At 65.2% G+C, this 55,903-nt stretch carries 51 protein-coding genes and 2 tRNA genes (1 of these 53 cut by a window edge); 31 read left to right on the forward strand and 22 right to left on the reverse strand.

Annotation, left to right across the window (positions count from 1 at the left end):
• Both A3840_RS11515 and A3840_RS11520 read right to left on the reverse strand, forming a co-directional pair.
• The coding region (locus A3840_RS11515; protein ID WP_067456596.1) for an inositol monophosphatase family protein at nt 1–765 on the reverse strand (765 nt) is incomplete at its 3' end.
• 323 nt (nt 766–1,088) lie between these two features.
• The gene (locus A3840_RS11520; protein ID WP_245676603.1) at nt 1,089–1,985 is read right to left on the reverse strand and encodes an N-formylglutamate amidohydrolase; all 897 of its coding nucleotides are present in this window, start codon (nt 1,983–1,985) and stop codon (nt 1,089–1,091) included.
• A 209-nt stretch (nt 1,986–2,194) separates the two neighbouring features.
• Here A3840_RS11520 and cpdR point away from each other — a divergent pair, with 209 nt between their 5' ends.
• From cpdR to A3840_RS11545, 5 genes are all read left to right on the forward strand, one after another.
• Nucleotides 2,195–2,554, forward strand: a complete 360-nt coding sequence (cpdR, locus tag A3840_RS11525; RefSeq protein ID WP_035086991.1) for a cell cycle two-component system response regulator CpdR — start codon at nt 2,195–2,197, stop codon at nt 2,552–2,554.
• Between the two features lie 146 nt (nt 2,555–2,700).
• Nucleotides 2,701–2,775, forward strand: a tRNA-Val gene (locus tag A3840_RS11530).
• Between the two features lie 25 nt (nt 2,776–2,800).
• A tRNA-Val gene (locus A3840_RS11535) sits at nt 2,801–2,875 on the forward strand.
• A gap of 272 nt (nt 2,876–3,147) precedes the next feature.
• Nucleotides 3,148–3,363: a cold-shock protein gene (locus A3840_RS11540; protein WP_067456599.1), complete on the forward strand. Its 216-nt coding sequence runs from the start codon at nt 3,148–3,150 to the stop codon at nt 3,361–3,363.
• 96 nt (nt 3,364–3,459) lie between these two features.
• A complete protein-coding gene (locus tag A3840_RS11545; RefSeq protein ID WP_067456601.1) occupies nt 3,460–3,645 on the forward strand; it encodes a hypothetical protein in 186 nt (61 codons plus the stop codon).
• 4 nt (nt 3,646–3,649) lie between these two features.
• On the opposite strand, the gene A3840_RS11550 is transcribed toward A3840_RS11545, so the two are convergent.
• Nucleotides 3,650–4,264, reverse strand: a complete 615-nt coding sequence (locus A3840_RS11550; protein WP_067456604.1) for a pyridoxamine 5'-phosphate oxidase family protein — start codon at nt 4,262–4,264, stop codon at nt 3,650–3,652.
• Nucleotides 4,265–4,411: 147 nt separating this feature from the next.
• Between A3840_RS11550 and msrB the strand changes: the two genes are divergently transcribed.
• Nucleotides 4,412–4,816 carry a peptide-methionine (R)-S-oxide reductase MsrB gene (gene msrB / locus A3840_RS11555; RefSeq protein ID WP_067456607.1) on the forward strand — a complete coding sequence of 135 codons (405 nt, stop codon included), beginning with the start codon at nt 4,412–4,414 and terminating at the stop codon, nt 4,814–4,816.
• Between the two features lie 174 nt (nt 4,817–4,990).
• Here the strand turns inward: msrB and hrpB are convergent, their stop codons facing one another.
• Nucleotides 4,991–7,435, reverse strand: a complete 2,445-nt coding sequence (hrpB, locus tag A3840_RS11560) for an ATP-dependent helicase HrpB (protein ID WP_067456724.1) — start codon at nt 7,433–7,435, stop codon at nt 4,991–4,993.
• 95 nt (nt 7,436–7,530) lie between these two features.
• Here hrpB and A3840_RS11565 point away from each other — a divergent pair, with 95 nt between their 5' ends.
• Both A3840_RS11565 and A3840_RS11570 read left to right on the forward strand, forming a co-directional pair.
• Nucleotides 7,531–8,418 carry a DUF72 domain-containing protein gene (locus tag A3840_RS11565; protein ID WP_067456610.1) on the forward strand — a complete coding sequence of 296 codons (888 nt, stop codon included), beginning with the start codon at nt 7,531–7,533 and terminating at the stop codon, nt 8,416–8,418.
• 90 nt (nt 8,419–8,508) lie between these two features.
• Nucleotides 8,509–9,375, forward strand: coding sequence for an aldose 1-epimerase family protein (locus A3840_RS11570; RefSeq protein WP_067456613.1), 867 nt, complete (start codon nt 8,509–8,511; stop codon nt 9,373–9,375).
• A gap of 3 nt (nt 9,376–9,378) precedes the next feature.
• Here A3840_RS11570 and A3840_RS11575 read toward each other — a convergent pair whose 3' ends face one another.
• Nucleotides 9,379–10,902, reverse strand: a complete 1,524-nt coding sequence (locus A3840_RS11575; protein WP_067456616.1) for an AAA family ATPase — start codon at nt 10,900–10,902, stop codon at nt 9,379–9,381.
• A 129-nt stretch (nt 10,903–11,031) separates the two neighbouring features.
• The gene (locus A3840_RS11580) at nt 11,032–11,655 is read right to left on the reverse strand and encodes a class I SAM-dependent methyltransferase (protein WP_067456619.1); all 624 of its coding nucleotides are present in this window, start codon (nt 11,653–11,655) and stop codon (nt 11,032–11,034) included.
• A 96-nt stretch (nt 11,656–11,751) separates the two neighbouring features.
• Here A3840_RS11580 and A3840_RS11585 point away from each other — a divergent pair, with 96 nt between their 5' ends.
• Nucleotides 11,752–12,648 carry a LysR family transcriptional regulator gene (locus A3840_RS11585; RefSeq protein WP_067456621.1) on the forward strand — a complete coding sequence of 299 codons (897 nt, stop codon included), beginning with the start codon at nt 11,752–11,754 and terminating at the stop codon, nt 12,646–12,648.
• 140 nt (nt 12,649–12,788) lie between these two features.
• Here A3840_RS11585 and A3840_RS11590 read toward each other — a convergent pair whose 3' ends face one another.
• Both A3840_RS11590 and A3840_RS11595 read right to left on the reverse strand, forming a co-directional pair.
• Nucleotides 12,789–15,335 carry an ABC transporter permease gene (locus tag A3840_RS11590; RefSeq protein WP_067456624.1) on the reverse strand — a complete coding sequence of 849 codons (2,547 nt, stop codon included), beginning with the start codon at nt 15,333–15,335 and terminating at the stop codon, nt 12,789–12,791.
• Nucleotides 15,335–16,036 carry an ABC transporter ATP-binding protein gene (locus A3840_RS11595; protein WP_067456628.1) on the reverse strand — a complete coding sequence of 234 codons (702 nt, stop codon included), beginning with the start codon at nt 16,034–16,036 and terminating at the stop codon, nt 15,335–15,337. The genes A3840_RS11590 and A3840_RS11595 overlap by 1 nt, the downstream gene beginning before the upstream one ends.
• 268 nt (nt 16,037–16,304) lie before the next feature.
• Between A3840_RS11595 and A3840_RS11600 the strand changes: the two genes are divergently transcribed.
• On the forward strand, nt 16,305–16,820 hold the full coding sequence (locus A3840_RS11600; protein WP_067456630.1) for a hypothetical protein: 516 nt from the start codon (nt 16,305–16,307) through the stop codon (nt 16,818–16,820).
• A gap of 8 nt (nt 16,821–16,828) precedes the next feature.
• Entirely contained in the window at nt 16,829–17,224 is a 396-nt protein-coding gene (locus tag A3840_RS11605) for a GFA family protein (protein WP_067456633.1), read from the forward strand.
• A 173-nt stretch (nt 17,225–17,397) separates the two neighbouring features.
• Here the strand turns inward: A3840_RS11605 and A3840_RS11610 are convergent, their stop codons facing one another.
• Complete coding sequence (locus A3840_RS11610) at nt 17,398–18,678, reverse strand: Gfo/Idh/MocA family protein (RefSeq protein ID WP_067456636.1); 1,281 nt, start codon at nt 18,676–18,678, stop codon at nt 17,398–17,400.
• A gap of 218 nt (nt 18,679–18,896) precedes the next feature.
• Here A3840_RS11610 and A3840_RS11615 point away from each other — a divergent pair, with 218 nt between their 5' ends.
• Complete coding sequence (locus A3840_RS11615) at nt 18,897–19,574, forward strand: GntR family transcriptional regulator (protein ID WP_067456639.1); 678 nt, start codon at nt 18,897–18,899, stop codon at nt 19,572–19,574.
• An 88-nt stretch (nt 19,575–19,662) separates the two neighbouring features.
• Nucleotides 19,663–20,637 (forward strand): aldo/keto reductase, encoded by a 975-nt coding sequence (locus A3840_RS11620; RefSeq protein WP_067456641.1) that lies wholly within the window; start codon nt 19,663–19,665, stop codon nt 20,635–20,637.
• 9 nt (nt 20,638–20,646) lie between these two features.
• Here A3840_RS11620 and A3840_RS11625 read toward each other — a convergent pair whose 3' ends face one another.
• Nucleotides 20,647–20,970 (reverse strand): BrnA antitoxin family protein, encoded by a 324-nt coding sequence (locus A3840_RS11625; RefSeq protein ID WP_205633374.1) that lies wholly within the window; start codon nt 20,968–20,970, stop codon nt 20,647–20,649.
• Nucleotides 20,906–21,208, reverse strand: a complete 303-nt coding sequence (locus A3840_RS11630; RefSeq protein WP_067456647.1) for a BrnT family toxin — start codon at nt 21,206–21,208, stop codon at nt 20,906–20,908. Before A3840_RS11630 ends, A3840_RS11625 begins: the two co-directional genes overlap by 65 nt.
• A 217-nt stretch (nt 21,209–21,425) precedes the next feature.
• Between A3840_RS11630 and A3840_RS11635 the strand changes: the two genes are divergently transcribed.
• Both A3840_RS11635 and A3840_RS11640 read left to right on the forward strand, forming a co-directional pair.
• The gene (locus A3840_RS11635; protein ID WP_067456650.1) at nt 21,426–24,332 is read left to right on the forward strand and encodes an insulinase family protein; all 2,907 of its coding nucleotides are present in this window, start codon (nt 21,426–21,428) and stop codon (nt 24,330–24,332) included.
• 154 nt (nt 24,333–24,486) lie between these two features.
• Entirely contained in the window at nt 24,487–25,089 is a 603-nt protein-coding gene (locus A3840_RS11640; protein ID WP_067456653.1) for an exopolysaccharide biosynthesis protein, read from the forward strand.
• A gap of 95 nt (nt 25,090–25,184) precedes the next feature.
• Here A3840_RS11640 and A3840_RS11645 read toward each other — a convergent pair whose 3' ends face one another.
• The gene (locus A3840_RS11645) at nt 25,185–26,198 is read right to left on the reverse strand and encodes an alpha/beta hydrolase (protein WP_067456656.1); all 1,014 of its coding nucleotides are present in this window, start codon (nt 26,196–26,198) and stop codon (nt 25,185–25,187) included.
• 227 nt (nt 26,199–26,425) lie between these two features.
• On the opposite strand from A3840_RS11645, the gene A3840_RS11650 reads away from it, so the two are divergent.
• The 3 genes from A3840_RS11650 to A3840_RS11660 all read left to right on the forward strand — a co-directional run bounded on the left by A3840_RS11650 (nt 26,426) and on the right by A3840_RS11660 (nt 29,425).
• Nucleotides 26,426–27,430 carry a ligase-associated DNA damage response exonuclease gene (locus tag A3840_RS11650; RefSeq protein ID WP_067456659.1) on the forward strand — a complete coding sequence of 335 codons (1,005 nt, stop codon included), beginning with the start codon at nt 26,426–26,428 and terminating at the stop codon, nt 27,428–27,430.
• Nucleotides 27,427–28,992, forward strand: coding sequence for a cisplatin damage response ATP-dependent DNA ligase (locus A3840_RS11655; protein WP_067456662.1), 1,566 nt, complete (start codon nt 27,427–27,429; stop codon nt 28,990–28,992). Before A3840_RS11650 ends, A3840_RS11655 begins: the two co-directional genes overlap by 4 nt.
• A gap of 121 nt (nt 28,993–29,113) precedes the next feature.
• Complete coding sequence (locus tag A3840_RS11660) at nt 29,114–29,425, forward strand: UvrB/UvrC motif-containing protein (protein WP_067456665.1); 312 nt, start codon at nt 29,114–29,116, stop codon at nt 29,423–29,425.
• Nucleotides 29,426–29,515: 90 nt separating this feature from the next.
• Here the strand turns inward: A3840_RS11660 and A3840_RS11665 are convergent, their stop codons facing one another.
• Both A3840_RS11665 and A3840_RS11670 read right to left on the reverse strand, forming a co-directional pair.
• Nucleotides 29,516–29,905 carry a MerR family DNA-binding protein gene (locus A3840_RS11665; RefSeq protein WP_082903841.1) on the reverse strand — a complete coding sequence of 130 codons (390 nt, stop codon included), beginning with the start codon at nt 29,903–29,905 and terminating at the stop codon, nt 29,516–29,518.
• Nucleotides 29,902–31,608: a long-chain-fatty-acid--CoA ligase gene (locus A3840_RS11670; RefSeq protein WP_067456668.1), complete on the reverse strand. Its 1,707-nt coding sequence runs from the start codon at nt 31,606–31,608 to the stop codon at nt 29,902–29,904. Before A3840_RS11670 ends, A3840_RS11665 begins: the two co-directional genes overlap by 4 nt.
• 345 nt (nt 31,609–31,953) lie before the next feature.
• Here A3840_RS11670 and A3840_RS11675 point away from each other — a divergent pair, with 345 nt between their 5' ends.
• The 11 genes from A3840_RS11675 to A3840_RS11720 all read left to right on the forward strand — a co-directional run bounded on the left by A3840_RS11675 (nt 31,954) and on the right by A3840_RS11720 (nt 45,074).
• Entirely contained in the window at nt 31,954–34,419 is a 2,466-nt protein-coding gene (locus A3840_RS11675; RefSeq protein WP_067456731.1) for an acyl-CoA dehydrogenase, read from the forward strand.
• Between the two features lie 185 nt (nt 34,420–34,604).
• Nucleotides 34,605–36,566: a 3-hydroxyacyl-CoA dehydrogenase NAD-binding domain-containing protein gene (locus A3840_RS11680; protein WP_067456670.1), complete on the forward strand. Its 1,962-nt coding sequence runs from the start codon at nt 34,605–34,607 to the stop codon at nt 36,564–36,566.
• Between the two features lie 197 nt (nt 36,567–36,763).
• A complete protein-coding gene (locus tag A3840_RS11685; RefSeq protein ID WP_067456673.1) occupies nt 36,764–38,047 on the forward strand; it encodes an acetyl-CoA C-acetyltransferase in 1,284 nt (427 codons plus the stop codon).
• Nucleotides 38,044–38,202 carry a hypothetical protein gene (locus A3840_RS19715; protein WP_165603174.1) on the forward strand — a complete coding sequence of 53 codons (159 nt, stop codon included), beginning with the start codon at nt 38,044–38,046 and terminating at the stop codon, nt 38,200–38,202. The genes A3840_RS11685 and A3840_RS19715 overlap by 4 nt, the downstream gene beginning before the upstream one ends.
• A gap of 305 nt (nt 38,203–38,507) precedes the next feature.
• Nucleotides 38,508–40,124, forward strand: a complete 1,617-nt coding sequence (locus A3840_RS11690) for a peptide ABC transporter substrate-binding protein (protein WP_067456676.1) — start codon at nt 38,508–38,510, stop codon at nt 40,122–40,124.
• A 104-nt stretch (nt 40,125–40,228) separates the two neighbouring features.
• Nucleotides 40,229–41,152, forward strand: coding sequence for an ABC transporter permease (locus A3840_RS11695; protein WP_067456679.1), 924 nt, complete (start codon nt 40,229–40,231; stop codon nt 41,150–41,152).
• On the forward strand, nt 41,152–42,072 hold the full coding sequence (locus tag A3840_RS11700) for an ABC transporter permease (protein WP_082903842.1): 921 nt from the start codon (nt 41,152–41,154) through the stop codon (nt 42,070–42,072). The genes A3840_RS11695 and A3840_RS11700 overlap by 1 nt, the downstream gene beginning before the upstream one ends.
• Nucleotide 42,073: 1 nt before the next feature.
• Nucleotides 42,074–43,057 (forward strand): ABC transporter ATP-binding protein, encoded by a 984-nt coding sequence (locus A3840_RS11705; RefSeq protein WP_067456681.1) that lies wholly within the window; start codon nt 42,074–42,076, stop codon nt 43,055–43,057.
• Nucleotides 43,057–44,082, forward strand: coding sequence for an ABC transporter ATP-binding protein (locus tag A3840_RS11710; RefSeq protein WP_067456737.1), 1,026 nt, complete (start codon nt 43,057–43,059; stop codon nt 44,080–44,082). Before A3840_RS11705 ends, A3840_RS11710 begins: the two co-directional genes overlap by 1 nt.
• A gap of 238 nt (nt 44,083–44,320) precedes the next feature.
• Nucleotides 44,321–44,446: a type B 50S ribosomal protein L36 gene (ykgO, locus tag A3840_RS11715; protein ID WP_046105532.1), complete on the forward strand. Its 126-nt coding sequence runs from the start codon at nt 44,321–44,323 to the stop codon at nt 44,444–44,446.
• Between the two features lie 250 nt (nt 44,447–44,696).
• Nucleotides 44,697–45,074: a hypothetical protein gene (locus A3840_RS11720; protein ID WP_082903843.1), complete on the forward strand. Its 378-nt coding sequence runs from the start codon at nt 44,697–44,699 to the stop codon at nt 45,072–45,074.
• Between the two features lie 141 nt (nt 45,075–45,215).
• Here the strand turns inward: A3840_RS11720 and pyk are convergent, their stop codons facing one another.
• Together pyk and A3840_RS11730 are read right to left on the reverse strand one after the other, a co-directional pair.
• A complete protein-coding gene (pyk, locus tag A3840_RS11725) occupies nt 45,216–46,655 on the reverse strand; it encodes a pyruvate kinase (RefSeq protein WP_067456687.1) in 1,440 nt (479 codons plus the stop codon).
• A complete protein-coding gene (locus A3840_RS11730; RefSeq protein WP_245676604.1) occupies nt 46,652–47,212 on the reverse strand; it encodes a DUF1036 domain-containing protein in 561 nt (186 codons plus the stop codon). Before A3840_RS11730 ends, pyk begins: the two co-directional genes overlap by 4 nt.
• Before the next feature lie 221 nt (nt 47,213–47,433).
• On the opposite strand from A3840_RS11730, the gene A3840_RS11735 reads away from it, so the two are divergent.
• The gene (locus A3840_RS11735; RefSeq protein ID WP_046106295.1) at nt 47,434–47,697 is read left to right on the forward strand and encodes a DUF2312 domain-containing protein; all 264 of its coding nucleotides are present in this window, start codon (nt 47,434–47,436) and stop codon (nt 47,695–47,697) included.
• 58 nt (nt 47,698–47,755) lie between these two features.
• Here A3840_RS11735 and A3840_RS11740 read toward each other — a convergent pair whose 3' ends face one another.
• Complete coding sequence (locus tag A3840_RS11740) at nt 47,756–48,466, reverse strand: aspartate/glutamate racemase family protein (RefSeq protein ID WP_067456740.1); 711 nt, start codon at nt 48,464–48,466, stop codon at nt 47,756–47,758.
• A 148-nt stretch (nt 48,467–48,614) separates the two neighbouring features.
• Between A3840_RS11740 and A3840_RS11745 the strand changes: the two genes are divergently transcribed.
• Nucleotides 48,615–49,076, forward strand: coding sequence for an Lrp/AsnC family transcriptional regulator (locus A3840_RS11745; RefSeq protein ID WP_067456693.1), 462 nt, complete (start codon nt 48,615–48,617; stop codon nt 49,074–49,076).
• A 189-nt stretch (nt 49,077–49,265) separates the two neighbouring features.
• On the opposite strand, the gene dxs is transcribed toward A3840_RS11745, so the two are convergent.
• The 5 genes from dxs to A3840_RS11770 all read right to left on the reverse strand — a co-directional run.
• A complete protein-coding gene (dxs, locus tag A3840_RS11750) occupies nt 49,266–51,194 on the reverse strand; it encodes a 1-deoxy-D-xylulose-5-phosphate synthase (RefSeq protein ID WP_245676605.1) in 1,929 nt (642 codons plus the stop codon).
• 149 nt (nt 51,195–51,343) lie between these two features.
• Nucleotides 51,344–53,002, reverse strand: a complete 1,659-nt coding sequence (locus tag A3840_RS11755; RefSeq protein ID WP_067456698.1) for a peptidoglycan L,D-endopeptidase MepK — start codon at nt 53,000–53,002, stop codon at nt 51,344–51,346.
• 239 nt (nt 53,003–53,241) lie between these two features.
• Entirely contained in the window at nt 53,242–54,936 is a 1,695-nt protein-coding gene (locus tag A3840_RS11760; RefSeq protein ID WP_067456701.1) for a L,D-transpeptidase family protein, read from the reverse strand.
• 168 nt (nt 54,937–55,104) lie between these two features.
• The gene (locus A3840_RS11765; protein WP_082903844.1) at nt 55,105–55,779 is read right to left on the reverse strand and encodes an outer membrane protein; all 675 of its coding nucleotides are present in this window, start codon (nt 55,777–55,779) and stop codon (nt 55,105–55,107) included.
• A gap of 97 nt (nt 55,780–55,876) precedes the next feature.
• A protein-coding gene (locus A3840_RS11770) for a sigma-54-dependent transcriptional regulator (RefSeq protein ID WP_067456704.1) crosses the window boundary here: on the reverse strand, nt 55,877–55,903 show its end. 1,458 nt of this gene lie beyond the right edge of the window; only the last 27 of its 1,485 coding nucleotides appear in the window; the start codon falls outside the window, past its right edge; it ends in the stop codon at nt 55,877–55,879.

Raw genomic sequence — 55,903 nt, forward strand, 5'->3', positions numbered from 1 at the left:
CCTTGCCAGCAGGGCCGGGCTGGCGGCCGCGACGACATTGCCGCCGCCGGTGGGTTCGGAGCCGTCCCAGCAGGCGATGGCGCCGCCGGCCTCGCGGATGATCGGCACCAGGGCGGCGATGTCGTAGGTGTTGAGATAGGGCTCGATGACCAGGTCGGCATGGCCGGCGGCGAGCAGGGCATAGCCGTAGCAGTCCATGCCGAAGCGCTGCAGGCGGGTATGGGCCTCGATGGCCTCCCACTTGCCCCAATGCTCGCCCTTGAACAGGTTGGGCGTGGTGGTGAAGACGCGGGCCTCGGCCAGGTCGGTCAGGCCGCTGGCGCGATTGGCCTGGCTGGCGGCGCCGCGCCGATAGGTGGAGCGGCCCGGCACGGCCAGGTAGTCCTCGCCGATAAAGGGCTGGCTCATCAGGCCGGCCACGGCCACGCCATCCACGGCGAAGCCGATCAGCGTGCCCCAGACCGGGGCGCCGGAAATGAAGGCGCGGGTGCCGTCGACCGGGTCGATGATCCAGCTATAGCGGCTCTCGCCGGTCCGGCCCCATTCCTCCCCGATAATGGCGTGATCGGGGAAAGCGGTGCTGATCAGCGCGCGGATCGCCGATTCGGCGCCCTTGTCGGCTTCGGTGACCGGGTCGAAGCCGGCATCGAGCTTGTTGTCGATGACCAGAGGGGTGCGAAAGAGCCGGAGCGTCTGTTCCGCGGCGGCCCGGCCGGCGGCCAGAAGCAGGTTTTCCACAGCGGCAAAGTCAATTTCGGCGGTCATGAGTGCGGATATTCCCGGTTTTCGGTGCAAAGCTTTGCGTTCAAAGGCAATTATAGTGTGCTGGCGCGAAGTTGAAGCCTGCGAAGAGCCTTCTGCATTGGTAATAATCCCAATCCTGCTGAATCCTTTTTGCAACAAAGATCATCGATCCGCAGGCGCGGGGTGACTTGTTGCTTGTGAGATCGGGCAAATCGGTTCATCCCAGAAGGGCATGGTGAGCAGCCGGACTTGCGGCGAAGGCTCCGCGCTCCGGCCAGCATCGTTCCTCCCTTGACTGGGGCCGTCTTTGGGGACGGCCCTCTTTTTACGCTCCGTTGCTGGTTCTATTCGGCGGCTTCGCGATCGATGACGGCGCCATGGCCGGCCAGGGCCACGAGGTCGATGCCAATCAGCGTCAGGATCAGCCGCTCGATCAGCGCCTTGATGGCGTCGAAGCCGGCATTTTTCTCCAGCGTGGCCTCGTTCATGTAGAGATGCCGGCTGATCTCGATCTGCAGGGCATGCACGCCATGCTGGGGGCGGCCATAGGTGCGGGTGCAGAAGCCGCCCGCATAGGGCCGGTTGCGCGCCACCCGCAGGCCGGCGGCGGTGAAGACGGTTTCCACCAGATCGACCAGCGGGCCGGCGCAGGTGGTTCCATAGCGGTCGCCCAGCACGATATCGGGCGTGGCGCGCTCGCCATGCCGGCCGATCCGCGGCATGGAATGACAATCGATCAGCACGGCCAGGCCGAAGCTGGCCAGGGATTCGCCCAGCAATTTCTGCAAGGCGGCGTGATAGGGGTGATAGATACCCTCGATGCGCATGCGCGCATCATCGAGGGTCAGGCGCTCGCGATAGATGGGCTTGTTCTCGGCCACGACGCGAGCCAGCGTGCCCAGGCCCGCCGCCACGCGTGGCGAGGTGGTGTTGAACCGATCCGAGAGCGGCTCGGCGAACATGGTGGGATCGAGCTCCCAGGGCTCGCGATTGACATCGAGATAGGCGCGGGGGAAATGCGCCCGCAGCAGCGGCGCGCCCAGATGCGGCGCCCGGGCGAACAGATCGTCGACAAAGGCATCTTCCGACTGGCGGATCGAAAGGTGGTCGAGCCGCGTCATCTCCAGGAAGCGGGCGGGATAGACCCGCCCGGAATGCGGCGAGTTGAACAAGACCGGTGCCAGGACGCGCCGTGGCCTGATCGTCTCGAACGCCGGTTGATCCCAATAGTCGGACCGCACGTCCTCTCCCCCGATGGGCGGCCAAAGGCCGCTGGTGATTTGCCTGACAGGCAATGTGAAGCGGCGCGGCGCGCTTGTCCAGTTGCCCGCATGGCGCAGCGACCGGGAAAAGCATGGCATTGTGAATGCCAAAGGTTGCGAAAGCGCGCGAGTGGCATAATCATCCGGGCAGAAACGACTCACCGCCGGAACCGGCCCAAGGGGTATTGATGAAGCGAATTCTGCTCGCTGAAGACGACAATGACATGCGCCAGTTCCTGACGCGGGCGCTCAAGAATGCCGGTTATGAAGTGGTGTCGTTCGACAATGGGCTTTCCGCCTATGAACGGCTGCGCGAGGAGCCGTTCTCGCTGCTGCTGAGCGATATCGTGATGCCGGAAATGGACGGGATCGAGCTGGCCCGGCGGGCCACCGAACTGGATCCCGACCTCAAGGTCATGTTCATCACCGGCTTTGCCGCCGTGGCGCTCAACCCCGACAGCGACGCGCCCAAGGATGCCTCGGTGCTGTCCAAGCCCTTCCATCTCAAGGACCTGGTGTCCGAGGTCGAGCGGCTGCTGGCCGCCTAGGGCGCAGTAATCCACAGGAGCGGGGGCGCCAATGGCGCCGTTGCAGCGAATTTGCGCGGCATGGCGCGAAGCCTCTTGACCCGCCCCAAGGATTTGTGGTCTATCCGCGCCACCGGAAACGCCAAGCGGTTCCGTCCCGGAGAGATGGGCGTGTAGCTCAGCGGGAGAGCACTACGTTGACATCGTAGGGGTCACAAGTTCGATCCTTGTCACGCCCACCATCTCTCTTCCCTGCCCTAGAGCAGCGGGTGCGTAGCTCAGCGGGAGAGCACTGCCTTCACACGGCAGGGGTCACAGGTTCAATCCCTGTCGCACCCACCATTTCCGGAATTTCTGGCACTTGTCATGGTCCTTGCCGGTTCGGGCCAGGGCCCGGAACGCGGGGCACGCGGTTTCTGTCGGCAATGGCCTTGTTCCGGACATGAAATGCTGTCACTATGCCGGCATACGTTTTCAGCCTAAGTCGGCTGCCTGCCGGTCATTTCCGGTCCTTGGCTCACTGATCTACTTTGCGAACGTTTTGCAGGCCCTCTTGCATGTTGCGGAGGGAAACCGCTCGTTTCGCTTCGGCTCCGAGCTTTAAGGATAGAAAAATGGCCACCATCAACGGCACCGTCAAGTTCTTCAACACCACCAAGGGTTTCGGTTTCATCACCCCCGACAATGGTGGCAAGGACCATTTCGTGCACATTTCGGCCGTGCAGCGCTCGGGCGTCGACGGCCTCTACGAGAACGACAAGGTCACCTACGAGGTCGAGACCGGTCGTGACGGCCGCGAGTCGGCGATCAATCTCGTGCTGAACAAGTAAAATCCGGCCCAAAGCCGCGTATTTGGAAGGCCGCCCATCGGGCGGCCTTTTTCGTGGGCAATGGCCTTGGCCCGGTCGCTCTGATAGGCTTGCGCGATGAAACCGGGAATTACCGCGCTGGAACGCGCGTTCGCTCTGGCCAGAAGCGGCAAATACGCCACCTTGACCGATCTCAAATCGGCCGTGAGCAAGGAAGGTTACCTTGCGGACCAATTGGAGGGCCGCATGCTGGCCCGCCAATTGCGCGAAATCCTCAAGGCGCACAGGCCCGCAAAGCCTTGAGCCCTCACCACATGGTCGCCTTGGCCCGTTCCGGCCAGGCCTTGTCATAGCTTTCGCCGCCCACGGCGTTTTCGGTCATGGCGGCGAGAATTTCGCCGGGGCTGGGCAGGGTGGCCGGATCGACATGGCGGGCCGGGTTCCACAATTCAGACCGGATAATGGCGCGGGCGCACTGGAAATAGAGCTCGTCGATGGCGAGCACGATGACCGAACGGGGCGGCTTCTCATCGACGGCGAAGCTTTCCAGCAGATCGGGATCGATCGAGAGATGGGCGCGGCCATTGACGCGCATGGTGGTGCCCGAGCCGGGGATGAGGAAGAGGAAGGCGCAGCGCGGATCGCGCACGATATTGCGCAGGCTGTCGATGCGGTTATTGCCGCGCCGGTCGGGCATCATCAGGGTCTTGTCGTCATGGACGCGCACGAAGCCGGGCTTGTCGCCGCGCGGCGAGCAATCCACGCCTTCGGGGCCCACCGTCGCGAGAGCCGCGAAGGGGCTGGCCTCGATCAGGCGCCGATAATGCGGGGTCATGACATGGGCGACCTTGACCGTGGAGGCGGCCACCGGGGCGGGCAGGTAAAGGGCTTCGAGCTGGTCGATGGAGGTGATCGTGGTCATGGTGCCTGCGTTTTGATGGCGTCGCGCTGGGAATGGAACGCAAGTAAGCCTATATCTGGGATCAATGACAGCTGGACATAGGTCTGGTGGCGCATTTCGAACCGGAAAAGCGGCCCGACCTTTCCCACCGCCCAGAGGAGACTTGCCATGGATGCCCATGCCTATCCCGTGACCCGCAGCGAAGCCGAATGGCGCAAGAAGCTGACGCCGGAACAATTCCAGGTGATGCGCGAGCACGGCACCGAACGGCCCGGAAGCTGCGCGCTGCTGCATGAAAAGCGCCAGGGCACCTTTTCCTGCGCCGGTTGCGACACGCCGCTTTTCGCCTCGACGCTGAAATTCGAAAGCGGCACCGGCTGGCCCAGCTTCAACGATCCCATTCCCGGCTCGGTGGAAACGGAAACCGACCATTCCTATGGCATGGTGCGCACCGAGGTGCATTGCGCCACCTGCGGCAGCCATCTCGGCCATGTCTTCCCCGACGGGCCGCCCCCGACCGGATTGCGATATTGCATCAATGGCGTGGCGCTGAATTTCGCGCCGAATGCATGAAACGGGCCCCGGACGAAAGTCCGGGGCTTTTTTCTTCCGCCCGGGGAGAAGGTGGCGCGTAGCGCCGGATGAGCGGGACATTTCAGCGCGCGTGGCACCTTCCCCCTCACCGACTCGGCTTCGCCGAGGCACCTCTCCCCGAGGGGGAGAGGAACAAGAGGCTTCTTGCCTGCCTTACGTTCCGCGTGGCTTCGCCCTGTTGGTGGCGCTGGCGGCGATGGGGTCGTCGGGCCAGGGATGGCGGGGATAGCGGCCCTTGAGGTCCTTGGCGACATCCTTCCAGCTTCCGCGCCAGAAGCCGGGCAGGTCGCGCGTGGTCTGGATGGGCCGGTGTGCCGGCGACAGCAGCACCAGCAGCAGCGGCACCCGGCCATTGGCGATGGCGGGGTGGCGGTCGAGGCCGAACAATTCCTGCACGCGGATTTCGAGCGCCGGGCCGTTTTCGGCGGCATAGTCGATGGGGAGATGACTGCCCGAGGGCGCGTGGAAATGGCTGGGGAGCAGGGTGTCGATCTGCTGCCGCTTCGCCCAGGGCAGCAACGTGTCCAGCGCCATGCCAAGGTGGTTGGCGTCGATATCGGCAAGCCGGGTTTCCCCGACCAGATGCGGGGCCAGCCAGGACGGATCGGCGGCGAGGGCGGCGTCCGAGAGATCGGGCCAGTCGGCGCCGAGGCTCTGGTGGAGGAAGCTGGAACGAGCGCGCAGGGCCTTCTGCTCCTTGGACCAGGGCAGCAGTTCCGGGCGTTTCAGGGCGGCTTCGGCAAGGAGCGCGGCGGCCTTTTCAAAATCGGTGACAGGGGCGGTGTCGTCGGCCAGGCGCAGGGCATCGAGGCGGCGCTGGCGGCGGGCGCGCACGGTATTGGTCTTAGGGTCGAAGGCCAGGCTGGTTTCGGCACTGATATGGCCGGCAAAGAGGGCTTCCAGGTCGGGTAGGTCCAGGGAAGCGGCGGCGCGGATGCGGCCCTGGCCGGCGCTGCCGGTGAGATCGGCGACCACGATATAGGGCGCGCCGGCCAGGGCATGGGTTTCATCGAGCTGGGCCTGGCGCCCGTTGGCGAGGCGGAAGCGGCCACGCGGACCGGCCGATTGGGCGACACGATCGGGGAAGGCGCGGGCCAGGTGGTGGCCGGGTGACAGGAATGTCTCGGCTTTGCCGCCGGCGGCGTGGACCCAGCGGCGCGCCAGCGCGCGGGCATCTTCGGCGCGTCTCGATCGGTCGAGACGGAAACGCTCGAGGCGGCGGCCAAGATCGATATCGTCGCCACCCAGGCCGCGTTCGCCGATGAGCACGGCCAGTTCGGCGGCGCTTTGGGCATCGCCATCCTCGGCTCCGGCCAGGATCATATGGGCCAGGCGCGGATGGAGCGGCAGGCGGGCCAGGGCCTTGCCGGCAGCGGTGAGGCCGCCATGGACATCGAGGGCGTCGAGCCGGGTGAGCAAGGCCCTGGCCTCGGCCCAGGCGGGGGCAGGCGGAGGATCGAGAAAGGCCAGGGTCGTTGGATCGCTGACGCCCCAGGCGGCCAGATCGAGCATCAGGCCGGAGAGATCGGCGGCGAGGATTTCCGGTGTTTCGAAAGCGGCGAGGGCGGCGGTCTGACCCTGGTTCCAGAGGCGGATGCAGATGCCGGGTGCGGTGCGGCCAGCGCGGCCGCGGCGCTGGTCGGCGCCGGCCCGGGAGACGCGGGTGGTGGCCAGGGTGGTGAGCCCGGTGGCCGGTTCATAGACCGGAACGCGGCGGAAGCCGCTGTCGATAACGATCCGAATACCTTCGATGGTGAGCGAGGTTTCGGCAATGGAGGTCGCCAGGACGACCTTCCTTCGGCCTTCCGGAGCCGGCTGAATGGCGCGGTCCTGTTCGGCAGGGCTCAATTGGCCATAAAGCGGGGCGAGATCGACATGGGCGGGCAGGCGGGTGGCGAGGCGCTCGGCGGTACGGGTGATCTCGCCCTGGCCGGGCAGGAAGACCAGGGCCGAGCCGTCGTGTTCGCGCAGGGCCTGCAGCGTGGCGGCGGCGACCTGGTCCTCGAGGCGCTGCAGGGGATCGGGCTCGGCGTAAAAGGTTTCGACCGGGAAAGTGCGGCCGGGGGAATCGATGACGGGCGCGCCCTCGAGCAATGCAGCGACGCGGGCGCCGTCGATGGTGGCGGACATGACCAGGATGCACAGATCGGGCCGGAGCGCTCGCGCGTCGAGCGCCAGGGCGAGGCCGAGATCGGCATCGAGGCTGCGCTCGTGGAATTCGTCGAACAGCACGGCGGCAATGCCGCTCAGTTCGGGATCGCCGAGGATCATGCGGGTGAAGACGCCTTCGGTGACGACCTCAATGCGGGTTCGGGAAGAGACCCTGGCTTCCATGCGGACGCGATAGCCGACGGTCTCGCCGACATCCTCGCCGAGCAGCCGGGCCATCTGCCGGGCGGCGGCGCGGGCGGCGAGGCGGCGGGGTTCGAGCACGATGATGCGGCCGTCGTTGCGCCAGGGCGCATCCAGCAGAGCGAGGGGCACGCGCGTGGTCTTGCCGGCGCCCGGCTGGGCGACCAGCACGGCGGCATTACCCTTGGCCAGGGCATCGGCCAGCGCGGGCAGAACGGCATCGATGGGCAGGGCGGGCCAGGACATGAGCGGGAGATAGCGGCAGGTGGGGCCGCGGAGCAAGCGGAATGCGCCGGGATCGCAGCCGGCAACGCCGATGGCGTGGCGGCGTTATCGGCAGCATGAGCAAGGCCAAAGCCAGCACAGGCGAGGTAAGGATTGGGGTTTCCGGCTGGACCTATGCGCCCTGGCGCGGCAATTTCTATCCCGAGGGACTGCCGCAGAAGCGGGAGTTGAGCTTTGCCGCCGGCCAGTTCAACGCGCTCGAAATCAACGGGACCTTTTACGGCATGCAGACGCCGAAGGCGTTTCGCCGCTGGGCCGAGGCGGTGCCGGAGGGGTTCGTCTTTGCCGTCAAGGGCTCGCGCTACCTGACCCATATGCTGCGGCTGAAGGCGCCGGAAAGGCCGCTGGCCAATTTCTTCGCCTCCGGTCCGCTGGTGCTGGGGGAGAAGCTCGGGCCCATCCTATGGCAGTTTCCGGCGCGGTTCCGGTTCGATGCGGAGCGGATCGAGCAATTCCTGGCCCTGCTGCCGCAGGATAGCGCGGCGGCGGCGCGGCTGGCGCATCGGCACGACCAACGCCTGCGGGCGCCCGCCGATTATGGCGATGGGGCGAAGCGGAAAATCCGCCATGCCATGGAAATCCGGCATGAGAGCTTTCGCGACCCCGATTTCATCGCCCTGCTGCGCCGCTACAATGTGGCGCTGGTCTGTGCCGACAGCGTGGATTGGCCGCTCCTGATGGATGTCACGGCGGACTTCGTCTATTGCCGGCTGCATGGCTCGGCGGAGCTTTATAAATCCCGCTATTCGGATCCACAGCTCGAAGCCTGGGCGGAACGGGTGCGCCATTGGTCCCGCGGCGCCGCGACGGACGGGAATTTCATCTGCGACCCGGTGGCGGATGGCCGGAAACGCGATGTCTTCGTGTTCTTCGACAATACCGACAAGCTGATGGCGCCCGGGGATGCCAGGGGGCTGATGCGGCGCCTGGGCGTCCACTGGTGAGGACTTGTTCAGCACAGCCGTACGCGTGGGTTCTCCCCGGCCCGGGAAGCGGCTAGGGTGCGATGCCTACACAAACGCCCGGAGAGGCGCATGCAGCTTACCCGCATTGCCAATGCCGAAATCACCGTCGATGTCGCCGCCCTGGGCGCGGAGATGCAATCGATCCAGACCCGGGACGGCCGCCATTGGATGTGGCATGGCGATGCGGCGTTCTGGACCGGGCGCTCCCCGGTGCTGTTCCCGATCGTGGGGCGGGCGCCGAACGATAGTGTGAGCGTCAACGGCCATCGCTACCAGATGAGCCAGCACGGCTTTGCCCGGCGCAGCAATTTCGCGCTCGTGGTCGAGGAAAGCGATCGCTGCGTCTATCGGCTGGAGGCGTCCGAAGCGAGCCGGGCCATGTATCCATTCGATTTCCGGCTCGATATCGAGCACAGGCTGGATGGGCGTTCGGTCATCGTTACGGCCGAAGTCACCAATCTGGGCCGGGCCGTGATGCCCTATGGCATCGGCTTTCATCCCGCCTTTGCCTGGCCGTTGCCGGGCGCGGGGGCCGCGCCGCATATGGTGGTGCTCGACAATGGCGCGGCGCCGGCGCTGCATCGGCTTTCGGGCGGTCTGGTCAATCCCGAAAAGCTGGCCTCGCCGTTCCGGAATGGCGCCCTGGTGCTGGATCACAATCTCTTTGCCGCTGATGCCATGGTCTTTCCCGAAGGCGCCGGCGCGGGGCTGCGCTATGGTCCGGAGGACGGGCCGGGCATAAGGTTCACCTGGGAAAACCTGCCCAACCTGGCGCTGTGGACCAAGCCGGGCGCCGGGTTCATCTGTCTCGAACCCTGGCACGGCACGGCGGCGGAAGTGGGCGGCTCGGACGACCTGGCCGAGCGGCCCTATGCCGAATTGCTGGGGCCGGGCGCGTGCGGGCGCTATAGTTTCCGGGCTGAGCTCGAGGGCTGAAGTTTACTCCGCCGCGCCGCGCTCGTCGGCCAGGGCATCGGGGCCGTTGGGGTCGCCGGGCGCGGTCTCGACACCGAGATCGGGGAAGGCGGCGATGCGCGCTCCACGGAAATCGGTGCGCAGGATGATGAGGCCCCGCTCCTCGAACCAGGTCAGCAAACGCCTGGCGCGGCTGGCTGAATGCGTGCCGTAAAGCCGGGCGAGCGTGGCGTCGGAGGGGCAGGGCGCACCGGTCAGGGCCGCCTGGGCGATGACGAGGAAGACGCCCTGCACGTCGTCGGTCAGGGTTTCGGAGAGCGAGAGCGCATGCTGCCAGCCGTCCGACGCGGCGATCTCGTCGTCGGGCGCGACCCGGGCCACGGCCAGGAGGCGCTTGAAGGCTGGCAGGGCCGGGGGCTCGCCGGGCACGCGGCGGATGCGGCAGCGGACGAGGAAATCCTGATAGAGCACGGCATGGGTGCGGAAACCGGCATCAGGATCGCTGAGCAGTTCGGCCATGACCGCCTTGATCTGGGCTTCGCGTTCGGCCTCGTCGATCTCGGGGAAGAGCGACACCGCCTCCTCCGGCGCTTCGGCGCGCGCCTTGGCCCGGGCCTCGGCGACCTGCGCCAGAAGCTCGTTGGTCGAAGGTGGCGGCGGGGGCGGCGGGCGCCGGGTGATCGGGCGGCTAAGCTCTTCCGGCTCCATGGTAAAAATCAGGTCCGCCGCGTCGGCAGGCGCCTCGGGCAGCGGGGTCAGCTTGGGGCTGGTGGAGCGGGCCGAGGTTTCAACCGGGCCGATGGTGATGGGCAGGGGGCGGCGGGAGACGGCGGGACCGAGGGCGACGAAATGGCCACGGGCCAGGTCGCGGAACTGCTCGGCCTGGCGGCGGTCCATGCCCAGAAGGTCGGCGGCGCGGGCCATGTCGATATCGAGAAAAGTACGGCCCATCAGGAAGTTGGACGCTTCGGCGGCAACGTTTTTCGCCAGCTTGGCGAGGCGCTGGGTGGCGATGACGCCGGCCAGGCCTCGCTTGCGGCCGCGGCACATGAGGTTGGTCATGGCGCCGAGGGATAATTTGCGTGCTTCGTCAGAGACTTCGCCGGCCGCGGCGGGGGCGAAGAGCTGGGCTTCGTCGACAACGACGAGCACGGGATACCAATAATCGCGGTCGGCGTCGAAGAGGCCGCCGAGGAAGGCGGCGGCGGCGCGCATCTGCTGCTCGACATCGAGGCCTTCGAGGTTGAGCACGACCGAGACGCGGTGCTGGCGCACGCGGGCGGCGATGCGGGTCAGTTCGTTCTCGGTGCGGGCGGCATCGACGACGAGATGCCCGTAACGGTCTGCCAGCGTTACGAAATCTCCTTCCGGATCGATGACGCATTGCTGCACCCATTGCGCCGATTGCTCCAGGAGCCGGCGCAGGAGATGGGATTTACCGGAGCCGGAATTGCCCTGCACCAGGAGGCGGGTGGCCAGCAATTCCTCGAGGTCCATGTGGGCGGCGCCGGTGCCCCGGCTTTCTCCCATGTCTATGGCGACCTGCATTGCTTCTCCAGCGGGACGCGTTCACATCCGGGCCGGAAAACGAACGCACGAGTACGACTTTGCTAACAGACTGTTAGCACGAAGCGGCACCGATTCGTGAAATCGGTGACGATTTCGTTCACAGGCCGATCAGGCCGGCTTGCGCGCGATGATGAACACCGCCGCCCTGGGCCCGGGCCGCCAATCGTGCTCGATGACAAAGCCGGCATCGGTGAGGGCGTCGCGCAATTGGGGATGGCTCATGACGTCGAGCGGAGGCATGAGGCCGAGCAGGCGGCCGAGGGGCGCGACGTAGCCGAGCAGCTTCATGCTGTCGCCCAGGCAGGCAGTGCTGGAGACGAACAGGCCGCCGGGCCGCAGCATGTCGAAGACCTTGGCAATGACGGCCTGCTTGTCCTCGAGCAGGTGCAGGACCGAGAGGGCCAGGACCATGTCGTAGCTGGCCGGTGCGACGGACATGGTGGCGATATCGCCCTGTTCGAAGGTGACATTGGCGATGCCGGCCTCGGCGGCGCGCTGGCGGGCGATGTCGAGCATGCGGGCGGAAAAGTCGATGGCGTGGATGTGCCGGACATGGGGCGCATGGGCCAGGGCGGTGCCGCCGGTGCCGCAGCCGAATTCGAACAGTTCCATATCGGGCGTGAACCAGGCCCGGGTGCGCGCCAGCTTGGTTTGGTAGGCGTCGACATCGGCAATGGGCTGGGCCGCATATCTGGCGGCCATCCGATCCCAGAAAGCGCTCAATTCGGCCATGGCGAAATCCCTCATGCCTGGAAGATGCAAGCAGTCTAGCGACGCGGGGTTCGAAACGAAATTGCAGAAATTGGCAGAAGGTTTATACGTTTTTGCATGAACAAGCCCCATGATATTCCGGACTGGAACCAGATGCGCGCCCTGCTCGCGACGGTGCAGGCCGGCTCGCTGTCGGGTGCGGCCAAGCGGCTGGGGCTGACGCAGCCGACGCTGGGGCGGCAGGTCGCGGCGCTGGAGGCGAGCCTGGGCGTCACCATTTTCGAGCGGGTGGGAAGGGGCCTGGTGCTGACCGAGGCCGGGGCGCAATTGGTGGCGCATCTGCGGGATATGGGCGAGGCGGCCGAGAAGGTGGCGATGGCCGCGGCCGGACAATCGCAATCGATCGACGGCGTGGTGCGGGTGACCGTTTCCGATGTCTATGCCGCCCATGTGCTGCCGCCGCTGTTGACGCAATTGCGGGCGCGCGCGCCGGGCCTGGTGGTGGAGGTGGCCGCGGTCAATTCGATCAGTGACCTGATCCGGCGCGAGGCCGATATCGCCATCCGCCATGTGCGGCCCGACCAGGACGGCCTGATCGCGCGGCGCTGTGCCGACAGCGCCGCCTATATCTACGGGGCGCCGGCCTATTTCGAACGCGAAGGGCGGCCGAACAGCGCGGCCGATTTCGCCCGGGCCGTGTTCGTGGGCGCCTTCGAGGGCAATGATATCTTCATCGCCGAACTGAACCGGCGCGGCGTGCCCGTGGGGCCGGCTAATTTTCCCTGGGCCACCCAGAGCGGGGTCACAGGCTGGGAATGGGTGCGGCAGGGCTTGTGCCTGGGGGCGATGGTGGACGTGGTGGCGCGGCGTACACCGGGCGTCGAAGTGGCGCTGCCGAGCCTGGAGCCGATCCCGGTCTCGACCTGGCTGGTGACGCATCGGGAATTGCGGACCAGCGCGCGGATCCGGCTGGTCTTCGACGTGCTGGCGGAGGCGCTGTCGCGGCGGGGATAGGGCGTTTCACCTTGCTTGCGGGCGGTCGGGCTGAAGGGGGTAGAGCCCTCGGGTCAAGCCCGAGGGTGACGAGCGGTGGGGTGATAGGGTGACGACTGGTGGGGTGAGAGGGTGACGATTGGTGGGGTGGTGGGGCCAGTCTAGAGATCGCGCAATAATCTGGCCGGGCGGGCCGAGGCGGCGCGCAGGATGGTCATGGCGCCGAGCAGGGCGGTGATGATTATGGCGGTGGCGATGACCACGGCGATGACATCGGGCCGATAGGTGAATTCCACCTCCAGCATCAGCATGGAGACCAGGCGCCCGACGCCCAGGCCGATGACCAGGGCGGGCACGGCCGCCAGTACCGCCAGGAACCCATATTGCAGGCAGGCGGTGGCGATGAGCTCGAAGCGGGTGGCGCCGAGCACCTTGGTGATGATGGTGTCGGCCTCGCGCTGGCGGCGGCCGGTGGACAGCGAGCCGACGAGCACGAGCAGGCCATTGCCCACGGCGAGCCCGCCCACCAGGGTGGCGGCGAAGGAGAGCTGCCCCAGGGCATCGGTGACCTGCTTGAGGGTGTCGCCCACGGAGATGAAGCGGATATCGGGCAGTTCGCTGGCGAGCAGGCGCGTGACGTTTTCCTCCTGGCCCGGCGCGGCGGTGACGGCGGCGAAGAGCGTGGTGGGATAGGCGTCGAGCACGCCGGGGGAGAAGGTGGCCAGGAAGTCGATGCCGCCCTGCCAGGAATAGTCGCGGAAGCTGGCAATGGTGACCGTGACCGCTTCCCCGAAAATCGAGAAGGTGAGGGTGTCGCCGAGATCGACGCCCAGGCCGTTGCGCAGGCTCTGGTGCAGGCTGACCAGGCCCGGGCCGGCATAATCGGGCGGCCACCATTCGCCCGCGGTGACGCGCGAGGAGGTGGGCAGATGGTTGCGGAAGGTCAGCGGCACGTCGCCGGAGAGGAGGAAAGTGGCTTCCGGACCTCTTGTGCGCAAACTGGCGGCGGGCGTGCCGGCGACATCGACCAGCGAGCCGCGCAGCATGGGGGTGGAGACGAAGCGCGTCATGCCATTGCCGGCGGCGGCCAGAATTTCGAGGTCTTCCACCTCGTCGGGGAAGAGGTCGGAGCCGACCAGGGTGGGAGCGTCGAAGGCGGAGGCACCCAGGAATTCCTGCTGCAGATTGGCCTGCATGACCAGGACGACGATAAGCATGGCCAGGGCCATGCCGGCCGACACCACGATGGCGGCGGCATTCTGGCCGGCCACAGAGATATTGCGCAGGGCATGGCGGAGGATGCGCGGGCCGGCCTCGGGCAGGCGCGCGAGCAGAGCCTGAACCAATCTGATGAACAATTGGAAGAGGAGCGCGGCGAGGGCGCTGGCGAGGCCGAAGGCGGCGACCAGGGCGGCATCGCCGGTCATCAGCCAGGCGAGGAGGAAGAAGGCGGCAATGGCGGCGATGAGCGGCAGGACCTGCCAGGAGAAGAGCAGGTCTTTCCAATCGACCGGCGGGGCATCGAGGCCGCGGGCGCGGAAGAGCAGGACCGGGCGGATGGCCTGGGCCTGTTGCAGCGGCAGATAGGCGAAGGCGAAGGCGGTTACGAGGCCCGTGCCGGCCGCGATGAGCAGGGGCTGCACATGAATGGCCGGCGCCAGCGCGATGCCGACCGCCGAACCGATGGAGGGCAGGATGAGAAAGGCCACCGCGCCGCCCGCGGTCACGCCGATGGCCACGCCGACCAGGGCGAGGGCCGCCACCTGGGCGAAGAAATGGGCGAAGACCCGGCCGCGCCCGGCGCCGATGGAGCGCATGACGGCGATGACGCCGGAGCGTTCGGCGATATAGGCGCGCATGCCGGTCCAGACGGACACGCCGCCAATGAGCAGCGAGCCCAGGCCGACAATGACCAGGAAGCGCATGAACAGATCGTAATAGCGCGCCATCTGGCCGAGCCCGTCGCGGGCCGAGCGGATGGTCCAGCCGCCTTCGCCGAAGCGGGCAATGGCGGCGGCAAGGCCGGCTTCGATATCGGGATCGGCGAGATCGATCTTGTAGCGATACCAGGTGCCCAGGCCCGGCAGGGGCGAGGAGCGGTCGCTGACCACGCCGAAACCGTCGCTGGTGATGAGCACCGGCAGGCCGAGGCGGAAGCCGCGCACCGGCGCATCGGGCAATTGGCCCAGAGTGCCGCGCACGGAAAATTCGGTGCCGCCGAGCCCGATGCTGTCGCCCACGCCGATGCCCAATTGATCGAGCATGACGGCATCGACCAGGGCGCCCGGCAGGTCGTCCACTTCGGCGAGGAAGGTGGTGACGTTGGCGCCTTCCGGCAGGTGCGGGCTGTTGACGGCGCCGAACAGGGGATAGCCGGGGCCCACGGCGCTGACATCGGCAAAGGCTTCGGCGGAGAAGCTGTCGGCGCGCAGATTGGTGTCGATGACGCCGACGACGGCGCCGAGCGCCTGCATGTCGGCAAGTTCCTCGGCACTAGCCAGGCGGTCGGCGCGGGACAGCTCGATATCGCCGCCCATGATCTCGGCGGCACCGCTCTCGATGGCGCGGGTGATGCTGGCGCCGACCGAATTGACGCCGGCAATGAGGGCGGTGCCCACGGCCAGGCAGGTGACCAGAAGCAGGAAGCGGCGCAGGTCGCCGCGCATGTCGAGAAGGCCGATGCGGATGGCGGGCCAGAGCTTGGGCATCAGCGTGCCACCGGATTTTCGGTCAGTTCGCCCTGGGTCATGGTGTAGACGCGGTCGGCCTTGGCGGCGAGGGCTGGATCGTGGGTGATCATGACGACGGCGGTCTTCTGCCGGCGCGCCAGATCGAACATCAGGTCGACGACGACGGCGCCGGTCTTCTGGTCGAGATTGCCGGTGGGTTCGTCGGCCAGGAGCAGCGGCGGATTGGCGACGGAGGCGCGGGCGAGGCCGACGCGCTGCTGCTCGCCACCGGAGAGGGCGGAGGGACGATGGTCGAGCCGGCCCTCGAGCCCGACAGCGGCGAGGGCGGCAGCGGCCTTGTCGCGAATCTGCGCCATGGAGAGGCCGGGCTCGGCGATTTCGAGCGCCAGGCCGACATTGTCCAAGGCGGTGAGCGAGGGAATGAGGTGGAAGCTCTGGAAGACGATGCCCAGGGTGTGGCGGCGGAAGCGGGCCAGCTCGTCCTCGTTCATGGCGCCCAGATCGCGCCCATTGACCATGACCTGACCGCCACTGGCCTTTTCCAGGCCGGCCAGGAGCATGAGCAGCGAGGTCTTGCCGCTGCCCGAGGGGCCGACAATGGCCACCACTTCGGCAGGCGCGACGCGCAGGCTGACCTTGCGCAGGATGTGGAGCGGGCGCCCCGCGATATCGAGCGTGTAATCGACATCGCGCGCATCGATGATGGCTTTGTCGGTCATGGCGTCCCCCCTCGGTTCCGGCCGCGCCAAGCCGGAGAATCAGCGCGGCGCGCCCCATCTTTTGGCCCGCTTCGGCCGGATGCGGGAAGGGCTTTTATTGTGACGGAGCGGCGGTTGTATCGGCCCAAGTCCGGCGCGCATAATGTTTTTTGCCAATGAGAGGGGGCAATTCGTAACAAAGAAGTCAACGGCGCCAATTTCCCACTGGCCTAGTGCAAACTCTGCTGGCAGAGATTGGGGATTACGCGTGCCGAGAGGGGATCTGAGCGTGAAGATATGGTTGCGGGCCTTGTTTGCCGTTCTGGCCTTGCAGGGCATGGTGATGGCGCCGGTGAAGGCGCAGGGGGAATTGGCGCTGCTCGAATCCTATATCGGGGACTGGCGGGGCGACAGCGCGCTGGTGGGGCGCGACCGGAACGAGCCGTTCCGCTGCCGGCTGGGCGTGGCCAAGGGCAATCTGGGCCGGATCAATTATACCGGCCGCTGCACGCTGGTGAACGCGACCCTGTCGATCAGCGGCACCATCGCCTTCAACGAGCAGACCAGGCGCTACGAGGCGGCCATGAGCTCCAATGCCGGCTATACGGGCCTGGCCGTGGGGCAGAAGAATGGCGAGCGGATCAGCTTCGACCTGCGCGAGCAGCAGAAGGACCGGGCCGGCAGCGACGTGCGCATCGGCGCCCGCATCCTGCTGGTGGGCAATAGCAGCATCACGGTGGATTTCGAGGTGGAATTCAACAATTCCGGCGAAGTGCTGAAGGCCTCGGTGCCGTTCAGCCGATAGGGGCGGGAATGCATAAGGGGGCGTGCCTTTGCGGCGCGGTAGGGTTCGTGGTGCAGGGCGATCTGCCCGAGGCCTCGGCCTGCCATTGCAGCACATGCCGCAAGACCAGCGGCTCGCACGAAATGGGCGTCGATATCGACAAATCGGCGCTGGAGATTTCCGGGTCAGAGCATGTGACCTGGTATTTTTCGTCAGAGACGGTACGGCGCGGTTTCTGCTCGATCTGCGGGTCGCCGATGTTCTTCGATCCGCCGGGGGCGGACTGGATCGGGCTGCATCTGGGATCGTTCGACGGGCCGACCGGCACGCGGGTCGCCAAGCATATCTTCGTGGCCGACAAGGGCGATTATTACGAGATCTGCGACGGGGCGCCGCAATATGAGAGCGTGCCGGGGGCGGATTAGCGACGGCGCAGCGTGCCGGCACTTCTGCGTCGTTGCCGGGCTTGTCCCGGCAATCCACGCGATATCGTGATATCCCATGGACCACCGGGACAAGCCCGGTGGTGACGAAGGAGGGGATGGTTTTCAGGACGATCGACGGGGGCTCATTCCGAATACGCTCGGATGTCTGTGCCCTAAAGCCGGACCAGGCCTTTCACGTCCACCGGCAGGCCGGTCTCGAAGCTCTTGTTGGCGGCGATGCCGGTGAGGATGGAGAGGGCGCCGTCGCGGTGATTGGCGCCGTAGCCGGGGCGCGGGGTCGCGTTGCCGAAGATTTCCTCGAGCATGATCTTGTCGCCGCCGCCATGGCCGCCTTCGCCGTGCTTGACCGGGACCACGCGCGGCTCGCCATGCAGCGGGAAGTGGTAGAGTTTCACGCCCTTGGCGGCGCCTTCGGTCTCCGAGCCGGCGCCGGCATTGATGTAGGAATTCTCGTGCACGGTGAGTTCGAGCCGGCCGCCGGTGCCGTTGATGGCGACGTTGAAGCCTTCCCAGGGGGCATAGGCATAGAGCGAATAGGTCATCACCGCCTTGTTGGCATAGCGGACCATGACGCTCATCGTGTCCTCGATGGAAATGCCGTCGCCGAAGACGTTCTGGTCGCGCTGGTAGCCGTCTTCCTTTTCGGCGTCCCAGTAGAGGCCCTTCTGGACCGGGGTGGAGGTGAGGTCGATGGCGAAGGGGTCGTTCTTCGCCGCCTCGACGCCGGTGGTGCGGGTATAGGGGGTGAAGACGCCGCGTTCCTCGGCATTGGCGCGGCCATAGAATTTGAGGTCGCCCATGGCGAAGACGGTGTCGGGCCTGGTGCCGAGCCAGAAATTGACCAGGTCGAAATGGTGGGTGGACTTGTGGACCATGAGGCCGCCGGAATTGCGCTTGTCGCGGTGCCAGCGGCGGAAGTAGTCGGCGCCGTGGCGGGTATCGAGCAGCCATTCGAAATGAACGGACGTGACCTTGCCGATGGCGCCTTCGGCGATCAGCTCACGCAGGGCCGAATTGTGCGGGGCATAGCGATAATTGAAGGTGACGCGGACATTGCGGCCGGTGCGCTCGACGGCGTCTAGAATGGCCTGGCACTTTTCCGGATCGGTGGTCATCGGCTTTTCGGTGATGACGTCGCAACCGGCTTCGAGCGCGGCGATGATATAGTGGTGGTGGGTGCGGTCGATGGAGGTGACGATGATCGTCGAGGGCTTGTGCTCGGCAATCATGCGGGGGAAATCGGCGGCTTTATAGGTGGGCAGGGCGGTGCCGCCCAATTCCTCGACGATGACCTTGTTGGTGAAATCCATGCGCACCTGATTGGTGTCGCACAGGGCGACCAGCCGCGATTGGTCCTTGTGCGGGCCCAGAATGGCCTCGTAGAACATGCGCGCACGACCTCCGGTCCCCACCAGCGCGTAGGTCTTGGTCATTCAGTTCCTCCGGTATTGTCAGACTAAGATCGGCCCAGGGGGCTCGGTTCCGGTATCTACCATACAAGATTGCGGAAGGGCAGATTTTCTTTCTACAATCGGCGGCGTGTCCGGCCTGGCAATGTCGCGTTGCGGCGGGCAGAATCCTGTGGACGCGCGCAAGCGAGGGGAAGCCAGGACCCGGTGGGGATTCCATGGTCGGACGAGAGGAATCAGTCATGGCCGTCACGGCGCCGGAAGCAAACGAAGAGACCATGGCGATGCGCGTCGTCGCGGCGCTGCGCGACGAGATCGTCACCATGGCGCTGAAGCCCGGCGACGTGATTTCGGAAAGCGACATTGCCGGCCGCTATGGCGTGTCGCGCCAGCCGGTGCGGGAGGCTTTCATCCGGCTGGCCCAGCAGGGGCTGCTGCTGATCCGGCCCAAGCGCGCCACCGTGGTCAAGAAAATCTCGCCCGACGGGGTGCGGCAGAGCCGGTTCATCCGCGAAAGCATCGAGGTGGAAATCATCCGCCGCGTCGCCGGCCAGCCGGGACCGGATGCGGCCGGGGTGCTGGACGGGCTGATCGCCGACCAGGAGGCAGCCTCCGCCGCCAATGACAGTCGGCGCTTCCATATCCTGGACGAATTGTTCCACCGCACATTGGCGCGGCTGGCAGGCGTCGAATATGCCTGGCAATTGATCGACGACCACAAGATGCAGCTCGACCGGGTCCGCTATCTGACGCTGGGCGTCTCGTCGAGCCAGCGGGCGATCGCCGAGCACAAGGAAATCGCCGCGGCGGTGGGCCGGGCCGATCCGGCATCGGCCGAGGCGGCGATGCGCGCGCACCTGGCCCGGGCCGAAGTGCTGCTCAACCAGACGATCAGCGATTTTCCCGATTATTTCGAATAGGCGGCCGGCCGGCGGCGGTCCTGCCCTTGTCCTCGTGCGGGCGGGCCCATAGGTTGCGCCCGAGAACGATTGCGACCGGGAGGCAGGGATGAAGACGCGGCGGCTGGGCAAGACCGGATATGCGGTGAGCGAGATCGGGTTGGGCTGCTGGCAACTCGGCGGCGATTTCGGGCCCTTGGGCGACGAGACGGCGGAGGCCATTCTCACCCATGCCGCGAACGCCGGCATCACCTTCTGGGACAGCGCCGATGTCTATGGCGGCGGGCTGAGCGAAAGCCGGATCGGGGCGCATGTCCGGGGCCCCGACATCACGGTCGCCACCAAGGTGGGGCGCGGGGCGGGCCTGTTTCCCAACAAATATACCAAGCAGGGCCTGCGCGAGAGCCTCATGGGTTCGGCCAGGCGGCTGGGCGTGACCAGGCTGGACCTGGCGCAATTGCATTGCGTGCCCACCGAAGTGCTGCGCGACGGGGCCATTTTCGGCTGGATGGACGAGTTGCAGGCCGAGGGGCTGGTGCGCCATTGGGGCGCGAGCGTGGAGACCATCGAGGAGGGACTGCTCTGCCTCGAACAGCCCGGCTGCGCCACGCTGCAGATCATCTTCAACCTGTTCCGGCAGGATGCCGCCGAGCAATTGCTGCCCCGGGCGGCGGAACAGGATGTGGGCATCATCGTGCGCCTGCCGCTGGCCAGCGGTCTATTGAGCGGCAAGTTCGACAAAAATACCCGGTTCGAGGCGGGCGACCACCGCAATTACAATCGCGACGGCGCTGCCTTTTCGGTGGGCGAGACCTTTTCGGGCATCCCCTTCGAGCGCGGCGTGGAACTGGTGCAGGAGCTGCGGGGTCTGTCGCCCGAGGGCATGCCGATGAGCCAGTTCGCCCTGCGCTGGATCCTCGACCATCCGCAGGTATCGACGGTGATCGCGGGGGTCAGCAAGCCCGAGCAGATCGCCGACAACGTGGCCGCCAGCGAGCGCAAAAGCCTGTTCCCCGCGCTGATGATGCAGCTGGGCGAATGGTATCGGAGCGAAGTGAAGCCGGAAATCCGCGGCGGGGTTTAGTTTCGCGGATCAGCCAGCCTTGCGGGCGGGCTTCGGATCGGACGTCTGGGTGGACGCTTCCTTAGCCCTCTGGGCCTTCACATAAGCCTTGAGGACGTCCTGCATGCGGGTGATGTGGCCCTTACCCTGGCGTTTAAAGAAGAAGAAGACGTCGGCGTCCAGCTTCAGATGAACGGACGTCTTTCCCTGAGGGTCGATCAGAACGGCGTTCTCCCAAAAACTGTCGGGGAGGTCGGGGCCCTCGGGCGCGTCAGGATTGTGGTAGAGCTCACCCCTGTCCTTCATCGCCCTGATCTCTGCGAGCGTAGCCCGCTTGATATTTTCTTCGGTCATGTCGGCCTCCTTGCCAGGCAGAGATCAGCCTCGTTCGCTCACCGCGTCGGGCATGGATGAGGACATAGCAAACGTCATCCACCATGCCGGTGGACCTGAAACGCACCTCCCCATAGTCGAAGCGGTCGTCCAATTCTGTAAAAACCCAGCTTTCAAAGATGAGCAAAGCGTCGAGCAGGTCGACATCATGCTTCTCGATGTTCGAAAGCCGTTTTGCCTCGTCCCACTCGAATTCCATCCGATGGCTCCGGTTGCTTTTGTCCTTGCATCCGCTTTGTCCGATAAGTCGGGAGAGCCAAGTAAGTCAGGAAAGCCAGATAAGTTAGGTATCAAGCGTCGATGCGCAATCTTTGTGTACACGAAAAGTGTACACTTTGTCAATCCATCCGTCTCCTCTAGCGATCCGGGCCGTCCGCACCTAGGTTAGGGCACCCAAGACCAAGAAGAGTAGCCTCATGTCTCATCCTGCCTTCGAGCTCGTCCGTGACGAGACAATCGCCGAGATCAATTCGCAAGCGAGGCTCTATCGGCACAGGAAGACGGGGGCGGAGGTGCTCAGCCTCGTCAATGACGACGAGAACAAGGTATTCGGCATCACCTTCAAGACGCCGCCCGAGGATTCGACCGGGATCGCGCATATCCTCGAACATTCGGTGCTGTGCGGGAGCCGGAAATATCCGGTCAAGAAGCCGTTCGTGGAGCTGCTGAAAGGCTCCATGCACACCTTCCTCAATGCCATGACCTTTCCGGACAAGACCGCCTATCCGGTGGCCAGCCAGAATCTCAAGGACTTTTATAACCTTGTGGATGTGTATCTGGATGCGGTGTTGTTCCCCCTGATTTCCGAGGACACGTTCGAGCAGGAAGGCTGGCATTACGAGCTCGAAAGCCTCGATGCGCCGCTGGTCTACAAGGGCGTTGTGTTCAACGAGATGAAGGGAGTCTATTCCTCGCCCGATTCGGTGATGCACACGCTGAGCCAGAACGCGCTCTATCCCGACATCACCTATGGCAAGAGCTCGGGGGGCGATCCCAAGGTCATCCCGGAGCTGACCTATGAGCAGTTCAAGCGCTTCCACCAGACCTATTATCATCCCTCCAATGCGCGGGTGGTGTTTGCCGGCGACGATGCGCCGGACAAGCGGCTCGAGATTCTCGACGGCTATTTCAGCCAGTTCGAGAGAAATGCGGTGGATGCCGAGGTGAAATTGCAGCCGCGCTGGAACGCGCCGCGGCAGGTTTCGGGCACCTATGCCGGCACGATCGACGATGAAAAGCGGCGCGACGGCATGGTCAGCGTCAACTGGATGCTGGACCCGCCGGAAAACCGCGACGAAATGCTGAGCCATGGCATGCTGAGCTATCTGCTGGCGGGCAATCCGGCGGCGCCGCTGCGCAAGAAGCTGACCGAGAGCGGGCTGGGCGAAGGCATGATCGGGGGCGGGATCGCCTCCCATCTCCGCCAGCCCATGGGAAGTTTCGGGCTCAAGGGCGCCGATCCGGCCGATGCGGGAAAAATCGAAAATCTGGTGCTGGACGGGCTGGCCGAGATCGCGGAAACGGGGTTCTCGGCCGAGCAGATCGAGGCGGCGATCAATACCTTCGAGTTCAACCTGCGCGAGCAGAATACCGGCGCCTATCCGCGCGGCATGAGCTATATGTTCAACGCGCTGGGCACCTGGTTGCATGGCGGGGACCCGCTGGCGCCGCTGCGCTTCGAGACGGCGCTTGCCGCGCTCAAGGACAAGGCGGGGCAGGGGCATTTCGAAAAGGAAATCCGCCGGCTCTTCCTCGACAATCCGCATCGGGTGACGGCGACGCTCGAGGCCGATCCGGAGCAGGGCGCGCGCGAGGCCAAGGCGGAGGCGGACAAGCTCGCCCATGTGCGGGCGGAGCTGAGCGAGGCCGACCGGCGGGCCGTGCTGGAGCGGACCGAGCGGCTCAAGGCGTTGCAGGAAAGCGTCGACAAGCCGGAAGACCTGGCGAAAATCCCGACGCTGACCCTGGCCGATCTCGACCGCGATATCCGCACAGTTCCGACCGAGGAAAGCCGGGTGGGCGGGGTGCGGACGCTCTATCACGACCTGCCGACGCTGGGCATTCTCTATCTCGATGTCGGGTTCGACCTGCATGTGCTGGACAAGGACCTGCTGCCCTATCTGCCGCTGTTCGGCCGTGCGCTGTTGCAGACCGGCACGGGCAAGGAAGATTTCGTGTCGCTGACGCAGAGGATCGGGCGGACGACAGGCGGCATCGCCCAGCACCGGGCGCTGGCGACACGTCAGGACGGCACGGGCACGGCGGCCTGGTTCTTCCTGTCCGGCAAGGCGGTGCCCGACAGGTTCGGCGACATGCTGGGCATTTTCAACGATGTGCTGCTCGATGCGCGTTTGGACAATCGCGAGCGGTTCCGGCAGATGGCGCTGGAGGAAAAGGCCGGGTTCGAGGCGCGGCTGGTGCCCAGCGGCAATGCCATTGTCGATACGCGCATCAAGGCCGGGCTGACCGAGGCGGGCTGGATCGCCGAACAGATGAGCGGGGTCTCCTATGGCCTGTTCCTCAAGGACCTGGTCAAGCGGATCGACAGCGATTGGGAGGGCGTCGAGGCCACGCTGCGCAGAATTCGTGACCGGTTGTTCAATCGCGGGCGCATGGTGATCAATCTCACCGCCGATGGCGCCTTGTGGCCAAGGGCGCGCGGCGAGCTGGCCGGCTTTGCCGGCGGGTTGCCGGATGCGGCGCATGCCGATGCCGATTGGCGCCATGACTTCGCGCCGAAGAACGAGGGCCTAGTGATCCCGGCCCAGGTCAATTATGTCGGCAAGGGCGCCAATCTCAAGGCGCTCGGCTTCGCGCTGAGCGCGGCCTCGGCGGTGGCTTTGCGGCTGCTCAACACCACCTATCTCTGGGACAAGGTGCGGGTGCAGGGCGGGGCCTATGGCGGATCGAGCCGGTTCGACCTCAGCTCGGGCAATTTCGCCTTTCTCTCCTATCGCGATCCCAATCTGCTCAAGACGCTCGACGCCTATGACGGCGCCGCCAAGGCCCTGCGCGCCGAAATCGGGGAAACGGACCTGGTGCGCTCGGTGATCGGGGTGGTGGGCGACCTCGACCGGCCCGAATTCGTCGATGCCAAGGGCTATTCGGCCATGTGGCGGATCTTGAACGGCACGACGGACAAGTTGCGCCAGCAGCGGCGCGACGAAATCCTGGGCACCAGCCGCGCCGATTTCCTGGCGCTGGCCGAGGCGATCGAGGCCGTGGCGGCAGAAGGCCATGTCGTGGTGCTGGGCGGGGAAGCGGCGACCAACGCGGCGAACGAGCAGCGGCCGGGCCTGTTGGCGGTGAGCAAGGCGGTTTGAGCGGAGACATGGATTGCCCGGACGAGCCGGGCAATGACGAGCCTTAAAATCCAGACACTCGTCATCGCCGGGCTTGTCCCGGCGATCCATTTTTGGCGGACTGGAACGCTGGTGTTCTAGCAGCGTTTCGAATGCCGAAAGGACGCATCCACACATGACAGGAAGCCAGGAAGGCGCGCTGGGCCGGCTCGTGCGCAAGGTCGAGGAGCGCGCGGCGGCCGGCGAGGATGTGTCGATCGGGCTGATCCAGCGCATTGCCGGACAGCGCGCGGCCGGGCCGATGCTGCTGCTGCCGGCGCTGATCGTGGTGTCGCCGCTGAGCATCGTTCCGGGCCTGCCGACATTGGTGGGGCTCAATACGATATTGGTGGCGGGGCAGATCGCGCTGGGGCGCGAGCAGGTCTGGCTGCCCAAATGGCTGACCGAGCGCTGCATTTCGGCCAGGCATGCGCAGAAATTGCTGAAATTCCTGCGGCCGGTGAGCCGGATGGCCGACGGCATGGTCCGGCGCCGGGCGCGGTTCATGACCGGCACGGTGATGCGTCGGATCGGCGCGGTCGTGTGCGTGCTGGTGGGCGCGATCATGCCGCTGCTGGAATTCGTGCCCTTCACCTCGACCTGGGCGGCGAGCATCATCGCGGTCTATGCCCTGGCGATCACGGCGCGCGACGGCCTGCTGGCCATGGCCTGGACCGGATTGGTGGGCGGCGCGCTGGCGCTGGGCTGGATGCTGCTCAAAGTGTGGGGCCTGGGGTGAGGATCGTTTTCGCCTGAGTTTTGCGCGATGTTTCCTCCCATCGTCATTGCCGGGACAAGCCCGGCAATGACGATGGAAAAGGGGCGGGCTGTCGCCTACTTGCTCAGCGCTTCGGCCAGATAGGGCAGGGAAATGTCCATGCGGTAATCGACGCTGGAATGATTGTCGGGGAATTCCTCGTAGCGATGGGCGATGTTCCGGGCTTCGAGCGCCTTGTGGATGCGCCGCGTGCCATAGAGGATGTTGTATTGATCCTCGGTGCCGCAATCGAGGAAGAAGGCCTTGAGCTTGGCTATGGCATCGGCATGGGTTTCGATCATGCGGGCGGGGTCCCAGGCGAGCCAATTGGCCCAGCGCTCTTCGATCAGTTCGCAGGTGTCGAGGGTGACGGGGAGGCGCAGGCCCAGGAAGGTATCGGGATCGGGATCCGGATCGAAGCTGGCGGCCTGGGCGAGGATCATCAGCACCAGGGTATCCTTGCCGTCGATCTTGGCCTTGGCCTCGAAGGTTTCGAGCCATTTCTCGATGGAATTGCCGGTCTTGGCCAGGGCCCGCAAGGTGGCGGGGAATTCGGGGATATAGAGATTTTCAAAGCCGGCATCGCCCGAATGGCTGGCCGCGGCGGCCCAGATATCGGGATGGCGCATGGCGTGGACCAGGGAGCCGAAGCCGCCCGAGGACTTGCCGAAAACGCCGCGCCGGCCGGCGCCGCCGCAGGAGAATTTCTCTTCCACCGCGGGCAGCATCTCGGCGATGAGGAAATCCTCGTAATGGCCGATGACGGGCGAATTGACATATTGATTGCCGCCCAGGCGCGAATAGCAATCGGGGAAGGCGACCACGACCGGGGCCATCTTGCCGTCGCCGATCAGCCGGTCGAGGCGCTCGGGCACGTTCTCGGTGAAGCTCTTCCAGGCCGTGTGGGCGGGGCCGCCGGCGGTGAAGCCGACGAGATCGACGAGGAGGGGCAGGCCGGACCCGTCATGGCCATGGGGCACATAGACATCGACGATACGCGTGGTGGCATCGCCCAGGCGATTGCCGGCCAGGGCCTTGCTGTCCACGCTCAGGCGATGGATGGTGCCGGGGGCATGATGGGTCTTGCGCATGTCGGTCTCCTTGGTTGGAGATGTTCTAGGCGATGGGGCGGGGATGGCAAGGGTGGGGCGCATCCCCCTCACCCGTCTCGGGCTGCGCCCGATCCACCCTCTCCCCGAGGGGGAGAGGAACAAGAGGCGTATGCCGGCCCGTTCTTCTCCCCCTTGGGGAGAAGGTGGCCCGAAGGGCCGGATGAGGGGGACTGAACCGCAGGTCTGCAAGAAACGTTGGTAGCGTCATGAACCAGCCCATCCTCACCCGCGATCTCTACGTGCCTGCCATCGATGCCTGGATCGATCCGGGCACGCCCAAGAAGCGCGCGATCATTACCCATGGGCATGCCGATCATGCGCGCAGCGGGCATGGGGCGGTGCTGGCGACGCCGGAGACCATCGCCATCATGAAGACCCGCTATGGCGAGGATTGCGCCGGACGCTTCGAGGCGTTGCGCTTCGGGGAGGCGCTGCGGATCGGGGAGGCGTTGGTGAGCCTGCATCCGGCGGGGCATATATTGGGCTCGGCGCAGGTGCGAATCGAGGTCGAAGGGCAACGGGCGCTGGTGACGGGGGATTACAAGCGCCTGCCCGACCGCACGGCCGAGGCTTATGAGCCGGTGGAATGCGACCTGCTGGTCACCGAGGCGACGTTCGGGCTGCCGGTGTTCCAGCATCCGAAACCGCAGGACGAGATCGCGCGGCTGTTGAAATCGGTGGCCGACCAGCCGGGGCGTTGCCATCTCGTCGGCTGCTATGCCCTGGGCAAGGCGCAAAGGGTGATCGCGCTCCTGCGCGATGCGGGCTGGGACCAGCCTATTTACCTGCATGGCGCGATGATCCGGCTATGCGAACTCTATGAGGAATTGGGCGTGTCGCTGGGCGAACTGATCCCGGCGACGGGCATGCCCAAAGCGGCGATGGCGGGGCAGATCGTCATCGCGCCGCCTTCGGCGATCCGCGATGTGTGGAGCCGGCGCTTTCCCGATCCGGTCGTGTGCCAGGCCTCGGGCTGGATGAGCATCAAGCAGCGGGCGCGCCAGGCGCTGGTGGAATTGCCGCTGGTGATTTCGGACCATTGCGATTGGGGCGAACTCAACCAGTCGATCATGGAAAGCGGGGCCGGCACCGTCTGGGTGACGCATGGGCGCGAGGATGCGCTGGTCTATTGGTGCAAGAAGCAGGGGCTCGAGGCCGAGCCGCTGACCCTGCCCGGGCTGGACGACGATGGCGGGGAGGGCGGCGAGTGAAGCGCTTCGCGGACCTGCTTGAATTGCTGGCCCTCACGTCGTCGCGGACGCGCAAGATCGCGGCCCTGGCGCAATATTTCGCCGAAGTGCCGGACCCCGATCGCGGGCTGGCGCTGGCGGTGCTGACCGGGGAAATGGACATTCGCAACGTCAAGCCGGCGCTGCTCAAGGAAACGGTGCTGGCCGAGGTGGACGAGACCCTGTTCGCGCTCTCCTATGATTATGTGGGGGATTTGGGCGAGACCATCGCGCTGATCTGGCCGCATCACGGGGCAGCGGACCTGCCGCGGCTGAGCGCGGTGGTGGCGCTGCTCAACGAGACGAGCAAGGCGGAATTGCCCCGGGTGATCGGCGGCTTGCTCACCCAGGCGGCGATCCATGAGCGCTGGGCGCTGGTGAAACTGGCGACGGGCGCCCTGCGGATCGGGGTTTCGGCGCGGCTGGCCAAGACGGCTTTGGCGGAGATGAGCGGGGTGGACTTGCAGGCCATCGAGGAGGTCTGGCACGGGATCAAGCCGCCCTATGCCGAATTGTTCGCCTGGCTGGAGGGCAAGACCGAGCGGCCCGAGATCGATCACAATGCGCGCTTTCATCCGCTGATGCTGTCCAATCCGATCGAGGAGCACGATTTCGAGCGGCTCGATCCCCGCGACTTCGCCGCCGAATGGAAATGGGACGGCATCCGCGTGCAATTGGTGCTGGGCAGGGATGGCGTGTCGATGTTTTCGCGCACCGGCGACGACATCGCGGCCAGCTTCCCCGACGTGGTCGAGGCGGCGATGGGCAGGGCGGTGCTGGACGGGGAATTGCTGGTGGGGCACGACTTTGAGGCGAAGAGCTTCAACGACCTGCAGCAACGGCTCAATCGCAAGGTGGCCTCGGCCAGGCAGATGAGCGAGTTGCCCGGCTTCGTGCGGGTCTATGACATGCTGTTCGACGGCGACGAGGATATCCGCGCCTTTGGCTGGGAGGAGCGACGGGCGCGGCTGGAAGCGTGGTTCGGCAAGAATCCGCAGACGCGGCTCGACCTGTCCGAGGTGCTGCCGTTCGATAGCTGGGAGGACGTCGCCCGGCTGCGGCGGCAGGGCGCGGACGAGCACGGCCATGAAGGGGTGATGCTCAAGCTCAGGACTGCGCCCTATGTGCCGGGGCGACCCAAGGGTTTCTGGTTCAAATGGAAGCGCGATCCCAATGTGGTCGATGCGGTGCTGATGTATGCCCAGCGCGGGCATGGCAAGCGCTCGTCCTATTATTCCGATTATACGTTCGGCGCCTGGCGGGGGAACGAGATCGTGCCGATCGGCAAGGCCTATTTCGGCTTTACCGACGAGGAACTGAAACAGCTCGACAAGTGGATCCGCGCCAATACGATCGGCAGTTTCGGGCCGGTGCGGGAGGTGAAGAAGGAATTGGTGTTCGAGGTGGCTTTCGACAGCGCCCAAAGGAGCGGGCGGCACAAATCCGGCATCGCCCTGCGCTTTCCGCGCATCAGCCGGATAAGATGGGACAAGCCGGCGCATGAGGCGGCGCGGATCGAGGATGTCGAGGCGTTTGTGGGGTAGCTCGCAATAGACCTCATCCTGAGCCTGTCGACGGGCGGGGTCGTGGCACGCAGTTTCGAGATGCCCGACCTCATGGTTCGACAGGCTCATCATGAGGTCTCCGAAAAGCAGGAGAAAAGCAATGTCATCGCGAAGCAATCACGCCCGGCTGGTGGCGCTGGAAAAGGAAATGGCGGCGGCGGCGGCGGCTTTCGATTTCGAGACGGCGGCGCGGCTGCGCGACGAGATGGCGCGGCTCAAGGGCGAAGATGCCGAGACCAGCGCGATCCTGGACGCGGACGGCAATGTGGTGGAAGTTTCGGTGGGACAGGCGCCGCCGGGACAGATCGGGCTCGGGTCCAATGCGCCGCTGCGCCAGCCGCCCAAGGGGTGGAAGAAACCGAAAAAGCCGGACCTGATGACGAAGAACGTGAAGGGGCGCGGGGAGCGTTGAGGCCTTAGTGCACCCGCCAAGTACGGCGGTGCGAAAGTGCAAGACCCTCGGGTCAGGCCCGAGGGTGACGACCAGTGAGTGGGGAGGCCGTCAGGATTTCACCAGCCGCTCGTCGGCCAGTTTGCGGATTTCGCGCAATTCCCGGATCGTGGTTTCGAGGTCGTCGCGCTGGCGTTCCAGCAGGGCGATGCGCTGGTCGACCTTTTCGGCGAGCAGGTGCACCTGCTGGGTGCGGTCGGCGTCGTAGAGGCTGAGATAGTCGGAGATGTCGCGCAGGGAAAAGCCCAGGCGCTTGCCGCGCAGGATGAGGATCAGCCGGGCACGGTCGCGGCGGCGGAAAATGCGGGTGGCGCCGACGCGCTCGGGCGCGAGCAGGCCCTTGGATTCGTAGAAGCGGATGGCGCGGGTGGAAATGCCGAATTCCCTGGCGAGATCGGCAATGGCGAAGAGATCGCGCCCTTCGGGTTCGATGCGGTTCACTTTTCGGCGCTCCGGCGCTGCGCATATTCCTCGCGCAGTTCCTTTTTGGAGAGCTTGCCGATCAGGGTCTTGGGCAGGGCGTCCTTGAAGATGATATCCTTGGGCATTTCGATCTTGTTGAGCTTGTCCTTGAGGAAGGTCTTGAGGTCGGATTCACTGGCCGATTGGCCGGGCTTGAGCTTGACATAGGCCACCGGCGCCTCGCCGCGATATTCGTCGGGAACGCCGATGACATTGACCTCCTCGACCGCGTCATGGGTCATCAGCGCCTCTTCGATGGTGCGCGGATAGACATTGAAGCCCGAGCAGATGATGAGGTCCTTGATGCGGTCGACGAGGAAGACATAGCCGTCCGCGTCCATGTGGCCGACATCGCCGGTGCGCAGCCAGCCCTGCATGAAGGCCTCCTTGTCGGCCTCGGGATTCTGGTAATAGCCGGACATGACCTGCGGACCCTTGACCTGCAGCTCGCCATTTTCGCCGATGCCGACCACATTGCCGCTATCGACATCCACGAAGCGCAGATCGGTGCCCGGCAGGGGCAGGCCGATGGACATGGGCCGGCCCGGCTTGCGCAAGGCGGCGCAGCAGACCACGGGCGAGGCTTCGGTGAGGCCATAGCCCTCGGCGAGGAGGGCGCCGGATTTCTTCGCGAAGGCGTGGCGCACCTCGTCCGGCAGGGCGGCGCCGCCGGAAATGGCGACCTGGAGGCTTTCCAGGTGGCGGGCGGTGACATGGTCGGCGCGGGCAAGGGCATTGAGCAGGGTGGGCACGGCGGGCAGGACATTGGCCCGGGTGCGGGCGAAGACGTCCAGCAGGGCCTTCAGCTCGAAGCGCGGCAGCATGATGACAGGAATGCCGTTGCCCAGCGGCACGTTCATGCAGACCGTCATGGCGAAGATGTGGAAGAAGGGCAGGACGGCGATGACCTTGGAGGGGGCATAGAACAGCCCGTCGCCCCATTTGTCGATCTGGCTGACATTGGCGGCGATATTGGCATGGCTGAGCAGGGCGCCCTTGGGAATGCCGGTGGTGCCGCCGGTATATTGCTGGACGGCGATATCCTTGTGCGGGTCGATGGTGGCGGCGGCGGGCTTGTCGCCGCGCTCGATGAGCTTTTCGAACGCGGCGATGGTCGCGCCATAGGCGGGCCTGGCCAGATCCTTGCGCTTGGCGATGGAGAAGAGGAGCTTCTTGACCAGCGGCAGCGCATTGGGGAAATGGGCGACGATCAGCTTTTTGACATGGCCGGCCTTTTGCAGGGCCTCGCCCTTTTCATAAATCTGCTGCAGATCGAGCGTGACCATGATGTCGGCGCCGGCATTGGCCGTGATGTGGCTGAGCTCGGGCACGGTATAGAGCGGGTTGCAATTGACCACGGTGCCGCCCGCCCGCAGCACGCCGTAATAGGCGATCGGATAAAAGGGCGTATTGGGCAGCATCAGCGCGACGCGCGTGCCCTTGGTGACGCCATATTGGCTCTGGAGCGCGCCGGCAAAGGCGAGGATTTTCTCGCCCAGTTCGCCGAACGTGGTCTTGCCGCCGAGGAAGTCGAGCGCCAGGGCGCCGGGATTCTTCGCGCAGGCGGCCAGCACCTGTTCATGCACGGGGGTGTCATCGATGGGCGAGTCCCAGACGATCCCCTCGGGGTAGCTGGCGATCCAGGGTCGCAGGCTGTCTTGACCGGCCTTCGTCGCGTCCATTCCGTTTCCTCCTCGTGGCCCCGCCAGGGCGGGTGCGTCCGGGTTTTCCCCCTATTGGTCCCGAATGACCGGAACCCGGAAACTATTCCATGGGTTTACGTTAGCGTCAATTCGTTGCCTCTGGGGCCGCGACAGGGATGCCGACAGCGTGCCCAAGCGAACGCAATGGGCGTCTAGTTGACGTATAGGTAAACTTGGGTAAAGTGCGCCTATATGCGGTCCCGGAGCGGCGCTATGCTGCGTTCGCAGGGAAAGACCGGTTCCAGCGGCGCCGGTCCGCATCAGGCAATGACGGGCATCGGCCTTGTAGCTTGCGGGGCGCTGCCGTCCGAGGAGGATGAGGGCATGACCCTTTTGCTGGTGGCGATCAGTCTCGTCATATTCGCGACCCTGGCCATGCGGGAAAGCCCGCTCTGGCAATGGGGCCTCGCCTTCGCGGCGATCGGCTTCCTGTCGGGACTGGATTTTACCCAGGACGGCGCCGTTTATGCGCTGGGCTGGTTCTCCTGGGTGCTGGTCGTGTTCGGCGTCGTCCTGCTGGTGCTGGCGGTCAAGCCGATCCGCATGGCGCTCCTGGTGCCCCCCATCTATGCGGCGGTCAAATCCATCCTGCCCCGGGTGAGCCGTACCGAACAGGAAGCGCTCGATGCCGGCACGGTGGGCTGGGATGCCGAATTGTTCTCCGGGCGGCCGGATTGGGACAAGCTCACCGACATCCGCCCGCTGACGCTGACGGCGGAGGAGCAGGCCTTTCTCGACGGGCCGACGGAAACGGCCTGCAAGATGATCGACGATTGGGATATCCGCCACAATCGCGCGGACCTGTCGCCGGAACTCTGGCAATTCTTCAAGGATAACGGCTTTCTCGGCATGCTCATTTCCAAGGAGCATGGCGGGCACGGCTTTTCGGCCCAGGCGCAATCGATGATCGTCTCCAAGATCGCCAGCCGCTCGGTGGCGGCGGGGATCACGGTCATGGTGCCCAATTCGCTGGGGCCGGGCGAATTGCTGGAGCGCTATGGCCTGCCCGAGCAGAAGGAAAAATATCTCCATCGCCTGGCCAATGGCCAGGAGGTGCCCTGCTTCGCGCTGACCGGGGTGCATTCGGGATCGGATGCAGGCGGCATGCGCGATATCGGCGTCGTGACCAAGGGTGCCTGGAACGGGCAGGAGGTGCTCGGCGTCCGGCTTTCCTTCGACAAGCGCTATATTACCCTGGCGCCCATCGCCACGCTGGTGGGGCTGGCCTTCATCCTCAAGGATCCGGACAATCATTTGGGGCGGGGCGAGGATATCGGCATTACCCTGGCGCTGATCCCGCACGATCACCCGGGCCTCGATATCGGGCGCCGGCATTTTCCGGCCCGGCAGGCCTTCATGAACGGGCCGGTGCGCGGCAAGGACACGTTCATCCCCATGGATTTCCTGATCGGGGGCACCGAATATGCCGGGCAGGGCTGGCGCATGCTGATGGAATGCCTGTCCACCGGGCGCGCCATTTCGCTGCCGGCCATCGGCACCACCTCGATCAAGGCGACGTTGCGGGCCACTTCGGCCTATGCGCGGGTGCGCCGGCAATTCGGCATCCCGGTGGGGATCATGGAGGGGGTGGCCGAGCCGCTCGGCGAGATGGTCAAGCGCGCCTATATGTTCGAGGCGGCCCGGCGGCTCACCGCCTCCATGGTGGACGAGGGGCAGCGCCCCGCCGTCATTGCCGGCCTTTTGAAATACACCACCACCGAGGCCATGCGCGACAGCATGGACGATGCCTTCGACATCCAGGGCGGCCGGGCTATCCAGGACGGGCCGGGCAATTACCTGTTCGGCGCCTATCAATCCATGCCGGTGGCCATCACCGTGGAGGGCGCCAATATCCTCACCCGCACGCTGATGACCTTCGCGCAGGGCGTGCTCAGGGCGCATCCCTATCTCCTGCGCGAGGTGCAGGCGGCGCAGAACAAGGATCGCCGGGCCGGCATCGTCGCTTTCGACGCTGCCTTTGGCGGCCATGCCAGGTTCATGTTGCGCAATATCGTGGCGAGCTTCCTGCATGGCCTGAGCAATGGCGCCTTCGCCACCGCGCCCAATGAGGGGCCGATGGCGCGCTGGTATCGGCGGTTGCATCGCTATAGCCAGGATTTCGCGCTGGTGGCGGACTGGACGACGGTGGTTCTGGGCGGGGCGCTCAAGCGCAAGCAGAAGCTCTCGGGCCGCATGGCGGACCTGTTGGGCGAGCTCTACCTGATGTCGGCCACGCTCAAGCGGTTCGACGAGGAAGGCCGGATCGCCGAGGATCGCGAGCTGGTCGATGCGATCATGGCCGATCGGGTAGCCAATATGGAGCGCATTTTCGGCGAGGTCTTCGCCAATTTCCCCAATCCGGTCTTCGCCAATGCCATGCGGTTCCTGTGTTTCCCGCTGGGCCGGCATGCCAGGCGGGCTTCGGACCGGGTCAATTACCGTTTCGTGCGCGCGGTGCTGCGGCCCGGCGCGTTCCGCGACCGGCTGACCACGGGCATCTTCGTTTCCATGGCCCCCAATGACGTGACCGGCGTTCTCGAAGATGCGTTCATCAAGGTGACCGAGGCCGAGGAGGTCGAGGCCAAGTTCGTCAAGGCGGCGCGCAAGGGCGTGATCGAGCGGCGGCTGGATCGCGACGCCATCGAGGATGCGGTGGCGGCGGGCGTGCTCAATGGCAACGAGGCCGGCATCATGCGGGCGGCGGACGAGGCGACGAACAGGGCCGTGCATGTCGATGATTTCGAAATGGACGTGCTGAAAGAGACCAAGCCGCGCGCGGCGGCGGAATAGGCGAATGGAGTGCGCGCTGTGGGTGCCGCTGCCACAGATCGTCACCCTCGGGCTTGACCCGAGGGGCCTTGCAGGTGGCGCGCGCAGTAAGAGCCCTCGGGTCAAGCCCGAGGGTGACGAGCGGTGGTTGTGAGGGCTGCCGGGCTGACGAAATAACGGCGAAAAGTCGAGATTGAGGACAAACCATGATCGCCCCACAGGCAACAGAGACGAAACATTGGCGCTTCCATACCGATCTCGAAAAGATCGGCTGGCTCACCATCCATTCGCCCGAGGGCTCGGTGAACGTGCTGAGCCGCGAGGCGATCATGGAGCTCGAAACGCTGGTGGCGCGGATCGAGGACCTGGCCGCCTCCGGCGAGCTGGTCGGGGTGGTGCTGCTTTCGGACAAGGAGAGCGGCTTCATTGCCGGGGCCGATATTTCCGAATTCGACGCGATGAGCGATTTTTCGGTGCTGCCGGAGGCGCTGAAGCGCACCCATGCTCTGTTCGCGCGGATCGAAAACCTCAAGGTGCCGTTCGTGGCCGGCATCCATGGCTTCTGCCTGGGCGGCGGGCTGGAACTGGCTTTGGCCTGCCATTACCGCATCGCGGTCAATGACGACAAAACCCGGATCGGCTTTCCCGAGGTCAATCTGGGCATCTTCCCCGGCTTCGGGGGCACCGGGCGGTCGATCCGCCAGGCGGGGCCGGTGGATGCGATGGGGATCATGCTGACCGGCAAGATGCTGCGCGCCGGCGCGGCGCGAGGACTGAACCTGGTCGACAAGCTGGTGCGCCACCGCGACATGCTGCGCTGGGAGGGCCGCAGGGCCGTGCTGTCCAAGCGCAAATCGAGCGGCGCGCCATGGTCGAAGCGGATCATGGCGCTGGGACCGCTGCGCGGCTACGTCGCCAGCAAGATGCGCGAACAGGCCGGCAAGAAGGCGCGGCAAGAGCATTATCCGGCTCCTTACGCGCTGATCGACCTGTTCGAGCAGCATGGCGACGACTGGCAGGCGATGATCCGCGGCGAGGTCGAGGCCTTCGTGCCGCTGATGGGCTCGCCCACCGCCACCAATCTGCGCCGGGTGTTCTTTCTGTCCGAAGGGCTCAAGAAGCAGGGACTCAAGGGCGCCAAATTCGCCCGCGTGCATGTGATCGGCGCGGGCGTCATGGGCGGCGACATCGCCGCCTGGTGCGCCTATCGCGGCATGAGCGTGACGCTGCAGGACCTCGACATGGCGCGCATCCAGCCGGCCCTGGATCGCGCCAAAAAGCTGTTCAAGAAGCGCTACAAGAAGAAGCACGAAGTGGATGCGGCCATGCTGCGGCTGGTGGCCGATCCGCAGGGGCTGGGCGTGCCGCGCGCCGATGTCATCATCGAGGCGGTGGTGGAAAAGCTGGATGTGAAGCAGGCGATCTTCGCCGGCGTCGAGGACAAGCTCAAGCCGGACGCGATCCTGGCCACCAATACGTCCTCCATCGAACTCGAGCGGATCGCCGAGGCGCTCAAGGACCCGGCGCGGCTGATCGGGTTGCATTTCTTCAATCCGGTGGCGCAATTGCCATTGGTGGAAGTAATCCGCTCGCGCTTCAATTCGGACGAAGCCATCGCCCGGGGTGCCAGCTTCGCGCAGGCCATCGGCAAGTCGCCGGTGGTGGTCAAATCGGCGCCGGGCTTTTTGGTCAATCGCGTGCTCATGCCCTATATGCTGGGCGCGGTGGAACGGGTGGAGCGCGGGGAAAGCAAGGAATTGCTGGATGCGGCGGCCGTCGCCTTCGGCATGCCGATGGGGCCGATCGAACTCATGGACACGGTGGGGCTGGATGTCGGCAAGTCGGTCGCGAGCGAGCTGGGCCATGCCGTGCCCGAGGACAGCCAATTCGCGCGGCTGATCGCGGCGGGCAAGCTGGGCCGCAAGACCGGCGAGGGGTTCTACAAGTGGGAGAAGGGCAAGGCGGTCAAGGGCCCGGCGCCTGCCCATGCCGACCTGGCCGGGCTGGGCCGCGAATTGGTGAAGCCGCTGGTGGACACGACCGAAGTGGTGGTGGGCGAAGGCGTGGTCGCCTCGCCGGAACTGGCCGATATCGGGGTGATCCTGGGCACGGGTTTCGCGCCGTTCCTGGGCGGGCCGCTCAAGGCGCGGAAGGACGGGCGGGCGTGATGGGCGGGATGTTCGCCGGATCGTCCCCCTCCCCCTTGAGGGGAGGGGTTAGGGGTGGGGGTTCCAGCGCCTCGGAAAGCCAGAAATTTGCTGATGGTTCAGAACCCCCACCCTCGATCCCTCCCCTCAAGGGGGAGGGAGGCGCAGGAACCGATATGCCGTATTTCCTTCACGTTCCGATGTGGGAGACCAAATAAATGACCGAACTCAAGCGTGTTGCCATTGTCGGCTCGGCCCGTATTCCCTTTGCGCGCGGTGGCACTGCCTATGTGGAGGAGAGCAATCTCTCCATGCTGGCCACCACCATTGCCGGGCTGGCGGACAAATATGGCCTCAAGGGCGAGAAGGTGGACGAGGTGATCGCGGGGGCGGTGATCAACCATTCGCGCGATTTCAACATTGCCCGCGAGGCGCTGCTCGATGCGGGCCTGTCGCCGCGTACGCCCGGCACGACGATGCAGATCGCCTGCGGCACCAGCTTGCAGGCCGCCTTGGTGCTGGCCGGCAAGATCGCCTCGGGCCAGATCGAGAGCGGCATCGCCGCGGGGGCGGACAGCGTCAGCGACAGCCCGATCGTCTTCGGACCCAAATTTCAGCATCGCCTGCTCAATGCCAATGCCGCCAAGACGGCGGGGCAGAAGCTCAAGGCCTTCAAGGGCTTTTCCTTCGGCGAGCTGGCGCCGGTGGCCCCTTCGGTCAACGAGCCGCGCACGGGGCTCTCCATGGGCCAGCATTGCGAATTGATGGCGCGGGAATGGGATATCGGCCGGGAAGAGCAGGATGCCCTGGCCGTGGCCAGCCATCGCCACGCCGCCATGGCCTATGGCGAGGGCTTCCACGACGATCTGCTGGTGCCCTGCGCCGGGCTGGTGCGGGACAATAATGTGCGCGCCGACGCCAATATGGAGAAGATGGCGACGCTCAAGCCGGCCTTCGACAAGAAAAGTGGCCTGGGCACGCTGACGGCGGGCAATTCGACGCCGCTGACCGATGGCGCCGCCGGGGTGCTGCTGGCGTCCGAGGACTGGGCGAAAGCGCGGGGCCTGCCGATCCTGGCCTATCTCACGACAGGCCGGGTGGCCGGCAACGACTTCGCTCATGGCGAGGGCCTGCTGATGGCGCCCACCATCGCCGTCTCCGAAATGCTCGACCGCGCCGGGATCGGCTTCGGCGATATCGATTATTTCGAGCTGCACGAAGCCTTCGCCGCCCAGGTGCTGTGCACGCTCAAGGCCTGGAAGGACCCGGTCTATTGCCGCGACGTGCTGGGGCGCGAAACGGTGATGGGCGAGATCGATCCAGCCAGGATCAACATCAAGGGATCGAGCCTGGCCTATGGCCATCCCTTCGCGGCCACCGGGGCCCGCATCCTGGGGCTCACGGCCAAGCTGCTGGCGGGCGAGGCCGGCAAGAAAGCGCTGATCTCGGTGTGCACGGCGGGTGGCATGGGCGTGGCCGCGCTGGTAGAAAGCGCGGCATGAGCGACAATATCATCAAGTTCCGCCGGCCCGAAAAGCAGCCCGAGCCCAAGAAGAACAAACCGCGCGGAGCCGTGCCCGGCTGGGTGCCTTTTGCCGTGCTCCTGGCACTGGCGCTGATCATCTTTTTTGTACAGGGCGGCTCCACCGGCCGCTGACGGTGACGTCTGCTTTAGTGATCCTGTTTCTTGCTGCGGGCCTGCGCTGTCCAGTTTTGGCAAGAATTTCCAAAGATCGCCGGATTCCGACAATTCCGCACCTGAAGACCCCGGTGAAACGAAATGTTCACAATCGGGCGTTCGGTGACGTTTAGGTCAATCTTTTGCTTGTCAGTGGACGGATTTGCGGGATACCGTCCATCAATCTTGACCGATGGGTAAAACCTGCGGCGAGGGCATTGAGCCGCACCCTTGGCGGTGGGGCCGCACAGAAACGAAGAATTCCACAAGGAGATGGGACGAGAATGAAGTTCACGACAGCTCTGAAGGCGGTCGCGACCGCCGGCGCCATGGCGCTGATGATGAGCACCGCCGCTTCGGCTGTGACGCTGCAGCTGCACAATGGTGGTGATCCGGGAACGCTTGACCCGCACAAGGCGTCCGGCGACTGGGAAAACCGCGTCATCGGCGACTATATCGAAGGCCTGCTCACCGAAAACCCGAGCGCCGAAGCCATTCCCGGCCAGGCCGAAAGCTGGGACATTTCGGAAGACGGCACGGTCTATACCTTCCATCTGCGTGACGGCATTCAGTGGTCGGATGGCACCCCGGTAACGGCCGGCGATTTCGTCTTCGCCTTCCAGCGCCTGTTCAACCCGGCGACCGCCGCGGACTATGCCTATCTGCAATTCCCCATCAAGAATGCCGAGCAGATCAATTCGGGCGAGATCACCGATCTCAACGAACTGGGCGTCAAGGCCATCGACGACAAGACGCTTGAGATCACCCTCAATGCATCGACCCCGTTCTTCCTCGAAGCCTTGACCCATTACACCGCCTATCCGGTGCCGCGTCACCTGGTGGAAGAGCTCGGCGACGACTGGACCAAGGTCGAGAACATCGTCGGCAACGGCCCCTATCTCGTCAAGGAATGGCTGCCGGGCTCCTATGTCCGTTCGGAAAAGAACCCGGATTATTACGACGCCGAAAATGTCCAGATCGACGAGGTCTATTACCACGTCCTCGAAGACCAGGCCGCCGCGCTCAACCGCTATCGTGCGGGCGAATTCGACATCCTGACCGACTTCCCGGCCGACCAGTATCAGTGGCTGCAGGACAACATGCCCGGCCAGGCCCACGTGACCCCGTTCCTGGGCATCTACTACTACGTGATGAACCAGGAAGAAGGCCAGGTCCTCTCCGATATCCGCATCCGTGAAGCGCTCTCGACCACCGTGGTTCGCGACGTGATCGGCCCCGATATCCTGGGCACCGGCGAATTGCCGGCCTATGGCTGGGTCCCGCCCGGCACCGCCAACTATGTCGAGAACGCCTATCACCCCGAATGGGCCGACGTTCCCTATGAAGAGCGCGTGGAAAAGGCCATTGGCCTGATGACCGAAGCCGGTTACGGCCCGGACAATCCGCTGACCCTGCAGCTGCGCTACAACACCAATGACAACCACCAGCGCATCGCCGTGGCGATCGCCGCCATGTGGGAGCCGCTGGGCGTGAAGGTCGAGCTGTTCAACGCCGAAACCGCCGTGCATTACGATGCGCTGCGCGCCGGCGACTTCCAGGTCGGCCGTGCCGGCTGGCTGCTCGACTATAACGATCCGTCCAACACGCTCGATCTGCTCAAGACCGGCGTGAGCCAGGACGGCACGATGAACTGGGGCAACAATTACGGCCGCTATTCGAACGCCGAATATGATGCGCTCATGACTCAGGCATCGACCGAGCTGGATCTGGAAGCCCGTGGCGAGCTGCTCGCCCAGGCCGAAAAGATCGCCATGGACGAGTTCGCTGCGATCCCGATCTACTGGTACGTGTCCAAGGACGTCGTGTCGCCGAAGATCTCGGGCTTCGAAGAGAACCCCAAGAACATCTTCCGCACCCGCTGGCTCTCCAAGTCGGAATAAGCGGTAAGAAAATCGAGACCGTGGGGGCCACCTGGCCCCCACGGTTCTTTTGTCCGTGCAGCGCCCGGCCCCCGTCCCGCGCTCCGGCCAAGGAGTCCTGATCCATGTTGGCTTATGCCTTTCGGCGCGTGCTCTCGGCGATCCCGATTGCACTGATCGCCGTCACAGCCTGTTTTTTCATCCTGCGCCTGGCCCCCGGCGGCCCCTTCGACGGGGAGCGCGCCCTGCCGCCGACCGTGCTGGCCAATCTGCGCGCGCACTACAATCTCGATCAGCCGCTGATCAACCAGTATTTCATCTATATCTGGCGCCTGCTGCACGGCGATCTCGGTCCCTCCATGGTGATCGATGGCTTCAATGTGAGCCAGCTGATCGCCATCGGTTTTCCGTTCACGCTCACCATGGCGCTGACCGCCTTCGTCATCGCCACCGCGATCGGCATGCTGGCCGGCATGGTGGCGGCGGTCTACCAGAACAAATGGCCCGATTACGTGCTGGTGCTGGCGGTGATGATCGGGGTGCTGATCCCCAATTTCCTCATGGCGGCGCTGCTGCAGCTCTGGTTCGGCGTCTATCTGCGCTGGTTCCCGGCCGGCGGCTGGGTCAATGGCAGCTGGTGGCACCTGGTCCTGCCGGTCACGGTGCTGGCCTGGCCGCATGCGGGCCGCATTTCGCGGCTGATGCGCGGCTCGATGATCGAGGTTCTGGGCACCAATTACGTGCGAACGGCGCGATCCAAGGGGCTGGGTGAGCGGCTGGTGCTGGCGCGCCACGCGATCAAGCCGGCCCTGCTGCCCGTCGTCTCCTATCTGGGACCGGGCCTGTCCTATCTCCTCACCGGGTCGCTGGCGGTCGAACAGATCTTCGGCCTGCCCGGCATCGGCAAATACTTCGTCACGGCCGCGCTCAACCGCGACTATGGCGTGGTTCTGGGAACCACCATTCTCTACATGTTCATCATTCTCGCTCTCAACCTGATCGTCGACCTCGTCTATGCCTGGCTCGATCCCAAGGTGAGGTATCGCTGATGCCCGGGATCACTGGAAAGGACCAGGTGCTGACGGCCTATGCCAACAAGCTGGCCAGCCTGGACGCCCCCAAGGGCCGCTCGCTGACGCAGGACGCGCTCTATCGCCTGGGCCGCAACAAGGCGGCCGTGTTCTCGATCGTGCTCCTGGTGCTGATCGTGGTCGTCGCCTTTGCCGGCCCCTATTTGGTGCCCTGGGGCTATTCGCAGGTCGACTGGAGCAATATCCGCAAGCCGCCGGATTTCGATGCGGGCCATTTCCTGGGCACCGACCAGAACGGCCGCGACATGCTGGCCCGCGTGCTGCAAGGCACGCAGATGAGCCTGATCGTGGCCTTCGTGGCCACGCTGGTCTCGGTCAGCATCGGGGTGGTCTATGGCGCGGTCGCCGGCTATTTCGGCGGCCGGGTCGACGCGATCATGATGCGCTTCGTCGATATCATGTATGCGCTGCCCTATATCCTGTTCGTCATCATCCTGGTGGTGATGTTCGGGCGCAACCCGGTGCTGCTCTTCGTAGGCATCGGCGCCATCGAATGGCTGACCATGGCGCGTATCGTGCGCGGGCAGACCTTGTCCATCAAGGAGAAGGAATTCGTGGAGGCGGCGCGGGCCAGCGGGGTGAAGCCCTTCTTCATCATCATGCGCCACATCGTGCCCAATCTGACCGGGCCGGTGGTGATCTATGCCACGCTGACCATCCCCGAAATCATCATCGCCGAGAGCTTCCTCTCCTATCTCGGCCTGGGCGTGCAGGAGCCGCAGACCTCGCTGGGCACGCTGATCTCGGCGGGTGCGCCGGTGGCCGAAGTCATGCCGTGGCTGCTGCTGGCGCCCGCGGCGGTGCTGATCACGCTGCTGTTCTGTCTGACCTATATCGGGGACGGACTGCGCGATGCCCTCGATCCAAAGGATCGCTAACATGAGCAAAGTACTCGAGGTCAACGACCTCAGCGTCACCTTCGCCCTGCGCAATTCCGAAGTGCGGGCGGTCAACGATCTGAGCTTCACGCTGGAGGCGGGGGAAACCCTGGCCGTGGTGGGCGAAAGCGGGTCGGGCAAGAGCCAGGCCTTCTTGTCCATCATGGGCCTTCTGGCCCGCAATGGACGCACCACGGGCACGGCGATGATGGGCGACATCAACCTGGTGGGCATGCGCACCAGTCAGCTCGATCATATCCGCGGCAAGGACATCGCCATGATCTTCCAGGATCCGATGACCTCGCTCAATCCCAGCCTCAGGGTGAAGACGCAGCTTTCCGAAGTGCTGGTCAAGCATCGCGGCTTCGACAAGGACAAGGCGACGCGCGCGGCGGTGGAAATGCTGGAGCGGGTCGGTATTCCCGAGCCGGCCAAGCGGGCCAATGCCTATCCGCACGAAATGAGCGGCGGCATGCGGCAGCGCGTGATGATCGCCATGGCTCTCTTGTGTCAGCCGAAAATCCTCATCGCCGACGAGCCGACCACGGCGCTCGACGTCACCGTGCAGGCGCAGATGCTGGACCTGTTCAAATCGCTGACCGACGATTTCGGCACCTCGCTGGTGCTGATCACGCACGATCTGGGCGTGGTGGCCGGCGTCGCCGACCGCATGATGGTCATGTATGGCGGGCGCGCGGTGGAAAAGGGCAATGTCAACGAGCTGTTCTACGATCCGCGCCATCCCTATACGCTGGGCCTGTTGCATTCGACACCGCATATCGCCCATCGCGCGGCGCGGCTCGACCCGATCAAGGGCCTGCCGCCGAGCCTGGAACACCTGCCCAAGGGCTGTTCGTTCAATCCGCGCTGCGATTTCTGCTTCGACCGGTGCCTCGAAGAGCGCCCGCCGCTGATGCCGCTCGCGGGCGGCCGCGAAAAGGCCTGCTTCTACGAAGGCCCCCTCCAGACCCGTAAGGTGGCGTGATGATGGAGACCCAAGCAAACCTGCTCGAAATCCGCGATCTGAAGAAAACCTTCTCGATCGCGACGGGCCTGTTTTCCCGCAAGCTGACGCTGACGGCCTTGTCGGACATCAATTTCAATGTCCGCCAGGGCGAGACGCTGGGCATTGTGGGCGAGAGCGGCTGTGGCAAGTCCACCTTGGGCCGCTGCATCCTGCAATTGATCAGCCCCGATGAGGGGCAGGTGCTCTGGCTGGGCCAGGATCTGACCCGGGTGCCGGCCGAGCAGATGCGCAAGCGTCGCGCGGACCTCCAGATCATTTTCCAGGACCCGCTGGCCTCGCTCAATCCGCGCATGACCGTGGGCGAGATCATCGAGGACCCGCTCAAGGCGCTCAAGCCCGACCTGAAGAAGGCGGAGCGGCGGGCGCGGGTGGTCCGGGTGATGGAGGCTGTCGGCCTGCTGCCGGAAATGATCAACCGCTATCCGCACGAATTCTCGGGCGGCCAGGCGCAGCGCATCGGCATTGCCCGGGCGCTGATCACCGAGCCCAAGCTCATCGTCTGCGACGAGCCGGTTTCGGCGCTGGACGTGTCGATCCAGGCGCAGATCCTCAACCTGCTGGCCGAGCTCAAGGACGAGTTCGGGCTGACCCTGGTGTTCATCTCGCACAATCTTTCGGTGGTGCGGCATGTGTCCGACCGCATCCTGGTGCTCTATCTGGGGCGGATCGTGGAACTGGCCAGCGGCGACGAAATCTATGAGGATCCGCGCCATCCCTATACGCGGGCGCTGTTGACGGCGGTGCCGATCCCCGATCCGAAACTGGCGCGGCAGCGCAATATCGATGCGCTGAAGGGAGAAATTCCCTCGCCGATCAATCCGCCCTCCGGCTGTGCCTTCCGCACACGCTGCCGCTTCGCCAAGCCGCAATGCGCCGAGATCAGGCCGCCGCTCGAAACCATCGAGGGCGGGCGGCTGGTGGCCTGTATCCGCTGGCGCGAAATCCAGGGCGAGCGGGTGATCGAGGCGGCCGGAACCGCCTGAGCGATCGCCTGTTCGTCCGCCGGCTCCCGCCGGTCCCGGGCGCCCATGCCGCGCATGCGGCAGCGGCCGGGGCCGGCAATGGCGTGAAGATGAGCCCTTGCCGTCGCTCCGGCGATAACGTGTTGCAAAAGGGGAAAACCCGGTTGCTGGCGCGTTGACAGGGCGGGTCATTTCCCCTATTACGAGCCCAGTTTTCGGGCGCCTTGGCGCCCCTTTTGTTTGACCGAGGATTAAGAAGATGAAGATCCGCAACTCGCTGAAGGCGTTGATGACTCGCCACCGCGCGAACAAGCTCGTCCGCCGCCGCGGGCGCGTGTACATCATCAACAAGGTGGACAAGCGCTTCAAGGCCCGCCAGGGCTGAGCGCTCGCGCTTGAATATCGAAAAAGGCCCGCGCCATCGGCGCGGGCCTTTTTCTTTGCGCGGAATTGATCGGAATTTTATCTATTAACTAGAATATTGCCTTGTGATTTCAACGCGTTGCGGTGGCCCGTCGAGCTGTTAAGACTCCGCCGCCGGCAGAATCCGGCAAGCGTCACTACGGTCGCTTCGCCAGGATGGCGTCTCGGCCCGATCAAGCGTCTTATCCATGTTTCCTAGCCGGACGATCAGCTTGGCCATCGATCGGCCCTGCCCGGATGTCTATGCCTTTCTCTCCGATCCCGGCTCGCTGGTCCTGTGGACCGGCGGCCTGATCCATGCGCCGCTATTGCCGGCCGGCAATGCGGTGTGGACCACCCGGTATGAAGGCAAGAGCGTCTCGATCCGGTTCACGCCGCCCAATGATTTCGGCGTGCTCGATATCCACCTGAGCGGTCCGGACATAGCGGAGCGATATTATCGGGTACGGGTCTTTCCCAATGGCGAGGGCACCGAATTATGCTGCACCCTGTTGCAGCGCCCCGACGAGGACGACGCCCATTTCGCCTCGGAATGCGAATGGCTCCGCGTCGATCTCAAAGTGCTCAAGAGCTATCTGGAAGTGCGGTAGCGGGGCGGGAAAGCCGCAGAGAACTTCCCTCTTGAAGTGAAGCGCTCCAGCACTCCAGGAAGTGCCAACCCGCGCGAACAAAAGGCCCTCTTCCTCCTGTCAGGTGGGAGAGGGCCTTTTGTCGCGTTCGGCGGAAAGCGTTCAGCTCGAGCCGGCGCCGTCTTGGCGGACGAAGGCGATGCGCAGCATATTGGTGGCGCCGGGCGTGCCGAGCGGCACGCCGGCAGTGATGGCGATGCGATCGCCGGGGCGGGCAAAGCCTTCCTGATAGGCGATGACGCAGGCGCGATCGACCATGTCCTCCAGGTTCACCGCGTCCTCGGTCTGCACGCAATGGATGCCCCAGACCACCGAGAGGCGGCGAATGGTGCGCAGATTGGGCGAGAGCGCGATGATCGGCTTGCTGGGCCGCTCGCGGGCGGCGCGGATGCCGGTGGAGCCGGAAGCGGTGTAGGTAAGGATGGCGGCCAGGTCGAGCGTTTCGGCGACCTGTCGGGTCGCCGCCGAAATGGCGTCGGCGGCGGTGGCCTCCGGCTCGGTCTGGGCGGCGCGGATGATGTTGCGGTAATTGGCATCGCCTTCGACGGCGATGGCCACCTTGTTCATGGTGGCGACGGCCTCGACCGGATACTGGCCCGAGGCGCTCTCGGCCGAGAGCATGACCGCATCGGCGCCTTCGAAGACGGCGATGGAGACGTCCGACACTTCGGCGCGCGTGGGCACCGGGGCGGTGATCATGGATTCGAGCATCTGCGTGGCCACGACCACCGGCTTGCCATAGCGGCGGCACATGCGGATCATGCGCTTCTGCAGGCCCGGCACGGTTTCGAGCGGCAGTTCGACGCCCAGGTCGCCGCGCGCCACCATGATGGCGTCGGAGAGCTTGACGATCTCTTCCAGCCGCTCGATGGCCTGCGGCTTTTCGATCTTGGCCATGACGCCGGCACGGCCCTGCACGATCTTGCGGACATCGATGATGTCCTCGGGGCGCTGCACGAAGGAAAGGGCGATCCAGTCCACTTCGGCCTTGAGCGCTTCGAGCAGGTCCGCATGGTCCTTCTCGGTCAGCGCGCCGGTGGGCAGGAGCGTATCGGGCAGGGAAACGCCCTTCTTGTCGGAGAGCTTGCCGCCATAGATCACTTCGGTCTCGATGGCGCCGCCGCCGACCTTGGTGGCCTTGAGCTGGAGCTTGCCGTCATCGAGCAGCAGGCGATCGCCCACCGAAACGCTCTCGATGATCTCGGGATGGGGGAGGTAGACGCGCTCGGCATTGCCCTGGTCGTCGTTCTGGCTGTCCAGGGTGAATTTCTGCCCGGCGACCAGGTTGACGGCGCCCTCGGCGAATTTCCACACGCGCAGCTTGGGGCCCTGCAGGTCGGCCAGGATGCCGATCGGGTGCTTGAGGCGTTCCTCGACGCGGCGGATACGGGCCACGGTCTGGTGCAGCAGCTCGTGGCTGGCATGGCTCATATTGATGCGGAAGACGTCCGCGCCCGCCTTGGCCAGCTCCTCGATCATGTTCTCCTCGTGGCTGGCGGGCCCGAGGGTGGCGAGGATCTTCGCGCGTCTGATCCGTCTCATTGGGTATCCATATCGTCTGGCGTTGGGAGGGCGTCGGGGTCGACCAGGAAGGCCGGGTCTTCCAAATCTTCTTCCAGGTCCGGTCCGACGACGCTGGGCACGCCCGCATTTTCGGTGAGCTGGAGCGTCCAGTCGGTCCGGTTCTGTGTATCGATTTCAAAGAACCCGGTGCGCTCATAGCCCCGGGCGAGGCAATCCTCAACCCCGAATATTGTGAAGGTTTCATCACGGGTGCACATGAAAATCTCGCCGGCCCAGGCGCCGCCGCCGATATCGTCCACCGCATGCAGGTAATAGAAGCGGCTCTGCAAGTCGCCCTGGTAGAGCACGCGGCAATCGCCGGGCGGGGTCTGCCACCAGCCCTCGCTCATCCAGCCACGCTCGGCCCGATAGCCCAGGGCGACGGAAATGAGATTGGCCGTCTGGTTGCAGACGCGCAATTCGGCGTGAGCGGGCACGGTAAAGGCGGCGAGGCCGCTAAGGGCGGCGACAAGCAGGGTCGGAACAAGACGGATGCTGCGCACGGAAAAGCCGGAAATCATTGCAGGAAGTGCCATTGTTTGAGCCGATGGAGGGGGCGAGGTCAATGGCTAATGGGCCTCTTTGACGGAATTGGGGGCATGCGGCCAGCCAGGGTGCCGGCCCTGATTTCCCATTGTGTGGATTGGCCCATAAAAGGGTTGAACCGGGCCGGTGCTTGGGGTTGATGGGGCGCGAGGGTTTTTGAGATTTTCCCGATCCGCCGTCCGGCCGGGTCGTCTGCATGAAGAGGTTTGCCATGGCCGTTGAGGATAGCGTCGCGCAGGATCAGCTGCGCGCATTCATCGAGCGCATCGAACGGATGGAAGAAGAAAAGGCGGCCATCGCCGCCGACATCAAGGAAATCTATGCCGAGGCCAAGGGCACCGGCTTCGATACCAAGGTGCTGCGCAAGATCGTGTCCATCCGCAAGCAGGACGCCAATGAGCGTATGGAGCAGGAAGCGCTGCTCGAGCTCTATATGTCGGCCCTGGGCATGGTGGAAGCGCCGCCCGAGCGCTGAGCGCCCCTCGCACCGAACAGCAAAACGCCCGCGACAGCGGGCGTTTTTGTTGGCGGGTCTAGGCGGCCTGTTCCAGGTCGTCGGCCAGGGCGAACCGCACCGCCGCATCGGCGTGGATGGCGGTCGAGTCATAGCCGGGCAGGGTGAGGCGCGCCGGATCGAGCAGCAGCGAGATTTCGGTGCAACCCAGGATGACGGAATCCACGCCCCGGTCGCGGGCCCGCTCGATGATGTCGAGATAGGCGGCGCGGGAGGCATCGCATATCCGGCCCTGGCAGAGTTCGTCGAAGATGACGTCGTGCACCACCTGCCGGTCGGCGCTGTCCGGCACCACGACATCGAGGCCCAGTTCCCGCATGCGCTCGGTATAGAAGCCGTGTTCCATCGTATAGCGTGTCGCCAGCAGCAGCGGACGCTTGCGGCTATCGGCCCGCAGGGCGGCGGCGGTTTCGGTGATGATGTCGATCAGCGGCACGCCGGCCATGGCGGCGACGGGGCCGGCCACCAGATGCATGGTATTGGTGCAGATCAGGACGCAGGACGCTCCGGCCCTGGCCAGGCCCGCGGCGGCATCGCCTAGCAGCGCGCCCGCCTCGTCCCAGCGATCGGCCTTCTGCAAGTCGACCACGCGGGTGAAATCGAGCGAGCGCATGGCGATCTCGGCGGAGTGCAGGCCGCCGCGCTGCTGGCGCACCTGTTCATTGATGCGCCGATAATAGACGGCGGTGGATTCCCAGCTCATGCCGCCGATCAATCCGATTGTCTTCATTGCCATGTCCTCCGTGCTGGAGACCAGTCTGGCGCGATTGTCGAGCAATCGGCGGGCGCAATGGGGCGCTTGATTATGGATTTGCGCATCAAGAATGCGTAAATTATAGAGTTAGCGCCAGATTATTGCGCAGAAGGGACGAGCCGCGATGCTGGATGAGCGCGATCGCAAGATTCTGAGCCTGTTGCAGGCGGATGCCGACCGGCCGGTCAACGAAATCGCCGATGCCGTGGCCCTGTCGGCTTCGGCCTGTTCGCGCCGCATCGCGCGGTTGCGCGAGGAGGGCTATATCCTGCGCAGCACCCTGGAGCTCGACCGGGGAAAGATGGGCTTGCCAACCACGGTTTTCGTCATCGTGCGCACCGGCAGCCACGCGGCCGATTGGCTGGAGAAATTCCATGCCGCGGTCGCCACCATTCCTGAAATCGTCGAGGTGCACCGGCTGACCGGCAATTTCGACTATATCATCAAGATCGTGCTGCCCAATGTGGAGCATTACGACGTGGTCTATAAGCAATTGGTGGGCCGCATCGAGCTGTTCGACATGTCGGCCTATATCTCGATGGAGACGGTGAAGGCATCGCGGGGATTGCCAACGCATTATGCGTGAGGGGGGGCTCGTCACACCATCCGTACCTCCCTTCTCCCCTTGTGGGAGAAGGTGCCCCGAAGGGGCGGATGAGGGGTCTGCGATTTCCACGCTGTCCCCGCACGTGAGGAAAGAACCCCTTACCCGTCTCGCGCTGCGCGCGATCCACCCTCTCCCTCAAGGGGAGAGGGGAAGGCTGGTCTCTGGGGCTTAAACCTTCCCCAAAGCCGCGTTCATCGCGGCCTGGTCGTAGCCCAGGGCGGTCAGGGCCGTGGCGACGATGCCGGCGCGGTCGAGGCCGGCATCGGCATACATGTCGGCCTGGCTGGCATGTTCCACGAAGGTGTCGGGGATCATCAGCGGGCGGAAGCGGAGCTTGCCGTCGAGCAGGCCATTGGACGCAAGGAAGGTGGCGACATGGCTGCCGAAGCCGCCCAGTCCGCCTTCCTCGGTCGAGATCAGCACGTCGTGGTTCTGTGCCAGGTTGGCGATCAGCGCCTCGTCGAGGGGTTTGAGGAACCGGGCATCGGCAACGGTCGGATTGAGCCCGAGCGCGGCCAGCTTGTCGGCGGCGGCCAGCACTTCGCCCAGCCTCGTGCCATAGGAGAGCAGCGCGATGGTCGCGCCCTGGCGGACGATGCGGCCCTTGCCGATCGGCAGGACCTCGCCGCGCGCCGGCATGTCGACGCCCATGCCGTCGCCGCGCGGATAGCGGAACGAGATCGGGCCTTTGTCATAGGCGGCGGCGGTCGCCACCATATGGCGCAATTCGGCTTCGTCGGCGGCGGCCATCTGCACGATGCCGGGAATGGCGCCGAGATAGGCATTGTCGTAATTGCCGGCATGGGTCGGCCCGTCGGCGCCGACATAGCCGGCGCGGTCGATGGCGAAGCGCACCGGCAGGCCCTGGATGGCCACGTCGTGCACCACCTGGTCATAGGCGCGCTGCAGGAAGGTGGAATAGATGGCGCAGAAGGGCTTCATGCCCTCGCTGGCCAGGCCCGCCGCAAAGGTCACCGCATGCTGTTCGGCGATGCCGGTATCGTAGATGCGGCTGGGGAAGAGTTCGGCGAATTTGTCCAGCCCCGTGCCCGAGGGCATGGCGGCGGTGATGGCGACGATGCGCGGATCGGCCTCGGCCTCCTGGATCAGGCTGGAGGCGAAGACCGATGTATAGGACGGCGCGTTGGAAGGCGCCTTGGCCTGGGCGCCGGTGATGACGTTGAACTTGGACACGCCATGATATTTGTCGGCCGAATTCTCGGCCGGCGCATAGCCCTTGCCCTTCTTGGTCACCGCATGGACCAGGATCGGGCCATCGCCGAAATCGCGGACATTTTCGAGGATGGAGAGCAGGTCGTCCAGATTATGCCCGTCGATGGGACCGACATAATAGAAGCCCAGTTCCTCGAACAAGGTGCCGCCGGTGAAGAAGGAACGGGCGAATTCCTCGGTCTTGCGGGCCGGTTCGTGCAGGAAGGGCGGCAGCTTGTGTACGATGTTCTTGGCCGCCTCGCGGGTGCCGCGATAGACCGGGCCGGAGACGAGATGGGCCAGATAGGTGCGCAGCGCGCCCGTGGGCGGGGCGATGGACATGTCGTTGTCGTTGAGGATGACGATCAGCCGCGCATCCATGGCCCCGGCATTGTTCATCGCTTCATAGGCCATGCCGGCCGACATGGCGCCGTCGCCGATCACGGCCACCACATTGCGCGGGGTTTCCAGGTGCTGGCTGGCCACCGCCATGCCCAGCCCGGCCGAAATCGAGGTCGAGGAATGGCCGGCCCCGAAGGGGTCGTATTCGCTTTCGGCCCGGCGGGTGAAGCCGGAGAGGCCGTTTTTCTGGCGCAGGGTGCGGATGCGGTCGCGGCGGCCGGTCAGGATCTTGTGCGGATAGGCCTGGTGGCCAACATCCCAGATGATGCGGTCATGGGGGGTATCGAAGACGGCGTGCAAGGCGACGGTCAGCTCCACCACGCCGAGGCCCGCGCCGAGATGGCCGCCGGTGACCGAGACGGCATCGATCATTTCGGCGCGCAATTCCCCGGCCACCTGCGCCAGCTTCTCGCGCGGCAAGGCGCGCAGGTCGGCGGGCGTGTGGATAGTGTCGAGCAGCGGCGTCTGGGGTCGTTCGGCCAAATCGGCCCTCATGATCTAGGGGGTCTTGCGCCCTGTTTAGGCTCCGGGTTCCGGCTTGGCAATGGTTGCGGCCCCGAGCGGGGCCGGCCGGTCCCGGCGTTGGAGCGGATCATTCCGGCTTTTGCAGGGCAGGGGGCGCGGGTCCGCTCCTAATTGGCGGCGGCGGGGAGCGGGAAATGCGTCCGCATCAGGCCGGGGCCGCCCGCATTGGCGGTCTTGACCAGGACGGAGTTGCCCATTTCCGGGGTCGGGTCGAAATCGGCCTCGTCGCGGTCGAAGAGCACTGCGAAATGCCCCGAATTCAGCGCCGCGGGGGCGGTGAAGATGTCGGCGACGTGGTCGAGGTCCGGCGCCACCAGGTCGGGCTGGCGCATGCCGGAAGCCGGGGCCCGCTCGGCGACATGGCGGGCCAGCGCGTCGGCCAGGTCGCCGGTATCGGCGGCATCGGTGGCGCCGAAGGTCTGGTTGAACAGGCCCGCCACGGGATCGGCAGCCTGGCCGCCCAGCGAGGCGGTGCGCAGGCCGGTGGCCGCGGTCAGCGGCGTGGGCAGGATGGGTAGCCGCAATCCGGCGGTCGAGACCGCAGGCGTGGCCTCGGCGGCATTGCCGGTGCCGGCGATGATGTCCTCGAGCGCCCGCTGGGCATCGGGATTGGGCACATTGGCCGGCGCATAGGCGCTCAGCACGTCGGCGGGCGGCTCGGTCATGATGACGCGGGGCGTCGGCATGGTGGGCGCGGTCAGCGCCGCAAGCGCCGTCACCGCGTCGCCCGAGGGCAGGTTGGTCGCCCGTTGGGCGCGCAGGTCGTCCGGCATGGAGACGGGCAGGGCGAGGCTGGCCAGCCGCATTTCGGCGCGGCCCAGTTCCTCGGGGGTGAGCGGGGCGCTGCCCGTGGTCGAGAAGGGCAGGACCGGTTCGGCCGGCGCCGGGGCCTCGGCGACCTGGGTTTCGCCGGCGGCAGAGCCGGCCAAATCCGCCGGACGGGAGACCGGCATGACCGGCGCTATGCCCTGCGCCTGCGGCGTCAAGGCCGCGGTCTGGACCTGCGGGGCCGGCGAAGCGGCGGGAACGGGCGCCGATGCGGCCTGGCTATCAGTGTTGCCGCCGAACAGCACGTCCATCAGCGTGCGGCCCGATCCGCCGGAGCTTGCCACCTGGGTGCCCGAGCTCGAGCCGTTGCAGGGATAGGCGTGGCAGCGTTTCCATTCGGCCAGGGCGATCTGGTAGCCTTCCTGCGACAGGGGCTTGCCGTCATTGGGCAGGTGCATGGTGCGGCCGTCGGGGAAAAGTTCCTTGAGCTGGGCGCGGGTCATGCGCGGCCAGGCGCGCACCGAGCCGGTGTCCAGGTGCACGAAGGGGCTGCCGGATGTGGGATAATAGCCCACGCCGCCGACCTGCTTCTTCATGGCGGCGGCGCGCAGCTTGGTCAGCGGCACGCCGGGAATGAAGAAATCCATGGCGGTGCCGCTCATATGCTGGGAATTGTCGGCCACGCCGGACGAATTGCGGGCCAGCATGGCATTGGTGGCGGGAGAGCGATAGGCGGAGACGACGTTGATCGGCTGGGTGCCGCCCACTTCCTGGTAGACTTCCCAGACGAGGTCGAACAGGCGCGGGTCCATATTGGCAGGCTCGTTGCGCCGCCAGTCGCGCAGGAAGACATTGAGTTCCCGCAGGCCCGACTGGACATATTGCCCATTGCGCTTGAAGACGATGCGCGCGGTTTCCTTGGTATGGGTATAGTAGAGATAGAGCGCGCGCTCATTGGCGGAGGCGGCCGGAAGGGCCACGAAAAACAGCGCGGACATCGCCAGGAGCCCGGCCGCGAGCAGCCGTGCACAATTCCGCCAGATACCAATAGTCAAGACCGTCACGCCAAACTCTGCCCGGTTCACTTGTCAGATATGGTCGGACGTTAGCTTCAAAATCGATCGATTTTCTTAACGCTAACCAGTTGTGAACAGGCTCCCCGCCCTCACGGCTTCGTGTTTAAGCGGAAAAGCGGGCGCAACCAAGGCGAAAGTGTGAACGCGGGGTTAATCCGGGCTCAGGGGGAGAGCTCGTCCGGGATCGGTTCGGCATCGGCGATGATGGCCGGCGCCGGGGCTGCGGCGAGGCCCATGGCGGCGATCAGGTTCTCGTTGTGCCCATAGACGTCGCCGAAATTGCGGATCGAGCCGTCGGCATCCACATGCAGGGTGAAATAGGTCAGGTGCACGGGGATCTGGGTCTGCGGGTTCACCCATCTTTCGCTGGGGCCGAACATGGCTTCGAGCGAGGCGCGGGAAATATTGGCCTCGTTGGCCATCAGCGCATCGGCGAATTCCATCGGGTTCTCCACCCGCACGCAGCCATGGCTGAAGGCGCGCAAGGAACGCGAGAACAGGCCCTTGGACGGGGTATCGTGCAGATAGACGTCGTGCTTGTTGGGGAACAGGAACTTGATCTGCCCCAGGGCGTTGCCCGGGCCGGGCCGCTGGCGGACGCGGAAGGGGAAATTGGAGGGCGAAACCTGGCTCCAATTGACCTGCCAGGGGCTGACGGCGCTGCCATTATAGAGCAGGTCCATGTTCTGGCTGTCGATATAGCCCGGATTGCGCATCACGGCCGGGGCGATCTCGCCCCGGATGATGGAGGAGGGCACGTTCCAATAGGGGTTCACCACCAGGTGCCGGATATTGTCCGAGAAGATCGGGGTCTGGTTCTTGGTCGTGCCCACGACCACGCGGGTGGTATATTCCTCGCGCCCGTCGCGATTGATGGCCAGGCGGAATTCGGGAATGTTGACGACGACGTTGAACGCGCCCAGATCGGCCGGCATCCAGCGCCAGCGCTCCATATTGGCGATGATGTCCTCGCGCCGGGTGGCGGGGCCGCCATTGAGGGCGGCGATGGTGGCCGGGCCGATAATGCCGTCCACTTCCAGGCCCAGCCCGCGCTGGAAATCCTTGATCGCGGTCACGGTCGCCTCGTCATAGGCGGCGGAGGTCGACGCGGTCAGCTTCAGCCGTTCGCGGATGGCCGGCAGGCGCGTATCGGAATTGCCCGGGCGCAGCACGGGGCCCTGGGCGATGGGGGCGGGGCGGTCGGCGGCGTCGTCCTCGAAACGGGCAAGGGCGGCCTTGAGCGCCAGGAACTGGGGGTGGCGGGGTTCGAGTTCGCCCAGCACGGCCGCCGGATCGTCGCTGCCGGCCAGGCGGGCGAGCAGGGCCGCCTCGTCGATCGGCTTGGGCTTGATGTCGAAATTCTCGCTGACCGATTGCGGGCGGATGCGGCCATTATGCAGGTGGTTGGCATAGCGCATCACCGCCGCCGAGAAGGCGGTTTCGAGGCCGGCCATGGCCGTGGCATTGCGGGGAATGCGGTTGAGCTCGATGGCCGGCGTCAGGTAGTCGCCGGGCTGCAGGCCCTCGGCCTCGGCATCGCGGAACAGCGCGATGATCTTGTCGGCCGATGGCGAGAAGCCGATCTTGCCGGCGGAATCCCTGGTCAGCCAGATGGGCTCGAAATGGCGTGCGCCATAGAGGAAATAGAGCCGTTGCGCGTCGTCGTGCGCGGCCGTCCCGGCCCTGGTGCCGTAATAGGCGGTGGAGAGGCCTTCCTTGATGATGCGGGCAAGGTCGCTCTGGGGCGGGGCGATGACGATGCGGCTGGTTTCCAGGCTGGCCACGGCCTGCTGCGCCATTGCCGGTGGCGCCAGGGTGGCGAAAAGGGCGACCACACCAACCACAAGCTTGTTCATTGCTGCTCCTTGCCGCGCGGAGGGATCATGCTGGCGGACAGGCCGAATCCGGCCCGCCCCGGGCCACGCCGCAATGCTCTCAATAAACTGCAAACCTTAACGGGAGCAATTGCTCGCAGCTTTGTGAAAAGGGTTTGTGGCGCGGCTGCAACGCCGCGCCCCCGGGCCTTAGAACTTGTAGTTCACGCCGGCGCGGATCACGCCGAAGCGCTGGCCGATTTCGCGGTTGCCGACAGCGAGGCCGTTATAGTTCTGGGCGCCTAGGTCGACATAGAGATATTCGGCCTTGAGCGAGAGATTGGGCGTGGCCTGGGCCTCGAGGCCGACACCGGCCGCCCAGCCGAAATGGTTGGCGGTCTGGGTGGAGGAAATGGTGGTCTCCTCGGTGGCCGAGCCCCGGCCATAGGCCACGCCGACCGTACCATAGGGCATGACCTGGCCGATCGGCACGCCGGCACGGGCGCGCAGGGTGCCGAACATGTCGGTGCGGGCGGTGAAGGTGCCGCCGGCAATGGGTTCGGAATAGCCGATATTGGCCCATTGCAGGTCGGCTTCGCCGCCCAGCACGAAACCGCCCATATCCATGTTGTAGCCGACCTGGCCGCCTATGGTCCAACCGTTGGAATTGTTGTCCACGCTGCCGCCCGGCAGGGCCGGGTCGTTGACGCTGGTGCCCCAGCCGAAGCCGCCGGACACGCCGGCGTAAAAGCCGCTCCACTGCGTGGCGCTGACGGGCGAATAGATCGGGGACGAGCCCCCGCCACCATTCCAGCCGAGATCGGCGGCCTGGGCGCTGGTGGAAAGGGCGATAGCGGCTAGAAGCGCAATGCCGGAACGGTTCATGATGGCCTCGCGGTTAACATTCGGGCTCAAAATCAACCCAAGATGTTAAGGAGCCGGTAAGGAACAAGGTTAACGGCGCCGCTGTCCCCAGGCCCCGTCAGGCCGCGTCGCTGATCAATCCTTC

The sequence above is a fragment of the Devosia elaeis genome, assembly GCF_001650025.1.
Taxonomy (GTDB): Bacteria; Pseudomonadota; Alphaproteobacteria; order Rhizobiales; family Devosiaceae; genus Devosia; species Devosia elaeis.

What these genes read in the sequence shown, in the direction of transcription:
- A3840_RS11630 (WP_067456647.1), bottom strand. Translation starts at nt 21,208, where the DNA reads ATGGAATTCGAGTGGGACGAGGCAAAACGGCTTTCGAACATCGAGAAG.
- A3840_RS11620 (WP_067456641.1), top strand. Translation starts at nt 19,663, where the DNA reads ATGAAGACGCGGCGGCTGGGCAAGACCGGATATGCGGTGAGCGAGATC.
- A3840_RS11565 (WP_067456610.1), top strand. Translation starts at nt 7,531, where the DNA reads ATGAGCAAGGCCAAAGCCAGCACAGGCGAGGTAAGGATTGGGGTTTCC.
- A3840_RS11685 (WP_067456673.1), top strand. Translation starts at nt 36,764, where the DNA reads ATGACCGAACTCAAGCGTGTTGCCATTGTCGGCTCGGCCCGTATTCCC.
- A3840_RS11580 (WP_067456619.1), bottom strand. Translation starts at nt 11,655, where the DNA reads ATGGCCGAATTGAGCGCTTTCTGGGATCGGATGGCCGCCAGATATGCG.
- msrB (WP_067456607.1), top strand. Translation starts at nt 4,412, where the DNA reads ATGGATGCCCATGCCTATCCCGTGACCCGCAGCGAAGCCGAATGGCGC.
- A3840_RS11740 (WP_067456740.1), bottom strand. Translation starts at nt 48,466, where the DNA reads ATGAAGACAATCGGATTGATCGGCGGCATGAGCTGGGAATCCACCGCC.
- A3840_RS11610 (WP_067456636.1), bottom strand. Translation starts at nt 18,678, where the DNA reads ATGACCAAGACCTACGCGCTGGTGGGGACCGGAGGTCGTGCGCGCATG.
- A3840_RS11695 (WP_067456679.1), top strand. Translation starts at nt 40,229, where the DNA reads ATGTTGGCTTATGCCTTTCGGCGCGTGCTCTCGGCGATCCCGATTGCA.
- A3840_RS11700 (WP_082903842.1), top strand. Translation starts at nt 41,152, where the DNA reads ATGCCCGGGATCACTGGAAAGGACCAGGTGCTGACGGCCTATGCCAAC.
- A3840_RS11745 (WP_067456693.1), top strand. Translation starts at nt 48,615, where the DNA reads ATGCTGGATGAGCGCGATCGCAAGATTCTGAGCCTGTTGCAGGCGGAT.
- A3840_RS11645 (WP_067456656.1), bottom strand. Translation starts at nt 26,198, where the DNA reads ATGCGCAAGACCCATCATGCCCCCGGCACCATCCATCGCCTGAGCGTG.
- A3840_RS11615 (WP_067456639.1), top strand. Translation starts at nt 18,897, where the DNA reads ATGGCCGTCACGGCGCCGGAAGCAAACGAAGAGACCATGGCGATGCGC.
- A3840_RS11575 (WP_067456616.1), bottom strand. Translation starts at nt 10,902, where the DNA reads ATGCAGGTCGCCATAGACATGGGAGAAAGCCGGGGCACCGGCGCCGCC.
- A3840_RS11625 (WP_205633374.1), bottom strand. Translation starts at nt 20,970, where the DNA reads ATGACCGAAGAAAATATCAAGCGGGCTACGCTCGCAGAGATCAGGGCG.
- A3840_RS11540 (WP_067456599.1), top strand. Translation starts at nt 3,148, where the DNA reads ATGGCCACCATCAACGGCACCGTCAAGTTCTTCAACACCACCAAGGGT.
- A3840_RS11670 (WP_067456668.1), bottom strand. Translation starts at nt 31,608, where the DNA reads ATGGACGCGACGAAGGCCGGTCAAGACAGCCTGCGACCCTGGATCGCC.
- A3840_RS11585 (WP_067456621.1), top strand. Translation starts at nt 11,752, where the DNA reads ATGAACAAGCCCCATGATATTCCGGACTGGAACCAGATGCGCGCCCTG.
- A3840_RS11730 (WP_245676604.1), bottom strand. Translation starts at nt 47,212, where the DNA reads ATGGCACTTCCTGCAATGATTTCCGGCTTTTCCGTGCGCAGCATCCGT.
- A3840_RS11675 (WP_067456731.1), top strand. Translation starts at nt 31,954, where the DNA reads ATGACCCTTTTGCTGGTGGCGATCAGTCTCGTCATATTCGCGACCCTG.
- ykgO (WP_046105532.1), top strand. Translation starts at nt 44,321, where the DNA reads ATGAAGATCCGCAACTCGCTGAAGGCGTTGATGACTCGCCACCGCGCG.
- A3840_RS11550 (WP_067456604.1), bottom strand. Translation starts at nt 4,264, where the DNA reads ATGACCACGATCACCTCCATCGACCAGCTCGAAGCCCTTTACCTGCCC.
- pyk (WP_067456687.1), bottom strand. Translation starts at nt 46,655, where the DNA reads ATGAGACGGATCAGACGCGCGAAGATCCTCGCCACCCTCGGGCCCGCC.
- A3840_RS11635 (WP_067456650.1), top strand. Translation starts at nt 21,426, where the DNA reads ATGTCTCATCCTGCCTTCGAGCTCGTCCGTGACGAGACAATCGCCGAG.
- A3840_RS11570 (WP_067456613.1), top strand. Translation starts at nt 8,509, where the DNA reads ATGCAGCTTACCCGCATTGCCAATGCCGAAATCACCGTCGATGTCGCC.
- A3840_RS11545 (WP_067456601.1), top strand. Translation starts at nt 3,460, where the DNA reads ATGAAACCGGGAATTACCGCGCTGGAACGCGCGTTCGCTCTGGCCAGA.
- A3840_RS11710 (WP_067456737.1), top strand. Translation starts at nt 43,057, where the DNA reads ATGATGGAGACCCAAGCAAACCTGCTCGAAATCCGCGATCTGAAGAAA.
- A3840_RS11755 (WP_067456698.1), bottom strand. Translation starts at nt 53,002, where the DNA reads ATGTCCGCGCTGTTTTTCGTGGCCCTTCCGGCCGCCTCCGCCAATGAG.
- A3840_RS11660 (WP_067456665.1), top strand. Translation starts at nt 29,114, where the DNA reads ATGTCATCGCGAAGCAATCACGCCCGGCTGGTGGCGCTGGAAAAGGAA.
- A3840_RS11595 (WP_067456628.1), bottom strand. Translation starts at nt 16,036, where the DNA reads ATGACCGACAAAGCCATCATCGATGCGCGCGATGTCGATTACACGCTC.
- A3840_RS11650 (WP_067456659.1), top strand. Translation starts at nt 26,426, where the DNA reads ATGAACCAGCCCATCCTCACCCGCGATCTCTACGTGCCTGCCATCGAT.
- hrpB (WP_067456724.1), bottom strand. Translation starts at nt 7,435, where the DNA reads ATGTCCTGGCCCGCCCTGCCCATCGATGCCGTTCTGCCCGCGCTGGCC.
- A3840_RS11590 (WP_067456624.1), bottom strand. Translation starts at nt 15,335, where the DNA reads ATGCCCAAGCTCTGGCCCGCCATCCGCATCGGCCTTCTCGACATGCGC.
- A3840_RS11765 (WP_082903844.1), bottom strand. Translation starts at nt 55,779, where the DNA reads ATGAACCGTTCCGGCATTGCGCTTCTAGCCGCTATCGCCCTTTCCACC.
- A3840_RS19715 (WP_165603174.1), top strand. Translation starts at nt 38,044, where the DNA reads ATGAGCGACAATATCATCAAGTTCCGCCGGCCCGAAAAGCAGCCCGAG.
- A3840_RS11640 (WP_067456653.1), top strand. Translation starts at nt 24,487, where the DNA reads ATGACAGGAAGCCAGGAAGGCGCGCTGGGCCGGCTCGTGCGCAAGGTC.
- A3840_RS11680 (WP_067456670.1), top strand. Translation starts at nt 34,605, where the DNA reads ATGATCGCCCCACAGGCAACAGAGACGAAACATTGGCGCTTCCATACC.
- A3840_RS11760 (WP_067456701.1), bottom strand. Translation starts at nt 54,936, where the DNA reads ATGAACAAGCTTGTGGTTGGTGTGGTCGCCCTTTTCGCCACCCTGGCG.
- cpdR (WP_035086991.1), top strand. Translation starts at nt 2,195, where the DNA reads ATGAAGCGAATTCTGCTCGCTGAAGACGACAATGACATGCGCCAGTTC.
- A3840_RS11690 (WP_067456676.1), top strand. Translation starts at nt 38,508, where the DNA reads ATGAAGTTCACGACAGCTCTGAAGGCGGTCGCGACCGCCGGCGCCATG.
- A3840_RS11705 (WP_067456681.1), top strand. Translation starts at nt 42,074, where the DNA reads ATGAGCAAAGTACTCGAGGTCAACGACCTCAGCGTCACCTTCGCCCTG.
- A3840_RS11735 (WP_046106295.1), top strand. Translation starts at nt 47,434, where the DNA reads ATGGCCGTTGAGGATAGCGTCGCGCAGGATCAGCTGCGCGCATTCATC.
- A3840_RS11605 (WP_067456633.1), top strand. Translation starts at nt 16,829, where the DNA reads ATGCATAAGGGGGCGTGCCTTTGCGGCGCGGTAGGGTTCGTGGTGCAG.